At 68.9% G+C, this 56,097-nt stretch carries 54 protein-coding genes and 6 pseudogenes (1 of these 60 only partly in view); 34 read left to right on the top strand and 26 right to left on the bottom strand.

Features of this window, described 5'->3' with window-relative positions:
- A protein-coding gene (locus tag ACWGJ5_RS39150) for an oleate hydratase (RefSeq protein ID WP_453314387.1) crosses the window boundary here: on the top strand, positions 1 to 146 show its 3' end. The gene continues 1,444 nt to the left of window position 1, outside the view; 146 of the gene's 1,590 nt are visible here — the last part of the coding sequence; its start codon lies beyond the left edge, outside the window; it ends in the stop codon at positions 144 to 146.
- A 271-nt stretch (positions 147 to 417) separates the two neighbouring features.
- A complete protein-coding gene (locus tag ACWGJ5_RS39145; protein WP_453314386.1) occupies positions 418 to 1,623 on the top strand; it encodes a globin domain-containing protein in 1,206 nt (401 codons plus the stop codon).
- 143 nt (positions 1,624 to 1,766) lie between these two features.
- Here ACWGJ5_RS39145 and ACWGJ5_RS39140 read toward each other — a convergent pair whose 3' ends face one another.
- A complete protein-coding gene (locus ACWGJ5_RS39140) occupies positions 1,767 to 2,099 on the bottom strand; it encodes a cupin domain-containing protein (protein ID WP_453314385.1) in 333 nt (110 codons plus the stop codon).
- A gap of 336 nt (positions 2,100 to 2,435) precedes the next feature.
- Between ACWGJ5_RS39140 and ACWGJ5_RS39135 the strand changes: the two genes are divergently transcribed.
- Together ACWGJ5_RS39135 and ACWGJ5_RS39130 are read left to right on the top strand one after the other, a co-directional pair.
- Complete coding sequence (locus tag ACWGJ5_RS39135) at positions 2,436 to 2,729, top strand: GAF domain-containing protein (protein WP_453314384.1); 294 nt, start codon at positions 2,436 to 2,438, stop codon at positions 2,727 to 2,729.
- 16 nt (positions 2,730 to 2,745) lie between these two features.
- Positions 2,746 to 3,321 carry a hypothetical protein gene (locus tag ACWGJ5_RS39130; protein ID WP_453314383.1) on the top strand — a complete coding sequence of 192 codons (576 nt, stop codon included), beginning with the start codon at positions 2,746 to 2,748 and terminating at the stop codon, positions 3,319 to 3,321.
- A 106-nt stretch (positions 3,322 to 3,427) separates the two neighbouring features.
- On the opposite strand, the gene ACWGJ5_RS39125 is transcribed toward ACWGJ5_RS39130, so the two are convergent.
- The 5 genes from ACWGJ5_RS39125 to ACWGJ5_RS39105 are packed head-to-tail and all read right to left on the bottom strand — an operon-like array spanning position 3,428 to position 10,790.
- Complete coding sequence (locus tag ACWGJ5_RS39125) at positions 3,428 to 3,985, bottom strand: vitamin K epoxide reductase family protein (protein WP_453314382.1); 558 nt, start codon at positions 3,983 to 3,985, stop codon at positions 3,428 to 3,430.
- Between the two features lie 44 nt (positions 3,986 to 4,029).
- Positions 4,030 to 4,779 carry a respiratory nitrate reductase subunit gamma gene (gene narI, locus ACWGJ5_RS39120; protein WP_453314381.1) on the bottom strand — a complete coding sequence of 250 codons (750 nt, stop codon included), beginning with the start codon at positions 4,777 to 4,779 and terminating at the stop codon, positions 4,030 to 4,032.
- Positions 4,776 to 5,555, bottom strand: a complete 780-nt coding sequence (gene narJ / locus ACWGJ5_RS39115) for a nitrate reductase molybdenum cofactor assembly chaperone (RefSeq protein WP_453314380.1) — start codon at positions 5,553 to 5,555, stop codon at positions 4,776 to 4,778. The genes narI and narJ overlap by 4 nt, the downstream gene beginning before the upstream one ends.
- Positions 5,552 to 7,087 (bottom strand): nitrate reductase subunit beta, encoded by a 1,536-nt coding sequence (gene narH, locus ACWGJ5_RS39110; RefSeq protein WP_453314379.1) that lies wholly within the window; start codon positions 7,085 to 7,087, stop codon positions 5,552 to 5,554. Before narH ends, narJ begins: the two co-directional genes overlap by 4 nt.
- Before the next feature lies 1 nt (position 7,088).
- Positions 7,089 to 10,790, bottom strand: coding sequence for a nitrate reductase subunit alpha (locus tag ACWGJ5_RS39105; RefSeq protein ID WP_453314378.1), 3,702 nt, complete (start codon positions 10,788 to 10,790; stop codon positions 7,089 to 7,091).
- Positions 10,791 to 11,878: 1,088 nt separating this feature from the next.
- On the opposite strand from ACWGJ5_RS39105, the gene ACWGJ5_RS39100 reads away from it, so the two are divergent.
- The 4 genes from ACWGJ5_RS39100 to ACWGJ5_RS39085 all read left to right on the top strand — a co-directional run bounded on the left by ACWGJ5_RS39100 (position 11,879) and on the right by ACWGJ5_RS39085 (position 15,000).
- Positions 11,879 to 12,742: a DUF2249 domain-containing protein gene (locus tag ACWGJ5_RS39100; RefSeq protein WP_453314377.1), complete on the top strand. Its 864-nt coding sequence runs from the start codon at positions 11,879 to 11,881 to the stop codon at positions 12,740 to 12,742.
- 257 nt (positions 12,743 to 12,999) lie between these two features.
- Positions 13,000 to 13,407: a hypothetical protein gene (locus ACWGJ5_RS39095; RefSeq protein WP_453314376.1), complete on the top strand. Its 408-nt coding sequence runs from the start codon at positions 13,000 to 13,002 to the stop codon at positions 13,405 to 13,407.
- Complete coding sequence (locus ACWGJ5_RS39090) at positions 13,408 to 13,854, top strand: hypothetical protein (RefSeq protein ID WP_453314375.1); 447 nt, start codon at positions 13,408 to 13,410, stop codon at positions 13,852 to 13,854.
- 135 nt (positions 13,855 to 13,989) lie between these two features.
- The gene (locus tag ACWGJ5_RS39085) at positions 13,990 to 15,000 is read left to right on the top strand and encodes an Acg family FMN-binding oxidoreductase (protein ID WP_453314374.1); all 1,011 of its coding nucleotides are present in this window, start codon (positions 13,990 to 13,992) and stop codon (positions 14,998 to 15,000) included.
- Between the two features lie 105 nt (positions 15,001 to 15,105).
- Here ACWGJ5_RS39085 and ACWGJ5_RS39080 read toward each other — a convergent pair whose 3' ends face one another.
- On the bottom strand, positions 15,106 to 15,528 hold the full coding sequence (locus ACWGJ5_RS39080; RefSeq protein ID WP_453314373.1) for a pyridoxamine 5'-phosphate oxidase family protein: 423 nt from the start codon (positions 15,526 to 15,528) through the stop codon (positions 15,106 to 15,108).
- Between the two features lie 298 nt (positions 15,529 to 15,826).
- Between ACWGJ5_RS39080 and ACWGJ5_RS39075 the strand changes: the two genes are divergently transcribed.
- The 4 genes from ACWGJ5_RS39075 (at position 15,827) to ACWGJ5_RS39060 (ending at position 18,544) form a co-directional block, all read left to right on the top strand.
- Positions 15,827 to 17,074, top strand: a complete 1,248-nt coding sequence (locus tag ACWGJ5_RS39075; protein ID WP_453314372.1) for an MFS transporter — start codon at positions 15,827 to 15,829, stop codon at positions 17,072 to 17,074.
- 19 nt (positions 17,075 to 17,093) lie between these two features.
- Positions 17,094 to 17,567 carry a hemerythrin domain-containing protein gene (locus ACWGJ5_RS39070; protein ID WP_453314371.1) on the top strand — a complete coding sequence of 158 codons (474 nt, stop codon included), beginning with the start codon at positions 17,094 to 17,096 and terminating at the stop codon, positions 17,565 to 17,567.
- Between the two features lie 408 nt (positions 17,568 to 17,975).
- Positions 17,976 to 18,128 carry a FeoA family protein gene (locus ACWGJ5_RS39065; RefSeq protein WP_453314412.1) on the top strand — a complete coding sequence of 51 codons (153 nt, stop codon included), beginning with the start codon at positions 17,976 to 17,978 and terminating at the stop codon, positions 18,126 to 18,128.
- A gap of 47 nt (positions 18,129 to 18,175) precedes the next feature.
- A complete protein-coding gene (locus ACWGJ5_RS39060) occupies positions 18,176 to 18,544 on the top strand; it encodes a FeoB small GTPase domain-containing protein (RefSeq protein ID WP_453314370.1) in 369 nt (122 codons plus the stop codon).
- On the opposite strand, the gene ACWGJ5_RS39055 is transcribed toward ACWGJ5_RS39060, so the two are convergent.
- Positions 18,521 to 20,512 (bottom strand): tetratricopeptide repeat protein, encoded by a 1,992-nt coding sequence (locus ACWGJ5_RS39055; RefSeq protein ID WP_453314369.1) that lies wholly within the window; start codon positions 20,510 to 20,512, stop codon positions 18,521 to 18,523. The two genes, ACWGJ5_RS39060 and ACWGJ5_RS39055, sit on opposite strands and share 24 nt — an antisense overlap.
- 197 nt (positions 20,513 to 20,709) lie before the next feature.
- The gene (locus ACWGJ5_RS39050; protein ID WP_453314368.1) at positions 20,710 to 21,186 is read right to left on the bottom strand and encodes a hypothetical protein; all 477 of its coding nucleotides are present in this window, start codon (positions 21,184 to 21,186) and stop codon (positions 20,710 to 20,712) included.
- 206 nt (positions 21,187 to 21,392) lie between these two features.
- Between ACWGJ5_RS39050 and ACWGJ5_RS39045 the strand changes: the two genes are divergently transcribed.
- The 3 genes from ACWGJ5_RS39045 to ACWGJ5_RS39035 all read left to right on the top strand — a co-directional run bounded on the left by ACWGJ5_RS39045 (position 21,393) and on the right by ACWGJ5_RS39035 (position 23,197).
- Positions 21,393 to 21,995 carry a transposase gene (locus ACWGJ5_RS39045; RefSeq protein ID WP_453314367.1) on the top strand — a complete coding sequence of 201 codons (603 nt, stop codon included), beginning with the start codon at positions 21,393 to 21,395 and terminating at the stop codon, positions 21,993 to 21,995.
- A gap of 137 nt (positions 21,996 to 22,132) precedes the next feature.
- Positions 22,133 to 22,624 (top strand): hypothetical protein, encoded by a 492-nt coding sequence (locus ACWGJ5_RS39040; protein ID WP_453314366.1) that lies wholly within the window; start codon positions 22,133 to 22,135, stop codon positions 22,622 to 22,624.
- A 9-nt stretch (positions 22,625 to 22,633) separates the two neighbouring features.
- A complete protein-coding gene (locus ACWGJ5_RS39035; protein WP_453314365.1) occupies positions 22,634 to 23,197 on the top strand; it encodes a transposase in 564 nt (187 codons plus the stop codon).
- 139 nt (positions 23,198 to 23,336) lie between these two features.
- On the opposite strand, the gene ACWGJ5_RS39030 is transcribed toward ACWGJ5_RS39035, so the two are convergent.
- From ACWGJ5_RS39030 to ACWGJ5_RS39020, 3 genes and pseudogenes are all read right to left on the bottom strand, one after another.
- A complete protein-coding gene (locus ACWGJ5_RS39030) occupies positions 23,337 to 23,939 on the bottom strand; it encodes a hypothetical protein (protein WP_453314364.1) in 603 nt (200 codons plus the stop codon).
- A gap of 321 nt (positions 23,940 to 24,260) precedes the next feature.
- Positions 24,261 to 24,389, bottom strand: coding sequence for a hypothetical protein (locus ACWGJ5_RS39025; protein ID WP_453314363.1), 129 nt, complete (start codon positions 24,387 to 24,389; stop codon positions 24,261 to 24,263).
- A gap of 166 nt (positions 24,390 to 24,555) precedes the next feature.
- Positions 24,556 to 24,651, bottom strand: a pseudogene (locus ACWGJ5_RS39020).
- A 432-nt stretch (positions 24,652 to 25,083) separates the two neighbouring features.
- Between ACWGJ5_RS39020 and ACWGJ5_RS39015 the strand changes: the two are divergent.
- Positions 25,084 to 27,678 (top strand): helix-turn-helix domain-containing protein, encoded by a 2,595-nt coding sequence (locus tag ACWGJ5_RS39015; RefSeq protein ID WP_453314362.1) that lies wholly within the window; start codon positions 25,084 to 25,086, stop codon positions 27,676 to 27,678.
- Entirely contained in the window at positions 27,675 to 28,190 is a 516-nt protein-coding gene (locus ACWGJ5_RS39010) for a hypothetical protein (protein WP_453314361.1), read from the top strand. The genes ACWGJ5_RS39015 and ACWGJ5_RS39010 overlap by 4 nt, the downstream gene beginning before the upstream one ends.
- 29 nt (positions 28,191 to 28,219) lie before the next feature.
- On the opposite strand, the pseudogene ACWGJ5_RS39005 reads toward ACWGJ5_RS39010, so the two are convergent.
- Positions 28,220 to 28,354 (bottom strand): annotated as a pseudogene (locus ACWGJ5_RS39005) (ADP-ribosylglycohydrolase family protein); the annotation flags it as partial.
- A gap of 296 nt (positions 28,355 to 28,650) precedes the next feature.
- Here ACWGJ5_RS39005 and ACWGJ5_RS39000 point away from each other — a divergent pair.
- From ACWGJ5_RS39000 to ACWGJ5_RS38990, 3 genes and pseudogenes are all read left to right on the top strand, one after another.
- Positions 28,651 to 28,836, top strand: coding sequence for a DDE-type integrase/transposase/recombinase (locus ACWGJ5_RS39000; RefSeq protein WP_453314411.1), 186 nt, complete (start codon positions 28,651 to 28,653; stop codon positions 28,834 to 28,836).
- Between the two features lie 9 nt (positions 28,837 to 28,845).
- Positions 28,846 to 28,998, top strand: a pseudogene (locus ACWGJ5_RS38995) (integrase core domain-containing protein); the annotation flags it as partial.
- A gap of 234 nt (positions 28,999 to 29,232) precedes the next feature.
- Complete coding sequence (locus ACWGJ5_RS38990; protein ID WP_453314410.1) at positions 29,233 to 29,892, top strand: MSMEG_1061 family FMN-dependent PPOX-type flavoprotein; 660 nt, start codon at positions 29,233 to 29,235, stop codon at positions 29,890 to 29,892.
- 269 nt (positions 29,893 to 30,161) lie between these two features.
- Here the strand turns inward: ACWGJ5_RS38990 and ACWGJ5_RS38985 are convergent, their stop codons facing one another.
- Both ACWGJ5_RS38985 and ACWGJ5_RS38980 read right to left on the bottom strand, forming a co-directional pair.
- Positions 30,162 to 30,650 (bottom strand): hypothetical protein, encoded by a 489-nt coding sequence (locus tag ACWGJ5_RS38985; RefSeq protein WP_453314360.1) that lies wholly within the window; start codon positions 30,648 to 30,650, stop codon positions 30,162 to 30,164.
- Between the two features lies 1 nt (position 30,651).
- Complete coding sequence (locus ACWGJ5_RS38980; protein WP_453314359.1) at positions 30,652 to 30,969, bottom strand: CHAT domain-containing protein; 318 nt, start codon at positions 30,967 to 30,969, stop codon at positions 30,652 to 30,654.
- A gap of 77 nt (positions 30,970 to 31,046) precedes the next feature.
- On the opposite strand from ACWGJ5_RS38980, the gene ACWGJ5_RS38975 reads away from it, so the two are divergent.
- From ACWGJ5_RS38975 to ACWGJ5_RS38955, 5 genes and pseudogenes are all read left to right on the top strand, one after another.
- The gene (locus tag ACWGJ5_RS38975) at positions 31,047 to 31,271 is read left to right on the top strand and encodes a hypothetical protein (RefSeq protein ID WP_453314409.1); all 225 of its coding nucleotides are present in this window, start codon (positions 31,047 to 31,049) and stop codon (positions 31,269 to 31,271) included.
- 470 nt (positions 31,272 to 31,741) lie between these two features.
- Positions 31,742 to 32,115, top strand: a pseudogene (locus ACWGJ5_RS38970) (ATP-binding protein); the annotation flags it as partial.
- 462 nt (positions 32,116 to 32,577) lie between these two features.
- A complete protein-coding gene (locus ACWGJ5_RS38965) occupies positions 32,578 to 33,144 on the top strand; it encodes a GNAT family N-acetyltransferase (RefSeq protein WP_453314408.1) in 567 nt (188 codons plus the stop codon).
- Between the two features lie 484 nt (positions 33,145 to 33,628).
- Positions 33,629 to 36,469 (top strand): annotated as a pseudogene (locus tag ACWGJ5_RS38960) (Tn3 family transposase).
- A gap of 313 nt (positions 36,470 to 36,782) precedes the next feature.
- Positions 36,783 to 37,094, top strand: a complete 312-nt coding sequence (locus ACWGJ5_RS38955) for an EthD family reductase (protein WP_453314358.1) — start codon at positions 36,783 to 36,785, stop codon at positions 37,092 to 37,094.
- Between the two features lie 170 nt (positions 37,095 to 37,264).
- On the opposite strand, the gene ACWGJ5_RS38950 is transcribed toward ACWGJ5_RS38955, so the two are convergent.
- On the bottom strand, positions 37,265 to 37,522 hold the full coding sequence (locus ACWGJ5_RS38950; protein ID WP_453314414.1) for a hypothetical protein: 258 nt from the start codon (positions 37,520 to 37,522) through the stop codon (positions 37,265 to 37,267).
- On the opposite strand from ACWGJ5_RS38950, the gene ACWGJ5_RS38945 reads away from it, so the two are divergent.
- Together ACWGJ5_RS38945 and ACWGJ5_RS38940 are read left to right on the top strand one after the other, a co-directional pair.
- Positions 37,410 to 37,877, top strand: a complete 468-nt coding sequence (locus ACWGJ5_RS38945) for an FAD-dependent oxidoreductase (protein WP_453314407.1) — start codon at positions 37,410 to 37,412, stop codon at positions 37,875 to 37,877. The genes ACWGJ5_RS38950 and ACWGJ5_RS38945 overlap by 113 nt on opposite strands.
- A gap of 4 nt (positions 37,878 to 37,881) precedes the next feature.
- Positions 37,882 to 38,334, top strand: a pseudogene (locus ACWGJ5_RS38940) (pyridine nucleotide-disulfide oxidoreductase); the annotation flags it as partial.
- A gap of 335 nt (positions 38,335 to 38,669) precedes the next feature.
- Here ACWGJ5_RS38940 and ACWGJ5_RS38935 read toward each other — a convergent pair.
- Complete coding sequence (locus ACWGJ5_RS38935) at positions 38,670 to 39,584, bottom strand: NADP-dependent oxidoreductase (RefSeq protein WP_453314357.1); 915 nt, start codon at positions 39,582 to 39,584, stop codon at positions 38,670 to 38,672.
- A gap of 290 nt (positions 39,585 to 39,874) precedes the next feature.
- Between ACWGJ5_RS38935 and ACWGJ5_RS38930 the strand changes: the two genes are divergently transcribed.
- Positions 39,875 to 40,075: a hypothetical protein gene (locus ACWGJ5_RS38930; RefSeq protein WP_453314356.1), complete on the top strand. Its 201-nt coding sequence runs from the start codon at positions 39,875 to 39,877 to the stop codon at positions 40,073 to 40,075.
- Between the two features lie 110 nt (positions 40,076 to 40,185).
- Here ACWGJ5_RS38930 and ACWGJ5_RS38925 read toward each other — a convergent pair whose 3' ends face one another.
- From ACWGJ5_RS38925 to ACWGJ5_RS38915, 3 genes are all read right to left on the bottom strand, one after another.
- A complete protein-coding gene (locus ACWGJ5_RS38925) occupies positions 40,186 to 40,833 on the bottom strand; it encodes a nitroreductase family protein (RefSeq protein WP_453314355.1) in 648 nt (215 codons plus the stop codon).
- 60 nt (positions 40,834 to 40,893) lie between these two features.
- A complete protein-coding gene (locus tag ACWGJ5_RS38920; RefSeq protein WP_453314354.1) occupies positions 40,894 to 41,718 on the bottom strand; it encodes an isocitrate lyase/PEP mutase family protein in 825 nt (274 codons plus the stop codon).
- A gap of 537 nt (positions 41,719 to 42,255) precedes the next feature.
- Positions 42,256 to 42,810 carry a carboxymuconolactone decarboxylase family protein gene (locus ACWGJ5_RS38915; RefSeq protein ID WP_453314353.1) on the bottom strand — a complete coding sequence of 185 codons (555 nt, stop codon included), beginning with the start codon at positions 42,808 to 42,810 and terminating at the stop codon, positions 42,256 to 42,258.
- Positions 42,811 to 43,383: 573 nt separating this feature from the next.
- Between ACWGJ5_RS38915 and ACWGJ5_RS38910 the strand changes: the two genes are divergently transcribed.
- A complete protein-coding gene (locus ACWGJ5_RS38910) occupies positions 43,384 to 43,908 on the top strand; it encodes a RidA family protein (RefSeq protein ID WP_453314352.1) in 525 nt (174 codons plus the stop codon).
- Positions 43,878 to 44,165 (top strand): hypothetical protein, encoded by a 288-nt coding sequence (locus ACWGJ5_RS38905; RefSeq protein WP_453314351.1) that lies wholly within the window; start codon positions 43,878 to 43,880, stop codon positions 44,163 to 44,165. Before ACWGJ5_RS38910 ends, ACWGJ5_RS38905 begins: the two co-directional genes overlap by 31 nt.
- A gap of 685 nt (positions 44,166 to 44,850) precedes the next feature.
- Here the strand turns inward: ACWGJ5_RS38905 and ACWGJ5_RS38900 are convergent.
- From ACWGJ5_RS38900 to ACWGJ5_RS38875, 6 genes are all read right to left on the bottom strand, one after another.
- A complete protein-coding gene (locus ACWGJ5_RS38900) occupies positions 44,851 to 45,507 on the bottom strand; it encodes a TetR/AcrR family transcriptional regulator (RefSeq protein ID WP_453314350.1) in 657 nt (218 codons plus the stop codon).
- Between the two features lie 477 nt (positions 45,508 to 45,984).
- A complete protein-coding gene (locus tag ACWGJ5_RS38895; RefSeq protein ID WP_453314349.1) occupies positions 45,985 to 47,949 on the bottom strand; it encodes a SpoIIE family protein phosphatase in 1,965 nt (654 codons plus the stop codon).
- A gap of 348 nt (positions 47,950 to 48,297) precedes the next feature.
- Positions 48,298 to 49,215: an NADP-dependent oxidoreductase gene (locus tag ACWGJ5_RS38890; RefSeq protein ID WP_453314348.1), complete on the bottom strand. Its 918-nt coding sequence runs from the start codon at positions 49,213 to 49,215 to the stop codon at positions 48,298 to 48,300.
- 417 nt (positions 49,216 to 49,632) lie between these two features.
- Entirely contained in the window at positions 49,633 to 50,559 is a 927-nt protein-coding gene (locus ACWGJ5_RS38885; protein ID WP_453314347.1) for an NADP-dependent oxidoreductase, read from the bottom strand.
- A gap of 528 nt (positions 50,560 to 51,087) precedes the next feature.
- Positions 51,088 to 53,595 (bottom strand): SpoIIE family protein phosphatase, encoded by a 2,508-nt coding sequence (locus tag ACWGJ5_RS38880; RefSeq protein WP_453314346.1) that lies wholly within the window; start codon positions 53,593 to 53,595, stop codon positions 51,088 to 51,090.
- A gap of 161 nt (positions 53,596 to 53,756) precedes the next feature.
- Entirely contained in the window at positions 53,757 to 53,894 is a 138-nt protein-coding gene (locus ACWGJ5_RS38875) for a hypothetical protein (protein WP_453314345.1), read from the bottom strand.
- 455 nt (positions 53,895 to 54,349) lie between these two features.
- On the opposite strand from ACWGJ5_RS38875, the gene ACWGJ5_RS38870 reads away from it, so the two are divergent.
- The 4 genes from ACWGJ5_RS38870 to ACWGJ5_RS38855 all read left to right on the top strand — a co-directional run bounded on the left by ACWGJ5_RS38870 (position 54,350) and on the right by ACWGJ5_RS38855 (position 55,886).
- Complete coding sequence (locus tag ACWGJ5_RS38870; RefSeq protein ID WP_453314344.1) at positions 54,350 to 54,733, top strand: MmcQ/YjbR family DNA-binding protein; 384 nt, start codon at positions 54,350 to 54,352, stop codon at positions 54,731 to 54,733.
- 8 nt (positions 54,734 to 54,741) lie between these two features.
- Positions 54,742 to 55,008: an MmcQ/YjbR family DNA-binding protein gene (locus ACWGJ5_RS38865; protein ID WP_453314343.1), complete on the top strand. Its 267-nt coding sequence runs from the start codon at positions 54,742 to 54,744 to the stop codon at positions 55,006 to 55,008.
- Positions 55,009 to 55,509: 501 nt separating this feature from the next.
- A complete protein-coding gene (locus ACWGJ5_RS38860; protein WP_453314342.1) occupies positions 55,510 to 55,704 on the top strand; it encodes a hypothetical protein in 195 nt (64 codons plus the stop codon).
- Positions 55,692 to 55,886, top strand: coding sequence for a hypothetical protein (locus tag ACWGJ5_RS38855; RefSeq protein ID WP_453314341.1), 195 nt, complete (start codon positions 55,692 to 55,694; stop codon positions 55,884 to 55,886). The genes ACWGJ5_RS38860 and ACWGJ5_RS38855 overlap by 13 nt, the downstream gene beginning before the upstream one ends.
- Positions 55,887 to 56,097 lie beyond the last annotated feature (211 nt).

Here is a 56,097-nt window from a genome sequence, read left to right as displayed (position 1 = left end):
TCTTCACCGTCGAGTACTCCGTCCGCGGCGCCATGCACGCCGTCCACGGGCTCCTTGGCCTCGACGACCACGAGATTCCGGGTATCCACCACGCCCTTGCCGACCCGAGGACCGCCTTCGGCGTACTCAAGGCCGCACTGGCCTGAGCTGCACCGTTATCAGTTGATTTGCTCCCTCTCGTCACTGGTGAGTCGCTCCGAAAGCCCGGACAGCCTGGCGCGCGGGCAGGCCGCCTGGAGACAGTGACGGGCCCCACATCGGAACCGGCCCGAGAGACCCTGCCGTCAGGGAAGTTCGGCCCTGTTCCAGATCACGGCGCTACCGGCACGATCGATGTGCCGGTTCGGATCCGCTGGGCGGACACCGGCTCGACGGTGAGCGCCGTCCCCCTATATGCCCGCATCACAGAGGAGAGTCATGCTTTCGCCCGAGTCGGCCGCTGTCGTACGCGCCACCCTGCCCGCCGTCGGCGGCGCCCTGGACGACATCACGGCGCGCTTCTACGGCACCATGTTCGCCGAGCAACCCGAACTGCTGGACGGCCTGTTCAACCGCGGCAACCAGGCCAGCGGCGAGCAGCGCCGGGCTCTCGCCGGATCCATCGCGGCCTTCGCCCAGGCCCTGCTGGCGAACCCCGACGCCCGCCCGGACGCGCTCCTCGCCCGGATCGCGCACAAGCACGCTGCGCTGGGCGTCACGGAGGACCAGTACACGATCGTCCACAAGTACCTGTTCCGGGCCATCGGCGACGTACTGGGTGAGGCCGTCACCCCGGAGGTGGCCGGCGCCTGGGACGAGGTGTACTGGCTGATGGCCGGCGCCCTCATAGCCCAGGAGGCGCGCCTCTACCAGGAAGCCGAGGTCGATCCGCGCAACCCGTGGCGGCAGTGGACCGTGGTCGAGCGGCGCGAGGAGACCCCGGACGTCGCGTCCTTCCTGCTGCGCCCGGCCGACGACGGCCCCCTGCCCCAGGCGCGTGCCGGCCAGTACGTCAGCGTCCGCGTGCTCATGCCCGACGGCATCCACCAGACCCGCCAGTACAGCCTCTCCAACGCGCCCGGAGACCGGCTGCGGCGCATCACCGTCAAGCGGGTGGCGAGCGTCGCCGACGCCCCCGAGGGCGAGGTCTCCAACCAACTGCACCGCACCGCACACGTGGGCGACGAGCTCACCCTGTCGGCTCCGTTCGGGGACGTGGTCCTCGACGACGCCGACACCCCGCTCGTGCTGGTCTCCGCCGGCATCGGCTGCACCCCGATGGCCGGCATGCTCGAACACCTCGCAGCCACCAGCTCGGCCCGGACGGTGTGGGTCCTGCACGCCGACCGCACCCCGGCCGACCACGCCCTGCGGGCGGAAACCCGACGACTGGTGGAGCAACTGCCCAACGCGAGGGCCGATTTCTGGTACGAAGAGGACGCCGCCGAGGAACCCGGCTCTCGCACGGGCCTGATGGACCTCGACGGGCTGGACCTCCCCACCGACGCCGACGTGTACCTGTGCGGCTCGCTTCCCTTCATGCGCGCCGTCCGCACCCAGCTCCTCCAGGCCGGCATCCCCGCCCGCAGCATCCGCTACGAGGTCTTCGGCCCCGACCTGTGGCTGGCCCACGCCGAAGGCTGAATACCCGCGTCATACCCCCGTCCGCGTGAGCGGAAGCCAGTGTCCGGCGCGGCTGGGGCAGAACAAGGGCAGCCCGACGGCGGGCGTTCGCCATCGTCCCGCCGGTCGGGCCGGACAGGGAAAGCAGCGAGTCATGGGGCGGATCAGCGGGTCTTGGCGACCGTCAGCAGCACGGCGGTGTCTTCCAGGGCCTGCAGGCTGTGGCGGGCGGGCGGCACGACGAGCAGGTCCCCGGCCATGCCCTCCCACACCTCGTCGCCGCTGTGCAGCCGTACTCGGCCGCGCAGGACGAGCACCGTGGCCTCGCCGGGATTCTCGTGTTCTGACAGGTCGGTTCCGGTGCGCAGCGCGATGAGAGTCTGGCGCAGGACGTGTTCGTGGCCGCCGTAGACGGTCTCGGCGCTGCGGCCGGTGGACGATGTGGCGGCCCGTTCCAGGTGTTCGCGGACGCGGGCGTCGAGGGAGAACTTCTGCATGGGGTGGTGTGCCCTTTCTGCGTCCGGAGCCAGTGGCGATGCGTCGGCGTCGGCTGCCCAGCAGCGGTACGACACGGCCGCATGCCACAGGTACCACAGTGGATCCTCCTCGGCGCCGCCCGGCGTGTCGTGGGGACCTGCTCCCGGCCGGGTGAGCGCGTGGGGTGGCAGGGCAGGGCAGGGCAGGGCGAGGCGACGTCGCCGTCGGACGGCGCACCCGCACCGTGTTGCCCCGCATCGTGGAAGCGGCTGCCGACCTCGTCGGCGCGCGGTACGGAGCACCGGGCGTGTTCGGGGAGGACGGTGCCTTCACCGACCCGATGACCGTGGGCATCGATGCCCCGCACGTGTGTGCCGCGATGGACCTGCCGGCAGGGGCATGGCGTGCTGCAGACGTTGGTGGCCGACCGGCGGGCCGTTGGGGGTCGCGGATGTGGTCGCACACCCTCGTTCGGCCGGCTTTCCCCCGGGCGCCCGGTCATGCGTGCCCTGCTGGGCGTTCCGCTGATGGTGCGCGGGACTGTATACGGCGACCTTTACCTCGCCGACAAGACCGACGGCACGCCCTTCGACGACGACCAGAATCTGCCGACCGCGTTGGCCAGTGCCGCGAGTATCAGCATCGAGTGAGCGGGCGAGCGCCCACGTGGACGGCGTCGTGCGGGTCGGCGGTGATCTGTTCGGCGAGGGCTGGGTCGATGCGGTCGGGCAGCAGGCACATCTCATGGATGGCATAGCGGCCGGAGGAGTCGGCAAGCAGGCCGCGTGCTTCCCGGAGATGCGCCGCTTGGCGGGTTCGGGCTGCATGCTCAACCCGGCCTCCCCGTACACGACGGTGGCGCTGCCGTCCGGCAGGCCGGTGTCCGCGGCGTCCGCCCGCACCGCGGGGATCTCCGTCGGCCCGGGCGCGGTGCGGGTGCTCAGCCGGGCCACCGCGGCGGGAGCGCGGTCGACGGCGGTGCAGGCGGCCGGGGTGGGCGCGAGCGTCAGCGGGGCGGTGGACCCCGGGCCGGCGGCCGGCTCCACCACGCGGTCATCGGGGCCGACGGCCAAGGCATCGAGCATCCAGCGGGTCAGCTCCAGGCCGCCGGGGCGCAGGACGCGCTTGCCCAGGCGGGCCAGGAGCCAGTGGCCGGGAACGCGGGAGGCTTCCAGGCCGGTACCCGGGGGCAATGCGTTCCTGGGGGAGTGGCTGGTCATGGTCTGTCGTCACCATGGGTGATGCCTCGCTCCCTAGCTACCCTTTCAGGGCTACTTAGGGAACCTGACTTCGACCTTTCGGGTGTGGATGGGCCGAACGTCCCGACGCGCGGGGCCTGGCGGTCCGGTCACAGCAAGCTGCTCCAGTACGGCCAGAACCGGGTCAGGGCGAGCACGGCGATCACGCCGTACCAGGCGGCCAGCAGCATCCAGTGCGTCTCCAGCACCAGAGCGAGAAGGCTTCGGCCGGCTGCCGGCACGGGGATGACGCCGTACCGGAGGTTTCGCAGCGTGACGTACCAGAACAGGGCGATGGTGACCGTCCAGACCACGGCGCAGTAGGGGCAGAGCCGGCCCAGGCCGAAGAGGGACTGGTGGATCAGCCAGTGCACGAACACCACGCCGGCCAGCGCCCCGGCGTTCAGCGTGAGCCACAGCGCCCGGTGCAGGCGTGCCCCGGTGAGCACGGCCAGGCCGAGGACGGTGACCGCGGCGAAGGCGCCGAGACCGAGCAGCATGTTGGGGAAGCCGAAGACGCTGCCTTCAGGGCTGGACATGACGCTGCCGCAGCTGACGATCGGACTGATGTTGCACGGCGGCTCGTAGGCCGGGTTCTTCAGCAGCCGCCAGTCGTCCACGGTGAGTTGGAAGGAGGCGAGCCAGCCGACGGTTCCGGTCAGCGTCATGAGCCAACCGAGGCGTCGACTCGGCTTCCCCGGGCCAGGCGGTCTCATGCGACGCGGCGGGTTCGCGGATCCGGCACCGGGCTACTGCGCACCGTTGGTGCCGGGGTGGCCGCGCGTCGCCGGTACACCAGGTAGGGACGCCCGAGGTAGCCGATCGGGGCACTCCACACGTGGACGAGGCGGGTGAACGGCCAGGCGGCGAACAGCAGACAGGCGCTCAGGGCGTGCAGCTGGAACAGCAGTGGGGCGCCGGCGATCGCCTCGGGGTGCGGGTGGAGGGCGAAGATGCCGCGGAACCATGCCGAGACGGTGGATCGGTAGTCGTAGCCGCCCCCGAAGACGTTGTGCACGGCGGTGGCGCCGAAGCCCAGCAGGACCGTGAGGGACAGGAGCGGGAAGAGCACCTTGTCGCTGCGGTCGGTGGTGAGGCGGATCCGGCGGGCGAGCAGGCGGCGGGCGCACAGCATGCCCAGGCCGGTGACCATGGCCACGCCCGCGACCGAGCCGAGTGCGACGGCCGTCGTGTGGTAGACGTGCTCGCTGATCCCGGCCGCCTCGGTCCAGGACGCGGGGACGGCGAGGCCGACCACGTGCCCGGCGATCACCGCGAAGGCGCCGAGATGGAACAGAGGGCTGCCCCACCGGAGCCAGCGGTGTTCGAGGAGCTGGGTGGTGCGGGAGGTCCAGCCGAACTGGTCCTGGCGGTAGCGCCAGACGTGTCCGACGGCGAACACGGCCAGGCAGATGTAGGGGAAGGCGACCCACAGCAGGAGGCCGGTTCCTGAAGCATTCATCGAGGACCATCCGGAGACGAGGTGAACAGCGGCACGAGGGTGGGCGGGGCCTGGTCGGGCGGGACGAAGGTGCCGGGCGGGGCGAACAAGCCACCCGCGTATGGGTCCATGCCGACGTCCTCGTTCGGTGGTCCCTCGGTGGCCAGTTCTGCCACCGCCTTCAGGTCTGCTTCGGTGGCGGGAGGCATCAGGGTGAGCAGCGCGGCCGGCAGATGTCGGTAGGGCGAGTCCGCGTCGGTCAGCGCCCGGTGGATCAGCTCCAGGCCGCGCCGGTGCTGGCGCAGCGGTGCCTCGCCCGATCCGGGCCCCGACAGGGCGGCGAACTCCAGCACCACCGGCAGGTGGTCGGGCAGTTCGCCGCCGCCGATCTCCCAGCCGGCCGCGCGGTACCGTTGTGCCAGGGTGAGCAGGGCCATGCCCCGGCGGCGGGTGTCGCCGTGCAGGTAGTAGGTGAGGTAGAGGCTGCTCTTGCGGCGCAGGTCGAACATCTCGACGTAGTGCCGCTCGAGCGCCTCCGGCTCCTGCCCGCCGAACCATTCGGCGAAGGCGGCCAGTTCGGTGGCGGCCGGTGACGGGGACAGCGCCTGGACGGCGGCGAGCACGATGGGCCGCGCAGCGGCCAGCTCGGCGTCCGGGTACTGCAGCAGCAGCGACAGCAGCCGCAGGACCAGCGCCCGGTCCCTGACCTGGTCCGGCGTGAGCCGGGCCGGGCGGCGCACGGCGGCCCGCAGCCGGGTGCGCACGATGGCGGGCACGGTGGTGGGGAGCGGGCTCACGGGCGTCCTCCTGCGGGGGCTTCGGGGGTGCGGCGGCGCAGGGTGGGGATGCCGAGCATGACCTTGCGTTCGCTCGGCTCGGCCGAGGTCTCCACCGGGCAGCGGTTCTCCATGGCGGTCAGCGCGGCGGCGTCCTCCTTGTGGGCCGCCGGCACGACGTAGCGGTCCTTGTACTTGGCCACCGCCAGCAGCCGGTGCAGGTCCTCCGCTTCCCGGCCGGTCAGTCCGACGGCCTTGATCGCGGCCTCGTCGCCCGCCTCGCCCAGCGTCTTCTCGCGCATGTACGAGCGCAGCGCGGTCAGCTTCATCAGCACTCCGGCGACCACGCCCGTGTCCCCGGCGGTGAACAGCTCCGCCAGGTACTCCAGCGGGATGCGCAGCCGGGTGACGGCGGCGAACACATGGTCCGGGTCGTCCTGGTCGCCGCCCGCCGCGCTCACCGCGTCCAGGACGGGGGAGAGCGGGGGCACGTACCAGACCATGGGCAGCGTGCGGTATTCCGGGTGCAGCGGGAGGGCCACCTTGTACGTCGACACCAGCGCGTACACCGGGGAGCGGCGGGCGGCGTTCAGCCAGTCCTCGGGGATGCCGGCCCCGCGGGCTGCTGCGATCACCTCGGGGTCGTGCGGGTCGAGGAAGACGTTGCGCTGGGCGTCCAGCAGGTCGTACTCGTTCGGGGTCGCCGCGGCTTCGCCCACCTTGTCGGCGTCGTAGAGCAGCAGCCCGAGGTAGCGCAGCCGGCCGACGCAGGTCTCGGAGCACACCGTGGGCTGTCCCGCCTCGATGCGTGGGAAGCAGAAGGTGCACTTCTCGGCCTTGCCGGTGGCGTGGTTGACGTACACCTTCTTGTACGGGCAGGCCGTGACGCACATGCGCCAGCCGCGGCAGCGGTTCTGGTCGACCAGGACAATGCCGTCCTCGACCCGCTTGTACATCGCCCCGGAGGGGCAGGCGGAGACGCAGGCGGGGTTGAGGCAGTGTTCGCACAGGCGAGGCAGGTGGAACAGGAAGGTCTGCTCGAACTCGAACTTGACCTTCTCGGCCCACTCACCGTGCAGGTTCGGGTCGCCGCCGGCGTGCTCGGGGGCGCCGCCGAGGCCGTCCTCCCAGTTGGCGCCCCAGGTGATGGAGGTCGGCTTGCCGGTGAGGACGGACCGGGGGCGGGCGACGGGGATGTCCTTCTGTGCGGGCGCGCCGACGAGGTTGTCGTAGTCGTAGGTGACCGGCTCGTAGTAGTCCTCGATGGCCGGCAGGTCCGGGTTGGAGAAGATCGAGAGCAGTCGCTTGACGCGGCTGCCCGAGCGCAGGACCAGCCGGCCCCGCTTGTCGAGCATCCAGCCGCCCTTCCACTGCTCCTGGTCCTCGTAACGGCGTGGGTAGCCGACGCCCGGCTTGGTCTCGACGTTGTTGAACCAGGCGTACTCCACGCCGGTCCGGTTGGTCCAGGTCTGCTTGCAGGTGACCGAGCAGGTGTGGCAGCCGATGCACTTGTCGAGGTTCATGACCATCGCCATTTGGGCCATGACGCGCATGTCAGTACTCCACTTCCTGGCTGCGGCGGCGGATGACGGTGACCTCGTCGCGCTGGTTGCCGGTCGGGCCGTAGTAGTTGAAGGCGTAGGTGAACTGGGCGTAACCGCCCGCGAGATGGGTGGGCTTGAGCAGCAGGCGGGTGAGCGAGTTGTGGATGCCGCCGCGCTTGCCGCTGACCTCGGTCTTCGGGACGTTCACGTTGCGGTCCTGGGCGTGGTACATGTACACGGTGCCCTCGGGCATGCGGTGGGTGACCACGGCACGGGCGGCCACGACGCCGTTGCGGTTGTACGCCTCGATCCACTCGTTGTCCCTCACGCCGATCTTCTCCGCGTCGGCGGTGGACATCCAGATCGTCGGTCCGCCGCGGGACAGGTCGAGCATGTACTTGTTGTCCTGGTAGTTCGAGTGGATGGACCACTTCGAGTGCGGGGTCAGATAGCGGACCGTGACCTCCGCCCGGTCCTTGTCGTGCAGGTGTTCGTCGCCGTAGTGCCGGATCGCGTTCAACGGCGGCCGGTAGACGGGAAGTTGTTCACCGAGTTCGGCCATCCAGTCGTGCTGCACGAAGAAGTGCTGGCGGCCGGTGAGGGTGTGCCACGGCTTCTTGTGCTCGACGTTGATCACGAAGGGGGAGTAGCGGCGGCCGCCGGTCTCCGAGCCCGACCACTCGTACGACGTCATCACCGCGCGCGGCTGGGTACGGGTATCGGCGAACGTGATCCGCTCGGCCTCGCGCTCCGCGGCCAGCTCCACCAGGCCCTTGCTGCCCGTCTGCCGCTCCAACTCCCGGAACCCCTCCGTCGCCAGGCGCCCATTGGTGGTGCCGGACAGCGCCAGGATCGCCTCGCACATGTCGGTGGCGGTGGCCAGTGACGGGCGCCCCGCTCCGACGCCGTCGCGCACGGTGCCACAGCGGTGACGCAGCTCGTCGACCTCCCGGTCCGGGTGCACCGTGACACCCTTGGTGGTGGTGCCCAGGGTGTCGAGGAGCGGGCCGACGGCGCGGATCTTCTGCGCCACGGCCGCGTAGTCCCGCTCGACAACGACCAGCTTCGGCATGGTCCGGCCCGGGATGGGCTCGCACTCGCCCATCTTCCAGTCCCGGACGATCCCGCCCGGCTGGGCGAGTTCTTCCGGGGTGTCGTGCGCCAAGGGCACTGGCAGGACATCGGTGCGGGTGCCGAGGTGCTCGGCGGCCAGTTCGCTGAACCTGTCGGCGATGGTGAGGAAGGTGTCGTAGTCGGTGCGGGCCTGCCAGGGCGGGGCGATCGCCGGGGTGAAGGCGTGTACGAAGGGGTGCATGTCCGTGCTGGACAGGTCGTCCTTCTCGTACCAGGTCGCGGCCGGCAGGACCACGTCCGACAGCAGACCGGTGGAGGTCATCCGGAAATCCATGGTGACCAGCAGGTCGAGCTTGCCCTCGGGGGCCTCCTCGTGCCACACCACCTCCTCGGGCCGCTGCCCGGCCGGGGTCTCGGCGCTGCGGACGGCCGCGTCCGTGCCCAGTAGATGGCGCAGGAAGTACTCGTTGCCCTTGCCGGAGGAACCGAACAGGTTCGCCCGCCACACGGTCAGCACCCGCGGGAAGTTGGCCGGGTCGTCCGGGTCCTCAGCGGCGAACCGCAACCGGCCCGACTTCAGTTCGTCCACGATGTGCTCCGCGACACCCCGACCCTTGGCCGTGGCCTCGTCGCACAGGTCCAGCGGGTTGCGGTTGAAACCGGGGTGGCCCGGGGTCCAGCCCAGCCGTACGGCCTGGGCGAGGCAGTCCGCGAATGCCTTGCCCTTGAAGCGGCCCGCGCCGAGCGGCGAGGCCAGCTCCTCGGGCCCGAAGGCCTCGTAGCGCCACTGGTCGGTGTTCAGGTACCAGTAGGAGGTGCCGGCCATGTGCCGGGTGGGGCGCTGCCAGTCGAAGGCGAAGGCCAGGTGCTGGAAGCCGGTCAGTGGGCGGACCTTCTCCTGGCCGACGTAGTGCGCCCAGCCGCCGCCGTTCACGCCCTGGCAGCCGGTCATCGTGGTCAGCGCCAGGAACGCCCGGTAGATGGTGTCGGAGTGGAACCAGTGGTTGGTGCCCGCGCCCATCGCGATCATCGAGCGGCCGTTCGTGCGCTCGGCGTTGCGGGCGAACTCCCGGGCGATCCGGGCCGCCTGCGCGGCCGGCACGGAGGTGATGGTCTCCTGCCAGGCCGGGGTGTACGGCTCGGACGCGTCGTCGTACGCCAGCGGCCAGATCCCCGGCAGGCCGGGCCGGGCCACCCCGTACTGGGCGAGCATCAGGTCGAAGACGGTGGTGACGAGCCGACCGCCGATACGGCGCACGGGCACCCCGCGCACCATCACCGAGCCACCCTCGGTGGCGCCCTCGTCGAACCGAGGGAGAGCTACCCGCACTCGGTCCTCGGCTGACTCCAGCAGGCTCAACTCGGGCTCGACGTCGCCGAGTTCGAGGTTCCAGCGGCCCTGCTCGGCCTGCGCCCAGCGGAAGCCGAGGGAGCCGTTCGGGACGACCGGCTCACCGGTGGCCCGGTCCAGCAGCACCGTCTTGAACTCCGCGTTCTCCTCGTCCGCACGGCCGAGGTCGGCGGCGGTCAGGAACCCGTCAGAGGCGAGCCCATGGGCGCCCTCCCGCAGCGCGACCAGGAACGGGGCGTCGGTGAACTTCCGCAGATAGTCCTGGAAGTACGGCACCTCGCGGTCGACGAGGAACTCGCGCAGGATCACATGGCCCATGGCCATCGCCAGCGCCCCGTCCGTCCCGGGGTGCGGGGCGAGCCACTCGTCGGCGTGCTTGACGTTGTCCGCATAGTCGGGACTGACCGCGACGACCTTCGTGCCGTTGTAGCGGGTCTCGGTCAGGAAGTGTGCGTCCGGGGTACGGGTGACCGGGATGTTGGAGCCCCACATGACCAGATAGCCCGCGTTCCACCAGTCGGCCGCCTCCGGGACGTCCGTCTGGTCGCCGAAGACCTGCGGTGAGGCCACCGGCAGGTCGGCGTACCAGTCGTAGAACGACAGGAGCGTCCCGCCGATCAGGGACATGAACCTCGAGCCGGCCGCGAACGACGCCATCGACATCGCCGGGATCGGCGAGAAGCCCGCCACCCTGTCCGGGCCGCAGCTCTTGATGGTGTGCACATGGGCGGCGGCCACCAGCTCGCTCACCTCGTCCCAGTCGGCGCGTACCAGCCCGCCCTTGCCGCGAGCCTTCTTGTAGGCGCGGGCCTTGGCCGGGTCGCCCGTGATCTCCGCCCAGGCCGCCACAGGGTCGCCGAGCCGGCGCCGGGCCTCACGCCACAGCTTCAGCAGCGCGCCCCGCACATACGGGTAACGGACCCGGCTGGGCGAGTACGTGTACCAGGAGAACGACGCACCGCGCGGGCACCCCCGCGGCTCGTACTCGGGGCAGTCCGCGCCGATCGAGGGATAGTCCGTGGCCTGGTGCTCCCAGGTGATGATGCCGTCCTTGACGTACACCATCCACGAACACGACCCGGTGCAGTTGACCCCGTGCGTGGAGCGCACCACCTTGTCGTGCGCCCAGCGGTCCCGGTAGAAGCCCTCCCACTTCGGGTCGCCCTCACCGAAGACGGCGCGTCCGTCGGCCGAGACCTCCCGGCGGGTGAGCAGCCTGCGGGCCGCCAGCGGCCAGCCGGCGTCTGCGCGCCGCTGCGACGGGCGCGCGATCTTGTCGTTCTCCATGGTCACGAACGCTAGGCCGTGGACCTGCTCCAGGCCTGGGGCCGAACGGCCCTGTCCGGGAGACCTTCCGGCCCGGTCTCACCTGCGGCATTGGGACTCACGTCCCAACCGGAAAGCACCCGGGCCCGGAACGTCGGGCAGGCGGTCCGCGATGGGCTGGGGGATCACGAGAACAGATCAGTGCTCAGATACGGCTCGCGGGTATCGGGCAGAACGACGACGATCAGCCCACCGTAGTGCTGCGGGTCCTGGGCGACGGCGGCGGCAGCGTTGGGGGGCTCCGCTTGACCGGGTCAGGGCTGCTCGGCAGTTCGTGTCGTAGACGGAGGTGTCGAGGACGTCAGGGACGAACCCGGCATCGAGTGGTTGCCAAAGGTGTCCGGGCGGGCCGGTCGGCAGCGTTGAGCGTATCGGTCCAGTGCGGCAGACCGCAGCGACGCTGCTGCGGATCTCATGGTGATGGTGGCAGCGGGGATCATTCGCGCTGCGTCTCCCGGCGCGGCCGTGGCCTTATAAGGGGGGATGACGCCAGACGACCTGATCAGCCTGCGTGACATCGCGGCGGCGCGCACCGGTCCGAGGGCCGCGGAGATTGCCGGGCGTGGACGTCCCAGGCGTCCGGGCGGGGGCCGTACCCCATGAGGCCGGACGCTAGACGGGTGTGAGCGGAGGACACATGGGCCGAAGTTCCCTTCCGCGGGTGACCGTTCGTCCCTGTTCGGAGCTGTGATCAGAGGCCACCGGGCGGTGCCCCAGGACCGTTCGGCCCAGGCGTCGTCCGCCGTGGCACGAGGATGCTGGCCTGTGACCGGCCGGGAGTGGCCACGGGCCGTCGGGTCCGGCTGTCCGGCCACGTCTTCTCGTGTCCGCAGGCCGTGACAGACGCGGCGCACTTCCGGTCCGGTCACCGTCCGGCCTTCTGCCTCTGCCAGGGCCACGGCCGGACGGAGGTCCGCCACGTCCCCCTGTCGGCGTCCGTCGTTGTGCCTGCCCGCCGGGTGCGCCGGTCACATCGGGGGCGTGGCGGACGAGCCTCCCTACCCGATACCGGCCGGCTGGTCCGGCTGTGAACCGCTGGAGCCACCTACATGAGCGCTCTCACCCTGGCGTCGGCCCCCGAGGACGCCGAGGCTCTCGAAGCCGCAGAGGGGCATCATGCCTGCCTCGCGGGGCAGTTGGCAGCACGCGTGTCGATGCTGCTCACCGCTGCGGACTGCGATCCCAGTGCGGCGGAGAAGATCCGCACCGGTCTCGTTGCCTTCTGCGACCGCGAGATCCTGCCGCATGCTGCCGCCGAGGAATCCGCGCTCTACCCCGCCGCACGCGGCCTTCCCGACAGCCGTCTGCTCATCGAGAGCCTGATCGCGGAACACAGCTGCCTGATCGCGCTGGTCGACGCCTTGCGTACCGCGCCCACCCCGACCGGTGCCGCGGCAGACGCCCGCGCCCTTCAGGTGCTCTTCGAAGAACACGTGGCCAAGGAGAACGGCCTCGTGCTGCCGTTGCTCGCCGTGGCCCCCGGCGTCCGTTTGTCCGCCCTGCTCGCGGATATGCACGACCGGCTTTCGCGGAGCACACCGACCAGCGGCACTTCCGGATCTCGCACACCTGGGGCAATAGGGAATATATCGGGTGAAAGGCTGGAAGAGGGTGACGGCTGTGGCGGACTGTGCGGCTGCGGCTGCGGCTGCGGCTGCGGCTGCGGCTGCGGCGGTGCGGAGGAGGAGGCTGCGCCCGAACTCGACGTGCGCTCCGTCCCTCAAGCCCTGCGCCATGCCACGGTCTTCGGCGCACTCGACGCAGTCCCGGCGGGCGGCGCCGTGATCCTCGTCGCGCCGCACGACCCGCTGCCGCTGCTCGCGCAGATCGAGCAGCGCAGCCGCGGTGTCTTCGCGGTGGAGTACCTGCAGCGCGGGCCCGAAGCCTGGCGGCTGCGCCTCAGCCATTGCTGACACGGTGCAGCAAGGCTGCCCGCGCACTCCGCGCACACCGAGGCACCCGGCGACTTCCAAGGTCGCCGTATCCACCACAACTCGCCGTATCCACCGCGAGGAAAACCAGGAAGACACGTCATGGATAGTGCGCACTGCTGGACTGGCCCGCTGGTAGGGACAGTTGGGGCAGCCCTGATGGCCGCAGGACCTGTCAGGTTTCTGCGCGGCCGCAAGGGCCGGAAGGAGATCCGTACCGAACTAGCCGCGCAGAGCACGTGGGCGAGACACTGCGTGGTTCGCTGCTGTCCGCCTACCAGGCGTGGCACCTCACCACGCTGGTCATGGGCCACGCCTGGGTGTTCAACGGCGTCGCCGCCCGGTACGCCAAGGCGCCGCTGACGGTGAAGGCCGGTGAACGGGCTCGCTTCTGGGCGGTGGCCGCCGCGCCGAGCGATGGCATCTCCTTCCACATCGTGGGCACGGTCTTCGACACCGTGTACAAGGAGGGCGCCTACCTCCTCAAGCCCGGTGAGCCGGGCGGTTCGCAGGCGCTGGACCTGGCCGCTGCCCAAGGCGGCTTCGTCGCGACCACGTTCCCGGCGGCCGGCCACAACTCCTTCGTCGACCACGACATGCGCCACGCCGAGGCCGGCGCCATGGGCATGGTGGAGGTGAGCAAATAAGTGGGCACCGTCGGTCTGTGGTCTCTCGTGCGGTTCGTGCACGTGACCGGTGCGGCCCTCTGGGTCGGCGGACAACTGGCCCTGACCCTGGTGGTACTGCCACTCGCCCGGCGGATGCTGCCCGAGGAGGCCAGGGACCGCTTCACAGCGCAGGCGGGCCGCCGGTTCGGATTGCTCACCGGAACGGGCTTCCTGCCCCTGCAACTGGGCACCGGCTGGGCCATGGCCTGGCACAAGGGCGTCACCTGGGCCTCACTCGCCGAACCGGGCTACGGCCGCACCCTGGCGGCCAAACTCGGCCTGTTCGTCCTGGTGATGCTCGCCGCGGGCGGACACGGCATCGCGCACGCCAAGGGCCGCCCCGATCTGGCCCGGACTTTGGCCGTCGTCTCCCTGGTCGGCTCGCTGGGCGTCGTCCTGCTCGCCACCGCCCTGCCCGCGACATGACCGGCGACCACTCCCTCGGCAGCGAACCAGCCGATGTCCCGGGCGCTGCACGCCTCGGTGCGCGCGTGCACACGCGGTCACGACACCGGGGTGCCTGCTGATGGGCACTTGGCGTCGGACAAGAAAGGAAGCACCGTGCGTATCCCCGATCTGGACGCGACCACCCTGGAAGCGCTGCTCGCCGCGGCCGTGGCGGCTCCGTCCATCCACAACACCCAGCCCTGGCGCTTCCGAGTGAACCCGTACGACCAGGCACTGGAGGTTCGTGCGGTGCCGGAGCGGTCGCTGCCGCTGGCCGACCCGGACGGCCGCGCACGGCATCTGTCCGTCGGGGCAGCTGTGTTCAACCTCCGAGTCACCGCCCTACACCTGGGCTGGCGCCCTGACGTGCTGCTCCTCGCCGACCCGGGCAACCCCGATCTCCTTGCCACCATCCGGCTCACCGGTCCGGCCGGTCCGCACGACCCGTTCCGACGGGAGACGGAGCTGTACGACGCCATCGCGCGGCGGCACACCAGCCGCATGCCGTTCACCGGCCGACCGGTACCGGATCCGGTCATCGCCGAGATGTCCACGGCTGCACATATCGAGGGCGGGCGACTGCATCTGCCTACCATCGCAGGGACCCGGCGGCTGCTGCGCCTGACCGCCGTAGCCGAAGCCCGTAACCACGCGAGCCCGGCGCGCACCGCCGAATCCCGGGCATGGATCACGGCCCCGGGGTCGGACAGGCCGTACGGCATCCCGGTCACGGCCCTCGGCCCGCCGGACGCGGCGGGGCGGATGCCGATGAGGGACTTCACCGGCCCCCTGCCCGCGCTGCACCTGCCGGCCCTCCGCTTCGAACGCCACACCCAGGTGGCCCTGTTGTGGACCTCCCGCGACCGGCCGCAGGATTGGCTGCGCGCGGGTCAGGCCCTGCAGCACGTGCTGTTGACGGCAACGGTGCACGGGGTGCGTACCTCGCTCCTGCACCAGGCGATGGAATGGCCGGACCTGCGGGCGGCCATCGGCCTCCCGCACCGGCGGTGCCACCCCCAGCTGCTGATCCGCTTCGGTTACGGCCCGGACGGCGCTCGCACACCGCGCGCCAGGAGACAGGCGCCGGCAGGGGCCGAGGACGGGCAGACAGGGCACGTCCCGTGACGTGCACAAGGACGGCGCACCGATCCGCCGCGATCGGTGCAGTCTGCGTTCCTGGCTCCGACGAGCCTGGCTGCATCGGAGCAGCCCCTTCCCTGCAAGGCGTGATCAGCCCGCGTCACGCGCGCCGGTGATTTCGCGGCCGGTGACCATCTCGGACTCGATGCGTACGAAGACCCCCTCGCCCGTGACCTCCCAGGAGCTCGGGCCGGTCCGCGACAGCCGCTCCTGTTCGGCGGGGTCGGTGACCACGGTCGCCCGGCCGGTGACGACCACGCTCCACCCGGAGCGGGTGGCGGCGTCGAAATCGTCGGCCTCGAACGCCACCACGACCCCGTCGATGGCGCGGACGAGGTCCGAGTTCGCCGAAGCACGCAGGAGGACGCAGGAGTCCGTGTCCAGGGAGAAGTTGACCGGGAGTACCGCGGGCAGCACCTGGCGGGTGTACACGACACGACCGACCGGCTCCCTCGCCAACAGGCGCAGGCACTCCTGCCGATCGAGCACGCGAAAGCCGTCGTTGTGGAACATCGGTCCATGGTGCCTCCCGCTACCGGGGCGCTGTCAGGGCCGGTCGGCGCTTGCGCGTTCGTCCGTTGTTTCTGCCACGGACTGCGGGAAGCCTCTTGCAAGAGCTCGTGAGCCGGCCGGACGGGAAACCGGGGACCGCCGGGCCGGGCGATGAGGCCGGATGGCCCACCGACTGGGGGAATGCGCCTGCGGATAGTGGCGTCAGGTCACTCGCCCGCACCGCGCGGACGGACGGCCCGCGGCCCCGGCTCCATCCCCGGGGCCGCACCACTGCGAACACACGAAGGGACGGGCGGCGATGCTCCAGCCGTCGAGGAAGCAGAACGAGGCACGGGGTACGGTCGCGTCCGTATCCGGCCGGGCGTGGCTGATGCTGGCACTGGCCACGGTCGGGTTCGCCGTCAACTTCTGGGCCTGGGCGCTGCTCAGCCCGCTCGGCCCCCGCTTCAAGGACAGCCTGGGGCTGTCGTCGTTCCAGCAGTCGTTGCTGGTGGCGGTGCCGGTCGTGGTCGGCTCACTGGGGCGGATCCCGGTGGGCGCACTGACCGACCGGTTCGGCGGACGGGTGATGTTCCCGCTCGTGTCGGCGGCCACCATCGTGCCGGTGCTCTACCTCGGTCTGGCCGGACACTCCTCGCTCGCCGCGCTGCTGGTGGGGGGGTTCTTCCTCGGCGTCGGCGGTACCGCGTTCGCCGTCGGCGTGCCCTTCGTCAGCGCCTGGTTCCCACCCGAGCGGCGTGGTCTGGCCATCGGCATCTTCGGGGCCGGCATGGGCGGCACCGCGATCAGTGCCCTGACAACGGTCAAGCTGGTCAAGGCGCAAGGCATGGCCGACCCCTTCCTGATCACGGCGGCCGTTCTCGCCCTCTACGCGGTCGTGGCCGCCCTGGTACTGCGCGACGCACCAGGCCGTACGGTGCCCACGGAACCGCTGGCCCGCCGCTTGGCCGCCACCCTCAAGCTCGGCATCACCTGGCAGGCGTCCGCCCTGTACGCGGTCACCTTCGGCGGCTACGTCGCCTTCTCCGTCTACCTGCCCACCTACCTGAAGACCGGCTACGGCCTGAGCCAGGCGGACGCTGCGAACCGCATGGCCGGCTTCGTGCTGCTGGCAGTGGTGATGCGCCCGGTGGGCGGCTGGCTGTCGGACCGCATCGGCCCGGTGCGGGTGCTGGCCGGTGTTTTGGCCGTGGTGTTCGCCGGAGCCGTCGTCCAGTCGTTCACGCCGGATCTGGCCCCCATGGGCACGATCGCGCTCCTGGCGATGGCCGCCGCGCTCGGCGCGGGCAGCGGCGCTGTGTTCGCCCTGGTCGCTCTGCTGGCCCCGGCGAACAAGGTCGGCTCGGTCACCGGTGTCGTCGGCGCTGCGGGCGGACTGGGAGGCTTCGTCCCGCCGTTGGTGATGGGCTCGCTGTACGGCGCCTACGGCTCGTACGCGATCGGTCTGGCCCTGCTCGCGGTAGTGGCGGCCGCAGCCCTGGCCTTCACTGGCACGGGCGTGCGCCATGCGCTCACCCGCTGCGTCCCTGCCGCTCACGTCCACTGATCGGGACAGGACCGCAACGATGTGTGAGTACTGCGGCTGCCAGGCTGTGGAATCCATCGGCCGGCTGACCAAGGAGCACGAGACGGTCGTGAACCTCATCAGCCGCATCCATGACGCCCACCGCAACGGTGAGGTCACGCGCATGGCCGAGCTGGCCCGGGAGATCGCCGCTGTGCTCGGCCCGCACACCGAGGTCGAGGAACACGGCCTGTTCCCGGCCGTGGCCGCCGACTTCCCCGACAAGATCGCCGCCCTGGAGGCCGAACACCGCCACATCGAGGCCGTGCTGGCCGAGGCGGACGGACCCTTCCTGACCGACCCCACCTGGCCGGAACGCCTGGTCGAGACCCTCCATCTGCTGCGCGATCACATCCTCAAGGAACAGGACGGCGTCTTCCCCGCAGACCTGGCCATGCTGGACACCGAACAGTGGGAGGCCGTCGAGGCGGTACGCGCCCGGCTCGGCACCCGCATACCGCAGTCGTCCACCTGACCTCCCCTTCTCGTCCCACCCGTCCGCCCGGGGCAACTCTGCCGTCGGGCGGACTGCTTGTCCGGTCGGCGGCAGTCGGCCACCGGCAACTTCCCTCGTGGTCCGCGCCTCCTTCACCGGTGGCGGGCCTGCCTCTGCATGACACCACGAGCTCCCCCGCGACTCCGAACGAACGGGTGGGACCGAACGGCCCACCCGTTGCGGGTCCGAAGGCCCTCCAATGACTGGTCGTCCGGCATGGCTCATGGTGTCGTGGGTGCGCGGCGGCGGGTGGCGTCGGACCGGGCGGGTGGACGGTCGGCGGCACAGCAGGAAGATCGTCCACGTCCCTTGACCGAGCTGGAGCCCGCCGCTCGGGCTGTAGTGGCCGGTGTCGCTGATGACGGAGGGCCGGATGCTGCCCGCTGACTGCGTGGTCTCTGGTTCACGCCCGGGACGGTCGTCGACGTGGTGCGCCGGGCGCCGCTGCACGACCCCGTCATGTACCGGGTCAAGGACTACGAAGTGCGCATGTGGCGAGAACAGGGGGCGGGTATCCAGATCGTCGAGGCCGGCCGGTGAGCGCGGGCCGCCATGACAGCGGAGGAGCGCGTACGACGGCGACTGAGATGGCGCGTATCGCCCTGGTGGGCAGCCCCAACTCGGGCAAGAGCAGCGTCTTCAACGGGCTGACCGGTTTCAACGCCAAGACCGGGAACCGCGACGACGGAGTGGAGGGTTCTGAAGTGCGAGCCGGCGGTGGAAGTACGAGCGGGTCTATAGACCGCCGCGGGGATCATCGACGACGTCATCGTGGTGGAAATCGGCGAAGGTACCGACGGATGGGAGTTCCCCGGCGCCTCGTACTCAGTCGAATTCAGGTGACACCGCTGCGCAGTTTCGTCTGCTACCGCAAGGCGTGCCAGCATGAGCTGCGTTCACGGACAGCCTCGCGAGACAGCCGAATCCAAGTGTCAGTCGCCTTCAACGCGCCGTAGCCAGAAGACGAGGTTGTTGCGGGTATTCAGGGTGTCGGGGTGGTCGGGGCCCAGGACCCGAAGCTGGTCCCGGAGCAGTTCGGCGTAGGCGGTGGCGGCGCCGACCGGGTCGCCGGCCCGCCCTTGCCATCCTGCGATGTTGCTGCGGGTGTCCAAAGTGTCGGGGTGGTCGGGGCCCAGAACCCGCAGGGAGTCCTGAAGCAGGTGATCATAGGCGGTGGCGACGCCAGCTGGATCCCCGGCCTCACTCCGCCAGAAGGCGAGGTTGTTGCGGGTGTTCAGGGTGTTGGGGTGGTCGGGGCCCAGGACGCGAAGCTGGTCTTGGAGCAGTTCGGCGTAGGCGGTGGCGGCGCCCGCCGGGTCCCCGGCTTGCCCCCGCCATCCTGCGATGTTGTTGCGGGTGGTCAGGGTGTTGGGGTGGTCGGGGCCGAGGACGCGCAGGCGGTCCTGGAGTAGCACAACGAGCGCCGCGGCGGCGCCGGCCGGGTCTCCGGCCTCAGCCCGCCAGAAGGCGAGGTTGTTGCGGGTGTTCAGGGTGCTGGGGTGGTCGGGGCCCAGGACGCGCAGGCGGTCCTGGAGTAGCACAACGAGCGCCGCGGCGGCGCCGGCCGGGTCCCCGGCCTCGCCCCGCCAGTCCGCAAGGTTGCTCCGGGTGGCCAGAGTGTCAGGGTGGTCCGCGCCGCGGTGTTCTCGCACGTGGGCGTGCAGCCGAGTGAAGTAATCGCAGGCGGCGGTCACCTGTCCGGAGTCTCCGAGACTGTTGCCCGCGCGGAACAGTACGGCGTGGGTGTCGGGCTGGAGGAGGCCGTCATGCGTCGTGGAGAAGAGCGCGGTGGTGTTGGCGCGCAGTGCCGCCGCCAGTGCCGTATCGCGTTCCGGGTCGGGCCAAGAGGTCAGGAGCGCGTCGGCGACAGAACGCGCACGATGCTCCCTTTCGGCTGGTGTGAGGGTGTCACGGACAGCACGTTGGATGAGTTGGTGGACCCGCACCTCCTGATGAGCAGCGTCGGAACTGAGCTCGATCAGGCTCAGTCTCCGCAGTGCGGAAAGGGCCAGGTTCACTTCCTCCGGGGTGACGTCGGATCCGGCGGCCTGAGTCAGATGGGCGAGGACGGGTGGGCTGGCCAGGACTGTCTTGGGGATGCCGCCGGCGTTGAGGAGGGCGGCGAGTTGGAGAAGGGGGCGGGCCAGGCCGGGTGGGCGAAGGGTGTCGGCGCGGTCGATGGACAGGCTCCAGGCGGCGGCGACGGTGTGATGCTGGTCGTCGGGCAGGGCGTCGGGGGCAGCGTCGGCGAGGGTGCGGGTGCGGTCGGCGAGCAGGTCCAGGTAGGCGGAGCAGCCGAGACCAGTGTCGATCAGATAGGCGGCGGCCTGGGAGAGCGCGAGGGGCAGGTGGCCGAGCTCGTCGGCGAGGGCGGCAAGCTGTTGCTCGGGTTCGGCGAGGCCGTGGGCGGCCAGGGCGCGGGTGAGGTAGGCCAGGGCTTGGTCGGGGGTGAACAGACCTACTGTGATCAGCCGCCGGCCGTCGCCGGTCAAGGCGGCGTCCTTGCGGCGGGTGGTGGCCAAGGTGAACCCGCTGAGGCTGGCCGGCGGCCACAGCCCCGTCATGTCGACGGGGTCGGTGACGTCGTCCAACACCACCAGCCACCGGCACCGCTGCTCGTCCGGCTTCGGTTCCAGCCAGGCCAAGAACTCCCGCGCGGCGCCCTCGGCATCGTTTGCATCGGCGGCCAGGAGTGTGGCGGCGGCCTGGGCATAGCCGGCGACAACCGAGCTGCGGGAACTGGCGGTGACCCACACCAGCACGTCCAGGTCGCCTTTGCTCCAGGCGGAACGGGCGTGGGCGGCCGCGAGTTGGGTCTTGCCGACTCCGCCCATCCCCGCCAGTACCCCACCCGCCGGGGCAGGCTGGGCGGATTCCACGACGACGGTCCCGCCACCGGCTAGGAGCCCGGCCAGCTGCGTCATCTCCGCCCGGTCCTGGAACCACTGCGCGCGTGGCGGAATCACCCCGACCTGATGCGGCCAAGACGCCCTCACCCGTGCGGCAGCGTAGAAGCGGACCTCATCGGCGTGACCGAAAGCCATACTGCCGCGGTCGGCGAAGATGACCTCAGCCGCGGACGAAGGTGCTGGCGTATGGAGGGAGGGGGCGCCGGTCCCGCTCAGTGGTGCCGCAGGCCCGGCTGCTGAGGGTCCGGCGGCGTCCCGATAGACACGTCGCCCATGGTCCAAGCCGCGGCCGAACCACGGTGGGCACGGATGGAGACGTTACCGCCGACCGCGCTCGCCCCGTCCCCAGTGGCGATGACCGCGCTGCCCTGCTGTGTCAGTTCTTCCAGCTGGTCGACAGCGGCTTGCAAGGCCTGGGCGAAGTCGGGGTCGTCATCGGTGGCGTCTTCGAGTGCGAGCTTGACGCGCTGACGTGCCTGCTCCGAAGGCTCCTGCCCGGACTGGGCCTCCAGGGACATCCGTTCCAGCGCAGGATTGCCGCCGAGCTTGCTCGCGACCACCTCGTGCAGGCGGTCCATACCGGCATCAAGCGCCTGGTCGACCTCCTGGTCCACCCGGCCAGCCACCCGGTGACCCTTACGCACCGCCCACGCAGCCAAGTACCCGACCACCAGCTCGATCCCCGTCACAAGCCCCCCTCCACCCGTACTGGTCCTGCGTCAGACCGTACCGCCAGTCACCACGTGTCAGGAGGGGTATGCCGAGGATGGGGTCGGCCCAAAGCGACCGAGATTCGTACCAGCTGTCGGCGATGTCCATCCAGCGGCTGGCGGTTCGCAGCGCGGGTCCGGCAGGTTGGCCGATCAGCCCTCCAGAGCGGTGAGCGTCCCTTGCCGTGGGGAAGCGGACCGGCCCCTCGGCCGGAGCACCGCCGGCCCGTTGCCTCATCCGCACCAAACACCTCCAGGCGCTCGCCAAGGAGCTGGCCGTTCGGGACGGAACCGTAGCCCGCCTGGCCCGCTGCCTGCTGGAGCAGTGCTGTCGGCTCACCGCCCAGATCTGCTCCTTCGAAGCGGAGATCAGCGACCTGGTCACCGAGGCCGCACCCAGTCTGCCGGCCATCCCCGGCTGCGGCATTCTCAATGCGGCGAAGATCCTCGCAGAGACGGCCGACATCCGCCGGTTCCGGTCCAAGAGCGCCTACGCCCGCCACAACGGCACCGCACCGCTCCCCGCATGGTCGGGTAGCCGCACACGCCATCGACTCTGCCGGACCGGCAATCGCCAACTCAACGCCGCCCTGCACCGGATCACCGTCACGCAGGCGCACTATCACCCAGACGCCCGCACCTACCTGCAGCGCCGACGAGAGGCCGGGAACACCGACACCGAAGCCGTACGCGCCCTCCGGTGCCGACTGTGGGACGTGGTCTACCGAGCACTGCTCCGCGACGCCCAGACCGGCACCGAGCAAGCAGACCTCACGCAGGCAGCCTGATTGACGTAGGAGCCATTCGATGCCCCGACGACGGCTCGCGTTCTGCTGCTCGTTGAAGTCCGCCAGAGCGGGCCGGGCTCAACGCGGCGCCGATATGGGAGTGCGAAGAGGCTCCCGAGAGTGCCACAGTCACTGTCGTGACCTTGATGGACGTGCTTGTCGACTTCGCCCGCACCGGCCGGATCGGACCGCTTCGCTGCGGGATGCCCTTGGCCGAGGCCGAAGATCTTCTCGGCCCGGGGCGTCCGCACCCGGCCATCCTCATGAAGGGACCCGACATTGACGGCTACCCCTACTCCTGGGACGGACTGAGGCTGGTTGTCACCCAGCGGCGGGTCAGCGGCCTCTGGATCGATCTCTGGCCCGGCTCGACCACGAAGCTCCCACCTCTCGTCCTGCCCGAGTCCGAGACCTACGAGGCCACGATTCTGCGCGAAGAACTCATCACAGCTCTCGACATCGCAGGCTGCCTGCATGAGGTCAACAGCGGCCTCACCTTCGGTCAGCAGTCGAGCATCCTCACCCAGCCCGCCCACGTCTGCGCGGTCTTCAGCCTCCCGGGCCGGGACAACCACGTCCCACACCGCGACCGGCACTACCTGGATGTCATGCACAAGCACACGGCTTGACATCGTTGATTGCACAGAACGCCCTGGCCGACGGTGTACTGGTACTTCACGTGGTTGCACGACAACGGGCTCCTCGAGCGTGTCCGTGACGCGCTGCGGGTAAAGGTCCGTCATGCTGACGGCCGTGCCCCCGAGCCGTCCGCCGGCCTGGTCGACTCGCAGGCGGTGCGCGCTGCGGACACCGCCCCGAAGTCCACGAGCGGCTTCGACGCGGGCAAGAAGATCAAGGATCGCAAGCGGTTCATCGTCACCGACACTCTCGGCCTCCTTCTGACCGCGCACGTGCTGGCAGCAAGAGTCCAGGATCGCGACGGCGCCAGGCGCTCCCTGCTGTGCACCCGGCTGGACCACCCGAGTGTGACCAGGATCTGGGCCGACCAGGGCTTCGCGGGCAGGCTCGTTGGGTGGTCCGCGGCTGTCTTGCACCGAGCCTCGGACATCGTCCGCAAGGACCCCGGACAGCGCGCCTTCAAGGTCCAGCCCAAGCGCTGGGCGGTAGAGCGTACGTTCGCGTGGATCACCGTGCGCCGTCGTCTGGTCTGCGACTACGAACGCAATCCGGCACACTCCTAAAGCATGATCCGCTGGCCATGACCGACGTGATACTCCGCCGACTCACCCGAGGCCGATCCGCCGTCCGCCAAGGCCCCCGACCACTACGGAAAATCATCCCGTAGATCCCTCTGGGACACGCTGTGAGGTGGAGAGCCGGTCAGGGCGTCGGGGGCGGCTGCCTGTCGGCCAGGCGCTGCATCCGGCGTCGCAACACCCGTACGGGCCGCGCCCATAGGACAACGGCTTCGCCCGGCGGCGCGGCCAAGGCGGGACCGCGCAGGGGATCGCCGGCATACCAGACCGGCCCCCGCTGCGGGCCCAGCACGCTCCAGTTCCAGCGCCAGGCGACCACCGACATCACCCGCCCGCCTTCCCGTGCGGGCAGGAGAGCCGGCTGACCGACCCCCAGCGGCAGTACCTGATACGTACCGTCCCACACACGCCAGGGATACCGAGCCGCCAGGCGACGCATGCGCGGGACGTTGCCCAGGCCCGCCAGCCCGCCGCTAGCCGCAACCAAGCCCAGACCGACGGGTGCGATCAGCACGTCGTGGACCAGAGCCGACTGTGCCGCTCGTCCGGAAAAAGCCAGGGCCAGCACACCTGCCACCACAGTCCCGAGCCCCGCGAGAGCCATTCCCGCGGACCGGACCGCGTAGCGACGCAATGCCCTGCGCGTCGCGGGCAGCGACAGCGCCACGCCGGGCGGCAGCTCCCACTCTGTCTGGTCCGCCCCACCTGACTGGCCCGCGCCGTCCATGCGCACAGTGTCCCGTCGGCGACGGTCCGCTGACCAGATGCGCGCCGTCGCCGCCTTAACCGGAGGCGCTCGGACGCAGGCAGACGCGACCGGGCGCTGATCGCGGTATCGGCTGCCTCGAACCGGTCCGAGGTCGACCAGGTGGCGCGTTGCGGTGATCACCTGGCTGGCCACGGGCGGGTCATTCTTCGCGCAGCTGAGCCCCCAGCGAGCCGGTGGTCAGTCTGGGCGGGCGCCTGGGCCTGTCAGGCAGCGCGGTGACCAGTTGCTGTCGGCGAGCGCGGATTCAGCCGGGCGGTTTCCGGCCTGGTGGACCGCGGATCAGCGCAAGGCCTTCGGCAACGACCTGAAAGACCCACAGCTGCTCATGGCGTCGGAGTCGGCGAACTCCTCGACGTCCGACAGCGGTCCGGCCGACTGGAAGCCCACGAACCACGGCTTCTGGTGCACGTATTCCAAGTATTACACGCACATCAAAGTCGATCTGAAAGCTGACCACCACCGACAAGGAGCAGGCAGCGCTGTCCTCGATGCTCGGCATCTGCACGAACTGACCGCCTGCGACATCAGCCCGCACTCACCGGGCAGTTCGTCGGTGAGCGCGGGCTGTGTGGGGCGGAGAGGGCAGGATTCGAACCTGCGTGGACCCCGTGGGGGTCCGACCTTGAGGCGTGCTCGCTGGTCCCCGATCAACCACTCCGGGCACCTCTCCTTGTTCTCGGTCCCGGTGGCGTCCTGAACCGTTCACGTGAAAGAGAGTGACACGGCTCCCTGACAGGGGACTGATGTGTCGCTGATCTGTGCCCGACGGTTACGACGATCTGATCAGGCCGTCCGGACAGCCGCACCGGTCATGGAGAACGCAGCATCCCCCTGCCGCCTCGCGCAACTTGCGGCGTGATCAGCCGTCAGGGCCCTGGCAGGGAACAAGAGACTGTCAGCACGCGCTCGAAGTCCGAAGCGCGGGCCGGGAGACGAGATGCTCAAGCCCTTCCAGATCACGGCCATCGTGGTACCGCCGAAGCCTCAGCAGAAGCACGGTGTTTTCCGTGTGTAACGCTCTACTGGCCGGTAGGGCTGGAGAGTTGACGTGTAGCCGGCACCTGTGAAATGACGATGTCCCCCGAGGGGAAGGATCATCACCGTGGCCAGTGAGTTCAGTGCGGTGCTGAGGCGGTTGCGCGCCCGGGCGGGGATGACCCAGGAGGAGCTGGCGGAGCGTTCCGGGCTGAGCGTGCGCACCATCCACGGCTTGGAGACCGGCCTGCGCTTCAATCCGCGTCTGGCCACGGTTCAGGCGCTGGCCGAGGCGCTGGCGCTACAGCCCGAGGAACGCGAGACGCTGCTCAGTGCCGCCGCCGACGAGGATCTGACCGTCGACCTGCGGGACGACTCCACCGCGGAGAGCGACGACCTGTCGGACGCGGCCCGGCACCTCGCGAGGGCGGTGGCCGCCCGCTGGCGGCACGAGGACGCACGGCGACACATCCAGGATCCGTTCCCGATGCCGGTCCGCTGGCGGACAGCCCCCGATGAGCTGAGCGACCACTGGTCCGCCATCCGCCGACTCGGCGCGAACGCCACGGCCACCCCCCTTGACCTGTCCGGCCGACTGGTCGACATCGTCGAGACCTACCGACGTGTTCCATCGAGGAGGATGGTGATCCTGGGCAGGCCCGGCTCGGGGAAGACGACCCTGGCCCTGCGCTTCGTCCTCGAACACCTGGCAGCACTCGAACCCACGGAACCCGTTCCGGTCATCTTCAGCATCGGCGCCTGGGACCCCACGACCCACACCCTGCACCACTGGCTGACCGACCAGCTGATACGCGATTATCCCGCTCTGGCCTCCCGAAGTTCCGGTGCAGTGAGCGTGGCCTCCGCGCTGGTCGAGTCCGGCTGCATACTCCCGGTGCTGGAAGGCTTCGACGAGATGGCCGACGGCCTGCACGGCCCCGCGCTGAAAACCCTCAACGCCACCACGCTCCCCCTGGTGCTCACCAGCCGCCCCGCCGAATACGCCGCCGCAGTCGCCGAGGCCGACGTACTTGCCGCCGCCGCCGTGATCGAACTCACCGACCTCACCCTCGACGACGTGGCCGCCTACCTGACCTGGAGCAGCCCCAGGACCAGCAGGGCGAACCCCGCCGAGACGGCCTGGACCGTCGTACTGACGGCACTGCACGAACAACCCTCGTCCCCGCTCGCCACCGTCCTGACGACCCCACTGATGGTCTCGCTCGCCCGCACCATCTACAGCGACACCCCCGGCCACGATCCAGCCACGCTCCTCGACACCGAGCGCTTCGGCAGCCCGGAGGCGCTGGAAGACCACTTTCTGGACGGTTTCATCGACGCCGCCTACCACAGTCGGCCCGTGCAGGACCGGAGTGGCCGGCCCCGCCGCGGCTTCGCCCCGGAGCGCGCCCGGCACTGGCTCGGCCACCTCGCCCGTCACCTCGAGCAGCGCGAAACCCCCGACCTGGCCTGGTGGCACCTGGGCACCACCCTGAGTCGTCTCTCCCGCCTGTGTGTGATCGGGCTCCTGACCGCCCTGGTCGTCGGGGTGACCACTGGGCTCGGGACTGTGTTCATGGACTTGATCGCGACATCGCACGGGTTCGGGTACGTCCTTGAGCGCGGGCTCGTGGCCGGACTCCTCAGCGGGTGCGTGGCCGGGCTCGGATCCGGGATCCTGTACGGGACGATCGGTGCTCGGAGAGTGGCGGTACCCACACGCCTACGTGCCCGGATCCGCGGAGGCCCAAGAAGGGCACGCCTGAGGTTCCTTCCCAGGTTCACGCTCGGACTCGTCCTCGGGCTCCTGGCAGCTCTGGTGCCGGTGCTCCTGGACTGGTTCGCGCCCGCGGGACTCGGACTCGACGACTGGCTCGGCAACGCGCTCGTGTTCACGTCGGAAGCCGCGCTCGGGACCGGGCTGTTGTCCGGGCTCACGGCCTTGCTGGAGGCCCCGATCGACATCCGGTCCGCCGCCGGTCCGGCCGACCTGCTGAGGACGAACCGTCGGTATGTCCTCATACCCCTGCTCGCCTGGGGACCGGTGTTCGGGGTTGTGGCCGGTTTCGTCGACCTGTTCACGACGGGATCCGGGGCCGGCCTCACGGCCGGGCTCCAGATGGCCTTCGGGCTCGCACTCGGGTACTGGTTCAGCTCGACGGCCTGGGGACAGTGGGTCGCCTTGGCGCGCGTCTGGTTGCCGCTCACCGGGCGACTGCCCTGGGCACTGATCGCGTTTCTCGACGACGCTCGCTGCCGAGGCGTCCTGCGCCAGGCCGGTGCCGTGTACCAGTTCCGTCACGCCCGGCTCCAGGACAGCCTGAGCCGGACCTTCGTCCGGGATCCGGTGTCGCGGCACGTGCGGGAAAACCTCCCCCCAGCTGATGACGCCCTGGCGGGCTCGTCCCCCGGATCGGCCCTGCCGGAGGACGAGGAAGCCCGTGGTGCGCCGTCGACCGAAGATCTACTGGCCTCTCACGCCGCCCTTGTGGCCAGGATCCTCGACGACGCGTCGCATGAGCTGGAAGGGGCCGAACCGAGTACGTCCGGTCAGGCTCACGTGCTGGACCCGGACGAGGCACGGCGCCTCGCCAGAGAGGCCCGGGAAGTCGTCAACAACGACCTCGTTGCACTGTTCCTGGAACTCGGGCTGCCTCCGGAAGCGGCCGGCAGCGATGACTACGAACCCATCAACAGCGGCGGCGGAGGGACCCGGGCGTGACCATGGACGATGCGGGATCCCTCCCCGCCCCGCAGCCCCAGCAGCCTGAGTCGCTCCAAGACGACAGCCTGGCGGCCGAGGCACATCGGCTTGTCGCACAGTGGTTCGACGCACCCCCGGAAGTACTCCGGTCGGCCCTTGCGACCATCAAGGCCGAGCGGGCTCTGAGATCGCGGGAGAACGTGCTCCGGCTTGAGCTGAATCACGAGTTGGAGAAGGAGCGCATCCAAGCCGCCGCGCAGACTGAGCGGCTGCGCCACCGTCGGCATGTGGTGAACGTGAGCGTCGGCGCCGTCATCTCCATCACTCTTCTGGGCGGGGGCATCACGGTCGTCGACTCGGCTCCCTGGTTGTCCGTCATCCTGTGCGGCCCGAGTCTGCTCGCGCTCGCGAAGGTCTTCGTCCTGCACCGGAGCGACCCCGACGACATGAAGCTTCTGTCCCGCGCCTCGAACAACGCGACGAATGCCGCCTCCCAGCCCCCGCCACCGCAGCTGCCTCCCGCACCCTGACCAACCGGTGAGAAGAGTGGGACGACACCTCAGGCGCGCGGGTAGCGGGCCAGCCACCCGGGGAAGCTACGGCCGGCTCGTGCGGGTCCCTGGGGCATCTCCATGACGAAGCCGTCGGCGAGTTCGAGGATCGTGGGCCGGCCCTCCAGTTCGGCCAGCCAGGCGGCTCGCTGGTAGTGACCCACAGGGTGTGGTGCAGCACGACCGAGGCGAGTTCCGCGCCGCCGGCCGGGAGGGACGGCGGAGCGTAGAACCTCCACAGCGGCTTGCCGTCATTGCCGAAGGTGCGCAGGACTGGCATGTAGGTGAGCGGCTCGATGAAGAATGCCTCCGCCTTGTCGTCCTGGGCGAGGACCGGCGTGGGCGGCGGTCGGGTCGCACATCGTCAGTCTCCTGGTCCACCGGCCGCTGATCGTGCGACAGATGTGCCACCCACTCGCGCCGGGTCGTCGGCTGGTCCATCGACTCCACCCAGACCTCCGCCCTCGTCACCAACGCCCTGAACATGGCGATCAGCAACCGCCGACCGGCAGCTGGGACCGTGATCCACTTGGACCACGGTGTCCAGTTCACGTCCTGGGCATTCACCGAACGCGCCCGAGCCTCCGGCCTGGTCCCCTCTATGGGCACGATCGGGGACTGCTAGGACAACGCCGTGATCGAATCATTCTGGGGCCGGATGCAGACCGAGCTGCTCAACCGTCCTAGACGGCGCACCCGGCTGCAACTGGCCAACGCGATCTTCGAATACCTCGAAATCTTCCACAACAGGCAACGCCGACACTCCGCCCTCGGCATGCTCACACCCATCGAGTTCGAACTGAGGACAACCCCCTCAATCGCCTGGATTTCAGCAACTCGACTCCACACAAGCCGGGACACATCACATCTTCACGGCCTTCGTGCTGGACGTGTGCGTTCCTTGGTCGGAGTACGTGTTCAGACGAAGGCCGCTTTGGCGTATGGCGGTTACCGAACCGAGTGGTCAAGTTCGAGGCACCATTCGACGTCGGCCGTTAAAGATCAAGCTAGGGTCGGAGGCATGACGACATCCCTTGGCAGCAGTGCATTCGACTCGCTCCGCCTCGATGCCGTGCGCGACCAGGAGGCGTTGCGCCGGGCCTACGAACTCCCCGGCGACGCGGCCGTGCGCAAGCAGATGACCGAACTCACCGAGCAGACCCAGCGGTTGATCGGCTGCTCATCGCTGGTCCTGGTCGCCAGCGCGGACGCCGAGGGCAACTGTGACGTTTCCCCGCGCGGCGGTCCCGCCGGGTTCGTTGCCGTCCTGGACGCACGGACGGTGGCGATACCGGACGCGACCGGCAACAAGCGTCTGGACACTCTGCAGAACGTCGTCGCCACCGGACGGGCCGGGCTGCTGTTCGTCATACCGGGGCGCACCACGACACTCAGGGTGAACGGCCGGGCCTGCGTCTCCACACGCCCGGAGCTGCTGTCGCAGCTGACCGCCGTGGGCAAGCCGCCGGCCAGTGCGCTGGTGCTGGGGATCGAGGAGGTCTACCCGCACTGCCCCAAGGCCCTCCTGCGCAGCGCGGCCTGGAAGCCGGAGCAGTGGCTGTCGGCGGACGCCCAGCCGACCTCGGCCGAGGTGACGCTGGCCCAGCTGCGCATGCCGGAGCTGACGATCGCGGACATCGAGCAGGCGGAGGCGGACTCGCTGAAGTACCGGTACGAGTAACGGGCCGTCCTGCGATTGCTGGACCAGCCCACCGAACTCCCAGGCCAGCCGGCCCCAAGATCAATCGCGGGGCAGCCCGTCAGGAACTACCCCGGCGGGCGCGGCAGCCGCAAGCCCTCCGGTCTCCTTGGCGCGCCTGCGGTGACATTCGTGACGGGCGCCGGCTTGACTCGAGCCCACGACCCGGCCGAACCGGCCAAGATCGACACGACCGTCTCGGCTGAGGCGCCTACGTCCGCCCCTCGCCGCGATGGGGGACCTGCTCTTACTCAAGAACGCGTGTTCAGGAACTGTGTGATGAGGCTGAGGACACGCTCCAAGCCCCTTGTGCCTCGGACGTCGAGGTTGATGTCCAGGTCCGTGGAGTCCTTTTTCGTGGTGCGCCTGAAGGTGAACTTGGGTCGGATGATCGCCGCCGAGGTGGCGATCGCGAGGACGGTTATCGCTGTGTCGGGGTCGATCGGGAGGGTCTTCGAGGACGTAGCCCTGGCGACGGCCTCCTCGATCACCGACTGGGTCTCGGGGACGGCTTCGGCCAGCCCGGCGATGAGGGCGCGGACGTCGGGAGAGCCGGGAGGGCTGTCGGCACCGGCCGTCAGCTCGCTGAGGTAGGCGCGGTCGGCTCTGATCTGAGCGTCGATCTCGTCCGGTGTGACGGCGGGGACCTCGCTGTCGTCGAAGTGGCTGAACAGTTGCTGTAGGACTTGCGCCAGTTGGGCTTCGCTGAGAGTGGCGAGGGTGGTCTCCAGGGCTGTCAAGTCAGACTCCCGTCAGTTTGAAGGCGGCCCAGTGGTAGGGATGCCGCCAGGCGCTCGTTCCTTCGGTTGCCCGGTACATGTCGCGTTGTGCCTGGGTGAAGGCTTGCGCTTTGGACAAGCCGCCGCGCAGAAGATAGGAGTCGTAGAACCGTGTGATCAGTTCTGTCGAGGAGTGCGGATCCACGTCCCACATCGGGGCCAGGACGCTGTCGGCTCCGGCGAGTAGCGCGGCCCGGGCCGGTCCCCACTGGTCGTCGCTGGCCGACAGCACGACTCGTCCCAGGGAGCAAGCCTGGAAGGTGACATGGCCGGCTGCCATTCCGCCGCTCAGAAGGTCGCGGCCGGACAGGCGCCCGTCGTCTATCGCAGTTCGAGCCGGTCTTGGAAGCAATCCGAGTGCACCGGCCCGGACGCGGACGGCCCCGCAAACGGCCGGACCGGGTGCGGGCCGACAAGGCGTACGACTCCCGCCGCAACCGATCCTACCTGCGTAGACGCGGGATCAAGGCAACCATCCCGGTACCCGCAGACCGCGTCCGTAACCGACAGAAGCGCGGGTCCCCGCGGCGGGCGTCCAGCGAAGTTCGACCAGGACGACTACAAGCAGCGGCACGCGGTTGAGTGCGGGATCAATCGCCTCAAGCGTCACCGGGCCGTGGCCACCAGGCACGACAAGCTCGGCGTTCGCTACGAAGCGACCGTGCTGATCGCAGCTCTCAATGAGTGGCTGTGACCTGCACTTTCACATGGAAGTCCTAGGGCTACCTGCCTCTTAGGGTAGAGAGTCGGTGTTTCTCACTGTTGGATATGGGCGTGCCGAAGAGCAATGACTACGCGAGAACCAGTGCCCGACTGACTGTCTGGGGCTGCCTTGCCGGGCTGGCCGTGGTCCTGGCCATTCCGATGTACATACTGGTGAGCTTCCTCCTATTCGGGATGCCAACCCCCTAGAGCTGTCGGTTGTCCAGCGGCACACCCCTCTCGTCGTACAGGTGGCGGATGGAGTGGCCCGTCAACAGCCGCCGTCTCAATGAGTAGCTGCGACCTGCACTTTCGCGACAGGCCCTGTGCGCCGAGGCCGCCATGCAGTCCGGGTCCGCTGCGTGCCGGCCACCAAGCTCGTCAACGAACTGGTCGAGGCCGCCGACGAGAAGCAGCTGTCGAAGGCGATCGCCCGCTACGGCCGCGTCGACCTGCTCTGCATCGACGAACTCGGCTACATGCGACTCGACCGGCGCGGCGCTGAGCTCTGTTCCAGGTGCTGACCGAGCGGGAGGAAAAGAACAGCGTCGCGATCGCCTCCAAAGAGTCCTTCCGCGGCGGGAGGAAGACATTCGCCGACCCCCGGCTCTCCGCGGCGATCGTCGACCGCCTCACCTTCAACGGTGCGATCATCCAGACCGGCACCGAGTCCTACCGGCTCGCACACACCAAGGCACAAGCCCAGCAAGCCGCGGCCGGCTGACCCGGTCGGCCCATCGCACCGACCCGTCCGGGAGGGAAACCCCTGGACTGGCTCAGTCTCCACAGCTCCAACTGGCTGCGCTCGGCGGTTGGTTGCAGGACGAGCATCCTGGCCGCCCCGCGGCTGGTGGTGGTCGTACCGCGGCGCACTGCAAAGCGGGTGCTGCAGGACAACTACTACCTCACGGCCAAGGCCGCGAGGTCGCTGAGCTTCCTTGCCGGATGCATCCTGGACTGGTCCGCAAGCGTCCGGATCGTGCCAGGCGGGGACGGAACTGAAGCTCGCATCGTGCACGATGCGGAGGCCTGGTGGCTCGCCGTCACCGTGGACCAGGCCTCGGGCGCCGCCCTGGTGAGCGGACACGTTGTTCTGCCAGCCCGCCGAGAAAACCCGTTGCGAGTGACCCGCAACGAAAGTTTGATTGATCGGCCACCGATCAGGGGAGGGAAGGTGAGGACGTCGCTGCCCACCCGCTCGTTGCACACCGCTCGCCTTCGACTGCGTGCCTTCGAAGACGCGGATGCGGACGACCTATTCGCACTGCACAGCAGCGCCTACGTGTTGCGCTACTGGGACGCGCCACCGTGGAGCGAACGAGTACGCGCCGAGAAGTTCATCACGGTTTGCCGGCAGATGGCACAGGAGGGCACCGGGGCGCGGCTGGCCGTAGATCGTGTCTCCGACGGGGCGTTCATCGGCTGGTGCAGCGTGAACAGGTGGAATCCGGACTACCGCAGCGCGTCGCTTGGCTACTGCTTCGACGATGCAGTGTGGGGCCACGGCTACGCGACCGAGGCCGCGCGCGCTCTGCTGCGGTGGGCATTCGACACGCTGGACCTAAATCGCGTCCAAGCTGAGACCGATACGCGCAACGTGGCTTCTGCCCGCGTGTTGGAGAAGCTCGGCTTCGTGCGTGAAGGGACGTTGCGGGAAGACTGCGTCGTCAACGGTGAGGTCTCTGACTCGTGGGTCTACGGGCTGATCAGGCGGGATTGGCAGCCGCCGTCCGAGCCGGTTCCCGCCCACTGAGTTCCGTTGCTCGGCACCCGGTATCGGCTAACCCCAGGCAATTGATCACTGCGCCTCATTCACACACGACGGCGAATCGGATAAATGGTTACGTACCGCCTTCTGGGGCGTGCTCGCCGGTCCCCGATCAACCACTCCGGACACCTCTCCTTTTCCCGGCCCTCGGTGGCGTCCCTGGGCTGTTCACGTGAATGAGGATGGCAGGAGCGGCCTGATGTGTCCCTGACCGGCTTCGCTTGGCGCCGTCCCGAACGTGGCCATGGTCATGGCCAACAGCCCGGCCCTGGTCAAGGAGGCTCGCCCTGTCCGGCGCGCTGAGCGGGGGCGCGATCCCGGCCCCGGTCCGGCAACGGCCTCGGGGAACATCGGTACAGCGGTTGGCGCTGAGATTGATCATGGTCGGCTAGCACGCTGGTCGGGGGGCTCCGCTGGGGTTCGCGGAAAGATCGCCGGGAGGGTTCCCGGGCTGGCTACGGTCTGCCTCGTGCCGGTGGAGTTTCTGACTGATGAGCAGGCCGAGGCGTACGGGAAGTTCGCCGGGGAACCGACCCGCCCCGAGCTGGAGCGGTTCTTCTTCCTGGACGACGTCGACCGCGACGGACGCACGCCGAGGGGCCGGTGGCGCTGTTCAACCAGGCGGTGGGCTGGCTGCGCCGTCACCGGGTGCTGCTGCCCGGGGTGTCGGTGCTGGCCCGGCAGGTGTCGGAGGCGCGGAAGGTCGCGGAGAAGCGGCTGCACGCCACGGTCGCGGGGGCCGCGCGGCGGGCGGACCTGGCCCTGCCCGGTGACCTGGTGGCGACGCTGAAGACGCCGAAGGGCTCGCGGTTCTCGGAGCTGGAGCGGCTGAGCCGGCCGCCGACGCGGACGACGGGCACCGCGTTCGCCCGCGCGCTGGAGCGGGTGGACGAGATCGGTGCGTTCCAGCTCGGTCGGCTGAAGCTGTCGCAGATTCCGCCGAACCGGATGGCGGCGCTGGCGCGGTACGCGCTGGGGTCGAAGGCGCCGCTGCTGGAGCGGGCGGCGGAGCCCAAGCGCACGGCGATGCTCACCGCGGTGATGCGACACCTGGAGGCGAAGGCGATTGACGAGGCCCTGGACCTGTTCCAGCCCTCATGGCCACCCGGCTGCTGGGCACGGCGAAGCGGAAGACGGAGAAGGAGCGGCTGTCCACGCTGCCGCAGCTGGAGAAGGCGTCGCGCACGCTCGCGCGGGCGGCGAAGGTGCTGTTCCAGGAGCTGGAGCTGATCGAGGAGCACGGCACGGACCTGGACGTGTCCGCGCTGTGGGCAGCGGTAGAGGAAGTCGTCCCGCGGGCCGCCGTGCTGACGGCGGCCGCCACGGTGGTCTCGCTGGTGCCCGAGGACGAGGACTCGGCGGAGATCGCCCTGCGGGCCACGCTGGCCACCCGGTACGCCACGGTTCGCCCGTTCCTTGGGCTGCTGGGCGAGTCGAAGGCGCTGGACGCGGCGAGCGCCGTCAAACGGGTCCTGGCCGGGGTCCGCGGCCTGCCGGCGCTGGCGCGGCGGAAGGTGGGCGTCAAGCCGCTACTGCCGCGCGAGGTGGACGACAAGCTCGTGCCGCCGGCGTGGCGTAAGGCGGTGTACGCCAACCCGGATCTGCCGCAGGGTGCTGTGGACCGGGACGCGTACGTGGTGTGCGTGCTGGAGCAGCTGCACCGGGCCCTGAACAGCCGCGACGTGTTCGCCTCGCCCTCGCACTGCTGGTCCAACCCGCGCGCCCGTCTGCTGGACGGGCCCGACTGGGACGCGGTCGAGGAGGACGTGCTGGCCGGGCTGAGCCTGGACATGCCTGTCGAGGAGCACTTGGCGGAGCTGGTGCGAGGCCTGGACGCCGGATGGAAGCAGCTCGCCGAGCGCCTGGAAGAGGCGGGGCCGGCGGCGAAGGTCTCCATCGAGGTGCAGGACGACGGGCGGGTGAAGCCGAACGTGGACAAGCTCGGCGCGCTCGGCGAACCGAAGTCCCTGACCTGGCTGCGGGGGCGGGTCGAGAAGATGCTTCCGAAGATCGACCTGCCGGACCTGCTGTTCGAGGTGAACGCCTGGACCGGCTTCCTCGACGCCTTCGTGCACCTCGGGGACCGCACGACCCGGATGAAGGACCTGTCCACCTCGGTGGTCGCGCTGCTGGTGTCGGAGGCGTGCAACATCGGCTTGTCCCCGGTGGTGAACCCCGGCTACGAGGCCCTGACCCGGGCCCGGCTCGTGCACGTCGACCACTACTACCTGCGCGCCGACACGATCGTCGCGGCGAACGCGCGGCTTATCGCCGCCCAGGCCGAGGTGCCCATCGTGCAGTTCTGGGGCGAGTGCCTACTCGCCTCGGTGGACGGGCTGCGGTTCGTCGTCCCCGTCCGCACGGTCAGTGCGGCGCCGTCGCCGAAGCACTTCGGGTTCAAGCGGGGCATCACCTGGCTCAACGCCGTCAACGACCAGGTCGCGGGCATCGGGCAGATGGTCGTCCCCGGCCCCCCGCGCGACTCCCTGCACATCCTTGACGCGCTGCTGAACCTGGACGGCGGGGTGAAGCCGGAGATGGTGGCGACCGACAACGCCTCGTACTCCGACATGGTGTTCGGCCTGTTCAAGATCCTCGGCTACAACTTCAGCCCGGGGTTCCGCAACCTAGATGACCAGCGGTTTTGGCGGGCCACGATGCCCGGCGTCGAGACGGGCACGTACGGTGCGGTGGAGGACCTGGCCCGCAACCGCGTGAACCTGAACAAGGTGATCACGCATTGGCCGGACATGCTGAAGGTCGCCGGCTCCCTGGTCACCAACCAGGTCCGCGCCTACGACCTGCTGCGCATGTTCGGACGCGAGGGGCGCCCGACTCCGCTGGGTGCGGCGTTCGCGGAGTACGGGCGTATCGCCAAGACCGAGCACATGCTGCGCGTGGTCGACCCGGCCGACGACACCTACCGCCGGCAGATGAACCGGCAGCTCACCGTGCAGGAATCCCGCCACAAGCTGGCCCGGGACGTGTGCCACGGCAAGCGCGGCACCATCCACCAGGCGTACCGCGACGGCATGGAGGACCAGCTCGGCTCGGCGCGATCGGCCTGGTCCTCAACGCCATTGTGCTCTGGACGACGCGCTACGTCGACGCCGCTGTCGCCCAACTCCAAGCCGAGGGTCACGAGATCCGGGAGGAGGACGTCGCCCGGCTCTCCCCGCTCAAGCACCGCAACCTGAACCTGCTCGGCCGCTACAGCTTCACCGCCTCCACCCCGGCCGCCGGTGCCCTGCGCCCGCTGCGCGACCCGGACGCGCCCGAGCTGGACGAGGACGACGACGGCTGCGACTGAGCCGACTCTTCACCAGGGCGCCGGGTCAACGCCGGTGTGGAGCCGGGTTGTAGGTTGATCACTTGCGTCGCTTCCGTGTTTGGGCTGCTCGATGGCGGTGCGAAAAAAGATTTCGAAGAAAGTTGTCGTCGGATGTCGACGACCCGTTTTCCCGCTCCGACTGAGGGGTGACAGCGCGCCGACGGGGCGCGCAGGAGCGAGGGGACACCCGAGATGAAGTACGTCGCGATGATCTACGGCAACCAGGCCAATTGCACTCGTGGCCTTGGGATCTGCAGGTGTTATGATCTCTCGCCACTGGACGGAGGTTGTCATGCACAAGCTCGTGGTTCTGTATCCGAAGCCTGCCGATCCCGATCATTTCCGCGACTACTACGTGACCAACCACCTTCCACTGGTCACGCGCCTGCCCGGCCTGCTCGCCTGGCGCTACAGCTTCGACGTGGCGGCGACGCAGGGGCAGACGCCGTACTTCGCGGTCTTCGAAGCCGAGTTCGCTGACGCCGGGGCTATGACCGCTGCCCGGGCGTCGCCGCAAGGCCAACAGGTGGCCGCCGATGTCGCCAACTACGCCACCGGCGGCGCGGTCGTCATCCACTATCCGGTACACGACGAAACCGGCTGACTTCACGCGACCGGATGCAAGCCGCCCTTCACATCGGGTACCACGCCATCGCCAGCCCGCCCACGCACGCACGCACGAGGAACCGTCGAGGGGGTCGCGCCGGACGGCCGGACACGACGAAACCCCCGGTGCCAACGAGGGCGCCGGGGGTTTCGTGTGTGGTGCGGGGGTCAACGGCCGGTCATGCGTGCCCGGCGGGCGGCCAGCTTGTCGCGGCGCTTGACGGCGGCGGCGTAACCCTTGCGGTCAGCCGCGCGCCACATCCAGACCACGATCGGGACGGTGAGCAGCGTCCAGCCGGTCATGACGGCCAGCATCACGGCAGCGACGCGCCAGCCGCGCGCTTGCTTGAACGCCTCGGCTATCAGAGCCTGCTCGTCCCCTGTGGACAGTGGCGCTTCCGTGCGCGCGGCCCGGTTCAAGTCCATCGGTGCCGACCTCTTCCGTGGTCACGGCCTTCTCGACGGGCCCCGACGCGTCAGCGTCACCCGGGACGACGGTGCCCGCCAGACCCTTACGGCCCGGCATGCAGTGGCCATCGCGACCGGCAGCCTGCCGAATCTGCCCGACATCCCGGGCATCGAGAAGGGCCGGCCCTGGACGAACCGGCACGGCACCGACTCCAGCACCGTGCCCGCCCGGCTCGCCATCATCGGTGGCGGCGGAGCCGGCATCGAGATGGCCACTCTCTGGCAGGGCCTCGGGTCCCAGGTCGCCCTGCTGGCCCGCCGCCGTCTGATCCCCCGTATGGAATCCTTCGCGACCTGGTGGCGCAGGGGTTGAGAGAGGCGGGCGTGGATGCGCCCGCGCCGCCGGCCGCCCGCTGGACGACGAACCCTGGGGCGACCACGCCACCACCGCCGACCAGCACGCCGTAGCCCAGGTCTTCTTCACCGACCCCGAGGCGGCAGCGGTGGGCCTGAGCGCCGAACAGGCGGAGCGCGCCGGATACCGCATCAAGACCGTCGACCTCGACTTCAACGCCGCCCAGGGCGCCAACCTCTACGCCGACGGCTACCAGGGCCACGCCCGGCTGGTCGTCGACCTCGACCGGGAAGTCCTCCTCGGAGTGACCTTCGTCGGCCCCGGCGTCAGCGAGCTGCTGCACTCGGCCACCATGGCGGTCGCCGGCTAGATCCCACTCAAACGGCTCAGGCACGCGGTCGCCCCCTTCCCCACCGCCAGCGAGATCTGGCTCTTCCTCCTCGCCGCTTACCAGCGCGATAAGGAGACGCCGTAGACCATGGCCACCTGGCACCCTCGCCTCCCCAATCGGGGGCCCTCATCGCGGCCGCATGCACGGCACTGATCCCACCCGGCGACCCGACCTGACGAAAGGACCAGTAATGAAAGCAGCGGAGTCTCCGCGCTCGGGCGACGGAGGCCAACCTCCTCTTTGACCTCGTCGTTACGACGCCACCATGCCCGACCGGATACGTCCCACGCCCAATTGGCTTGGCAACCCGCTCCACCGGCTGCGGCCTGGTGAACCTTCCTGCCTCAGCCCGACGACTTCTCGATCGCGCCTGGCGGGCACCGTGGCCCAGCATCGGGATCGGGCGATGCCCGGTCGGGTCATGCTCGGGTGAGCACGATCTTCTTACCGCCGGCCCGTCCGGTAACCACCCGGGCGAACGCAGCCGGTCCCTCGCTCAGCGGCAGGGGTTCCGGTGCGAGTTTCAAGGTTCCCGCGGCGGCCTGCTCCGCCAGCTGGACAAGCTGCGTGGCGTTGGGCTCGACGTAGAGGTCCCAACTCGTGATGCCTCGTTCCTCCGGAGGCGCGTCCGAGGTCAGGGAGCACAGTCGGCCGTTGTCCCGCACCAAAGGCAGGGCGGTGTCCGCCGTGCTGGTGGCGATGATGAGGGCGGCGTCGAACCCGCCGCGTACCTCGGCCGACCAGTTCGGGTTGTGGTAGTCGACGACCTCCATCGCTCCCAGACCGAGCAGGCGCTCTGCGGCGGCAGCAGACGCGGTCGCGGTCACCTCGATGCCCTTGGCCGCGGCGAGCTGGATGGCCAGGGCTCCGGTGGCCCCGCCTCCGTTGGTGATCAGGAGCCGCTGTCCTCGGCTGAGGTCCAGCTTCTCCAGGGCCTGCAACGCGGTGAGCCCGTTGACCGGCAGTGCCGCCGCGTGCACGGCGTCCAGCCCGGGTGGGCAGGCTGCCGCGTGATCCGCGTTGATCAGAACACGTTCGGCCCAGAAGCCGCTTCCCCCGGGCAGCGGGGCCTCGTGTGCGAGCACCCGGTCACCTACGGCGAACCCGGTGACACCCGCGCCGACGGCCAGCACCTTGCCCGCGCCCTCCACTCCCAGCGCCGCCGGGGGGCGCAGCCCCACGTCCCAGCCGGCGCCGTTCAGCAGTTGGTCCCACGGGCCGACCCCGGCCGCCTCAACCGTCACCAGGATCTGACCGGGCCCGGGAGATGACGGTTCGGGCAACTCCAGCAGGGCGACTTCCTTCTCGGCCCCGGAGACTCCGCACGCCTTCACAGCAGATCTTTGTCCTCTCACTCAGTCCGGCCGACCAGGAGGTACGGGCCGGAAACCCAAAGCCGGCAGCGGCGTCGACCTGGACGCTCCGCACGCCTTCACAGTAGATCTTTGTCCTCTCACTCAGTGCGACCGACCGGTTCCAATCCCCAGGGGCTCGGACAGCAGCGTTGCCGCCGACGGCAGGTCGCCATCAGCCCGCGCCTCCTTCGCTCTCGCCACCACCTGCTTGGACCTGTTCAGGTCAAGGGAGTGCCACGGAGGCCGCGGCGCTCGACGCGCGGTACGCCGTGGACGTCGAGGCGCTGCGAGGTGCTGCCCGCCCCGCCTACCACCAGCAGTTCCTCGCCAAGCCGTTCGACGACGCCACGGTGCAGGTCGGGAACCCGGTGCCGGGCGAGTGGGAGGTTCGCCGACGCCGTTGGGGCATCCGGGCCACCAACGATTGGGGCGCCGGCCGGCAACCCGCGACCGACATCGCGCGGGCGTGATGACCGGCGGCCCCTGCCGCCGGTCAGGTTGCCCGGGGTGGGCCGACATCGAGGACCGGTGTCCGCGGCCTGCGGACTTCGGTCACAGGCGTTCCCGGTGCCGGGGATGTTTAGACGAACGTGAACAGCCGGTCGGCTTCGAAGCGCGAAATCGGGCTGTTGTACACCTTCGCGGGGTCGGGGTAGCCGAGGGTCAACAGCACCGTCGTGGTGTGTCCGGTTTCGCGGATCTTGAATGCCTTGTCGACACTGGTCGGGTCGAATCCCTCGAGCGGCGTCGCTTCGACGCCGAGCTCAGCAGCCGCCATCATGGTCATGCCCAGCACCATGTAGGTCTGCTTTTCCATCCAGTGGTTCAGGTCCTTGTAGCCGTAGGTGCGCAGGTTGAGGAAGTCGCGGGTCATCGACTGCCACAGCGCGTTCTTCGCCGGATCGGGGAACCGGCCGTCAGCGCTCTCCTTGTTGAATACGTCTTCGAGGTGGCTTTCGGGTACATCTGCCCGGGTGGTCAGGATGATGGTGTGCGACGCGTTCAGGATCTTCTCGCTGTTGTCTTGGAATCGTTCGCCCAGGTTGTCCGTGAGCTGCCTTTTGCCTTCGGTCGTCCCGAGTACGTAGAAGTGGTTGGGCTGGATGTTCACCGATGTCGGCGCGGAGCGCAGGAACCTCAACAGCTGCTGAAGGGTTTCTTCCGGGATGGTCCTACTGGGGTCGAAGGCCCTGGTGAGGTGCTTGTCCATGAGCTTGTCGAGATCCATTTCAATCTGCCTTCTTCTTGCAATCACTAGGTGAAGAGTCAGTGATTCGTGGTGTTTGGGTTAGTTCTTGCCGTGGGCAAGCAGTTCGTTGACGCGCGCGAAGCTCATACCTGTCGTCGCCGAGGCGAGGTCGCCCGCGAGGAGCGCCTTCGCGGCCTGTTCGAGCGCCCCCATCGCGTTGGTGTAGAGCAACGGACCCAAGCTGATGCGCTTGACCCCGGCCTGCTGTAGTTCAGCGACGGTCAGCACCTTGTCCGACGGAGACACCAGGACGTTGACCGGTGTCGGGGCGACCGCGGTGACGATCGCGACAAGTGCGTCGAGGTCGGGTGGGAACGGCGCGTAGACCACATCCGCGCCGACCTCGGCGAAGGCCGTCAGACGCCGAATGGTGTCGTCAAGATCGGGCCGTCCCTGGATGAAGTTGTCGGTGCGGCCGGTAACGACGATGCGCCCCTTGGAAGCGTCGACGGCGCTGCGTACGCGATTGACTGCTTCGTCGAAGTCGCGGATCGGTTGATCGGGATTGCCCGAGGTGTCCTCCACCCCGATACCGGCCAGGCCAGACTCCACGGCCCCCTCAACGGTCGCGGCGACGTCTTCAGGCGTGTCGCCATAACCGTCCTCGAAGTCTCCGTTGACGGGCAGCCCGGTGAGGCGGCCGAGCAGCCGCGCATGCTCAAGGTGCTCTTCGCGGGTGACTTCATGACGCCCGTCGAGGCGGCCGAGCGTGGCGGCGATCGCCGCAGACGAGGTCGCGATCGCCTCGAAGCCGGCATCGGCCAGCATCAGCGCCGAGAGGCCGTCCCATGCGTTCGGCATGACGAGGCCACCGTCGCGGGTGTGCAGCGCCATGAATTTCTCATAGAGTTCGGAGCCCGGCATGTCGAGCCTTTCCTGAATGATCGTTGAGTCAGTGAGGGGTTTGCCGACTGGGTGCTTGGGCCGCGTCGAGGGTTCCGGCGATCAACCGGTGGGTGGGGTGTTGTTGGCGGCGGCGTGGAGCTTCTTAAAGCCGACCCGGCCCCAACAGACGAGACGACGCGCGATGAGTCCGTCGACGATGTTCGTGGACTCGACGAGGCGGTTCTGTTCGCCCTTCGGTGTCTGGCGCGGGTACGCCCAGGTCAACTGATGCCCGTCGGTGAGGTTGGTCCCGGTACGCCACCCAGTTCTCGAAGACCCCTGCGCGGCGACGCGTGGCGGAGAAGGCACGGATCGGCTCGCGGCCCCGGACCACGGCAGAGCCCCTGTCTCCCGACGAAAGCACGGCGCTGGGTGTTTCGATGACGCCGTCTGCCGCGTAGAGGTTGGCGATCTTGTCCGCGTCCTGGGCCAGCACGACTTCGTGCCGGGCGCGGAACACATGCTCGATCGCGCTCCCGCGCGCCGCGTCGGGCGCCGTCGGCTCCGGGTGCGGGCTCACTGGGCCACGGTCGTATCGACCGAGCCGACGGCGGGGATGTCGAGGTCGGTCTGGTTGACGTTGTTGATGAAGTTGGTGAGCAGGAATTGCACTGCCACCGCGACGATCGCCAGGATCTGCGGGTCGGTGTAGCCGGCGCCTCGCACACCCGCGAGCTCGGCGTCGCTGACCTGCCCGCGGCTGTCGACCACCTGTTGCGCGAAGCGAGCGGCCGCGGCGCGTTTGGGATCGACCGAGCTTCCGACGCGGCCGAGCTCGATGTCGTCGCCTGACATGCCGCCGAATTCGGTCGCGACGTAAGTGTGGATCGCCAGGCAGTAACTGCAGCCGTTGGCTTGCGACACGGCCAGCGCGATGCTGTGCCGGGTCTTCGCATCCAGAACCCGGCTCAAGCTGCCTTGCAGAGTCGTGACGACCTCGAGAACGGTCGGGTTCGACGCGATGGTGTTGAACATGTTCGGGACGAAGCCGAGCTGCGCACCAACGTTGTCGAGTATCCGCTGCGCGCCGGCAGGCACATCCTCTAGGGGGGAAACGTTCAGTCGTGACACGGCGAATCGACCTCTGGTCGGGGTGTGAGTAGTTGTCGAGCCCAACTCGGGCTCGTAGCGCTTCAGAGCTCCGCCGCAGGCCTTACCTGCGCCGGCCGCAACCTGGCCGGTGGCGTCGGTTGCGCCGGGCGCCTGGTGAGACCTGCATTGCGCGGGGTGACTCCGTCGGCGCCGAGTTCTGGATCTCATCGCCACTGGGACACCTACAAGAAGGACTATACAGTCCAGAAACTTCTATGCAACCTCCCCCTTGCGCGAGGCAACCCCTCCCTCGCACGGGCCGAGTCGGCCGCGCTGTATGCAAGCGGGTCAATGTCGCGTCGGATCGATAAACATGCAGTTCAGGACTATGTCGAGGCTGTGTCGTGAGCCATTCCGCCGGTCGGGACGAGCGGGTTTGAGACGCCTTGAGGCGGGCCGGCTCGGGCGTGATCGATTGATGGTGAATGGACGTTTCAGTCCACTCCTAGGCGAACGTGAGATCGCTCGGATCTGCCTGCGCCTCCATCTCGCGTCCATCTACGAGAGGGTCTTCGCCGATATGGCGCCGCAACGAAGTTCATCGATGCCAAGGTGTCGCGCCACATCGGCATCTACTCCGATGCGGTCGCGATCCCGGCCGGCTCCACGCAGGTCGTCCTGTCCGGCACCCCAGGGGTGCGGCCGGACGGAACCCGGCCGGAACATTTCGCGGAGCAGGCCGGGCAAGCCTCGGACAACGTGTGCGAGGCGCTGTGGTGCGCGGGCGCCGAACTGAGCGACATCGTTCAGGTTGGGTCCTGGCTCACAGACCGCGACGGCATCGACGTCTACGTGAAAGTTCGCAAGGACCCTGGAGATCGAGGTCACCGCGGTTGTGACGCATTCCGCGGCCAAGCGGCGCGAGTGAGTAACATGCCCGAGGGAGTCACCGTGCCCGGAGCCAGCGGTACGCGCCGCACACCACGCTGCCTGGAGACCCGTTCGCGGACCGTTGATTCGGCAGCCAAGCTGTTCTATGTCAAGGGTGTCAACACCACCACCCTCGATGACGTCCGGCTGGCCAGCAGCACCAGTAAGTCCCAGTTGTGCACCACTTCGAGGGCAAACTCGCGCTGATCCACGCCGTGATCGACGTGCAGTCGAAGTTCGTCCTCGCCCACGAGGAACAGCGGCTGCGCGGCGTGAAGACCCTCACCGGTCTGCGGCGCCGGCGTGCCGCCCTGGTGCAGGCCAACTCACTGCAGGACGGCTCGTACGGGTGCGCACTGGGCGCGATGTCGATTGAGCTGTCCGACAGCGATGAGCAGTCCCTCCAAGCGTTCAACGCATCATTCGGTGCCTGGCGGAACATCGAATCCTTCGCTCGCAGCTGAGCCCGCGTTCGCAGCTCCACGAGTGCGTTCGTTTCACGGCACACTTCTCACCGGACTCCCGCATGCGTGGTGCCTACCGAGTTGGGGAGCCTTGTGACGCTTGCTGCTTGGCCGTCGTCAAGGGACCGCCTTTCCCAAACGTACCGCAGATCGGCTCAATTTTCCGGACTAAATGGTCTCCTCATTTGTTTGGCCGGTCAGGCCCATTGGCACCTCGCGCTACACGGCTGCCATGGCGCTGCGCTGGTGTGCCAGGACGGCGGCGTCCTGGCCCGCGGTCGAGCAACTCTTCATGGCTCGGTGGGCAGGCCAGCACATCGTCAAGGTCCTCGTGGGTGGCGGTGTGTGCGCACGCAGCCGCGACTGGTGGCGGTTGGCGAACCACTGGGTGACGTTCGGTGTGGAGGAAGGCATGCAGCGGCGAGCGGGCGCCCTGTCCGCGTCCCGTCCGGCCGGAGGGCTCGACGGAAAGCGACCTGCCCTTTACACGGGGGGGCCGCCGCTTTTCGTCGGCGGCTGGGGCCGCATGCGGGCAGTGGGGCGTGCGGACGAACACGTCCTCCCGCCCTCATGCCCCCGGTCGCCTGCCGGGAAGACGGTGAAGTCCAGCCGGTAGGGAGACCGCGACGCAACCGCCTGTAGCGCCGCAACGGGACTTCTCGGCGCCGCCTCGTCCCGGACGGTTTTAGCGCCCTGTCGGATTGCCGTCCTCGGCGGGCACGGCATAGGCCTTGATGTGGCCGATCGCCATGTCGAGGGCGATCCTCATGGGTTTGACGTCCCGGGCCGTCTGGGCAAGGAGGTAGCCGCCTTGAAGGGCGGCCATGAGGCCGGTGGCGAGCTCTCCGGCGTCGGTGTCGGCGCGGAGGACTCCCGAGTCCTTCATCCGCACGAGCCCGGCCTCGAGCAGCCCTTCCCAAGTGTCGAAGTACTGGGCGATCGCCTTGCGCGCCTCTTCGTCCTGATCGGCCAACTCGCTTGCAAGGGAGCCGAGCGGGCAACCGTACGCTCCGTTTCGGAGCGCGTTGTGTTCGATCACCGCGTCCCGCCAGCGCTCCAGCCTGCGGAGGGAGTTGAGCCGCCGCAGTAGCTGGTGCTGGCGTTCGAGCAGTTCCACAGCCTGCAACGCGACAACGTCCCGCACCAACGCATCCTTGTCGGGGTAGTGGCGGTAGAGCTGGGATTTGCTCGTTCCGCTGGCCGCCCTGACATCGTCGAGGGTCGTGGGACTCACGCCCTTGACGTACATCATGTCGGCGGCGGCCCTCAAGATGCGCTCTTGAGTCGCCCGCCCGCGCTCAGTCAACCGGGAGCCGTTTTTGTCGCTACTCTGTTCCGCCACATTGACCAGATTACGGTGCGGATTCAGAGTGGACCTCAAGGTTCTTTTCTGTCCCTGCCTTCGGCTCTCGGCCCATCCGATTTGGAGCCGTCGCCCCGGGCCTCGCCGTCCCGACGAGCCCACGACCGGAGAGCTGGAACCCGGCGCCCACTCGACGCGGCGGCCGAGCCGCGACCATGCCGGCCCCCCGACCGAGCAACCGAAACGGCCCGCTGGATGAACCGACGGACCACCACGTACCCCGGTGAACAAGGGGAAGCCACGGGAATCCCGCACGACATCGCCGGTCAGCGGCTCTGCAGGTCAGGCGCCATCCACGTACGCGATCTTCCAAACTGGCGCTCTGGGTGACTGGGGCCGGAGGGCACTTTCCGCGGCAGGCTTGGTCGAGTCATCGAGAACACGCCGCTCGGCGCATGAGCGAGAGGGGGTCTTGCAGTGGGTCCGTACAGAGGGTGTGTGAGGACGCGGGCGCCGTCATGTGCGTCGGATGATCAGCACGGCCACGTCATCGAGGTGGTCTACCGCGACCGTGGCGTCGAGGAGGCGGTCGGCGGTCTCCTCGGCGTTCAGCCCGTCGTGGACGGCTTGGGCGGCCAGCGTTCCGGCTCGCTCCAGTCCGGCGTCCAGTGTCAGGGCCGGTCCTTCGACCACGCCGTCGGTGACCATGACCAGCGCGGCGTCCTTGTCCAGTGTGAAGGTTTCTTCTGGGTAGTCTGCGTCGGGCAGGACTCCCAGCACCGGGCCGCCCGGCAGCTCACGGATGCTGTGGCTGCCGTCGTCGCGTGCGTACAACAACGGCACATGGCCGGCGCTGGCACCGGTGACCCGTCCGTCGCCTGGGTCGATATGCAGCATGGTGCAGCTGGCGAATCGTGCTGCGTCCATCGTGACGAGGAGCTCGTTGGTGCGCGTCAGCACGGTTGCGGGATCCGGTTCGTGGGCGGCGATCGCGCGCATGGCGGCGCGCACCTGTCCCATGGCTGCGGCGGCGTCCACGTCGTGCCCTTGGGCGTCGCCGATCTCCACGGCGATGGCACCGTCGGGCATGAAGAAGGCGTCGTACCAGTCTCCGCCGATATCGAGCCCGTCCCGGCTTGGTCGGTAGCGGGCGGCGACCTCAAGGCCCGGGAGGTGCTCGGGCAGCGTGGGGAGCATGGTCTGCTGGAGCGCCGTGGCCAGCTCGACTCGTGCCTCTTGCAACCTGACGCGTTTCAGCGCCTGGCCTGCGAGGTCGGCAAGAGTACCCATGAGGGCCCGTTCATCCGGGGAGGAGTGGTGTTCGCTGTCGTAGGTCACCAACCAGGCCCCGAGCGGCTGATCGCCGCCCGGGCTGAGGGAGGTGATCGAGATGGCGTAGCCGGAGTCGAGCTGGTCGAAGTACGGCACCATGGCCCCGTGCGGCCAGCGGCGGATGTAGTCCTCCTGGTTGGGAATGAACTGCGGCTCGCCAGTGCGGATCACATAGGGCAGCGCGCTGGGAGCGTCCAGCGGCAGGCCGTGCAGGGCGGCCACCGGTATCGGGATCCCGGCATCGGAGGAAACGCGCAGGCGGCCTTTCCTGATGAACGCCAGCGCGGCGCCGGTACCACCGAAGGTCGCGGCGAGCCGGGTCAGGACGACCTGCTGTATTTCTTGCTCCGTGACTGCGGTCATCACGGCGGAGGAGAAGGCCGCGATCTCGTCGGCGCGCTGACGCTCAGTACTCAGCGCGACCAACGCTCTGCGTCGGCGCGCTGCACCCTTGGTGTCGTCGCGGATCACTCCGAAGATCCGCTCAGGGCCGCCAGACCCCAGAATGATCCGACGGGCCTGGCAGACCAGAGGGTGGCAGCCATCGCGCTCGGTGAGGAACCGCAACCTGATCCAGGGGGACCGGGCAGCCGTCGAAGTCACGAGCCGCCGCAGAGCCCCGCGGTCATCGGGGTGGACTCGCCGAACCACCTCGGACAACGACACGGACGCCTCCGGGAACAGCACCGCCAAGGCGGGTGCGCCACCCAGCCACTCCAGCTCGCGCTCCTGGGGTGAATACATGCACAGACCGAGGTTGGCGGCCTTGGCCGCCAGTTGGAACGGGATCAACAGGCCGCCCCGGTCGTTTCCCGCGTCCAAGGAGTGCACCTGCACCAGAGGCTCACCACCTACGGGATCGTTCACTGGTCGCGCCTCGACAAGGCAGACGACAGGTGCTGCACCTGTCCCAGGGAACTCCAGCACGCGCATCGCAACCGTCTTCGTCGTGGCGGCGTGGGCCACGAGACTCCCGACTGCAGTCAGCTGGCTTGCGGGCAACAGATCACCGAAGCCACGGCCCACGCACTGTTCCACTGACCTGCCCAGTGTCCTGGCCATCGCCGCATTGAGGCTGCGGATGGCTCCGTCCAGGGTCAAAAGAGCCGACGGTGTAGCCATCTGAAAAAGTTCGTCCGAGGCGTCCATTCGCCGCTCACTACCCATCGTCGAGCGATATGACCTCGTCGTCCTTCAACAACAGTATCTGCCGCAGAGCAGGTCGCGCCCACCAGCAGCGGCATGCGACAGGACGCACAGCGCGACACCAGCCGACAGCGGGCTACCTGTGGGGAGATTGCCGCTGTGGCGGAACATTCCGTGCGCTGCAGTGGTGGAGGGATACGATCATCAACCTCGACGCGCTCCAGACCGGTACCTCAACCGGCTCGCCCGGACAGCGCGGGCTGCAATCTCGGCAACGGCCAGGTCCATAGGACGCTGCCGGCCGATCTGGACACCGTCGGCCGACGGCGTGCATCGATGGCCGTGTGTCGCTCACGGACGAACACTGATGATCGTCTTCCCGGTGATCCGCTCGGTCGGATTGAAGGCCGCAACGGCGTCATCGAGGGGCGAGACGTTGCCGATGTTCGTCCGCAGCCGTCCGTCCCGCACCCGCCGGACGATCTCACCCAGTTGGACACGATCGGGCACGACAACGAAATCGATCGCCAGGCCGTCCGCGGGCTGAGCTTCGGGTGGCCCGGCGATGGATACCAACGTTCCTCCGGCATGGATCACGCCTGCGGACCGCCTCCCGATGTCTCCGCCGATGACATCGAACACCAGATTGACTCTGCCGACGTCTTCCAGGGCGTCGTTCTCGAGGTCGACGAACTCTCTCGCACCGAAGCCAAGCGCCGTCTGCCGATCGGCGGTACGTCCGGTGCCGATGACGTAGGCGCCGGCCTCTCGTGCGAGCTGCGTCACCATCGACCCGACTGCACCGGCCGCGCCGTGCACGAGGACGCTCTGCCCCGCCTGAAGGCGGCCGTGCTCGAACAGTCCCTGCCACGCGGTCAGGCCCGGCATCGGCAGACTCGCGCCCACCGTGAAGTCGACGTCGGCCGGCATCGGCGCGAGGTTACGCGCCTCGATCGCCACATACTCCGCCAGGGTGCCGCCCCGATGCCCGTCCGCGAGGCCGAACACCCGCTGGCCCACCGACAACCCCGTCGTGCCGTAGCCGAGAGCGGTGACCACTCCGGCCAGCTCTTGCCCGGGAATCGACGGCGTCCGGTCGCGGCCGAAACGATCGGTCCAGGTCGAGGGCCACGTCAGCTCGCCCGGAGTGAATCCCGACGCATGAACCTGAACGACGACATCGTTCAGCGCTGCCTGCGGCTCGGGCCGCTCCACCAGCGTCATCCCGGCCGTTCCCGCGGCCTGATCCGTCACCACAATCGCCTTCATCCGGCGCCTTTCTGCGTCCAGTCCACGCTTGTACGGCTTTCTCGGTTCGACAGTAATAGCGGCGCCAGACCTCGGCTTCTCACCACGCTGATCGATAGGGGTGGGGCGCGAGGGCGTCGAGGAATAAGCGCAACAGCGAAATTTCGGTATGACGGAGCGAAGGATCGACGCTCATCAGACAGGTGCAGAGGCAGTCCGGTAGACCTTCTCGCTCAAGGCGCGGACCTGGTTCGCCCGTACCCCGTTCGGCAACGGGACCTGCCGGGCTTCCTCACTCGGTGGACCCGGCCGTCACCGCGCGACCGCCAGGAGTCGGGGCTCGGACCTGGTCCCCTCTGTCGGACAAGGAGTGCGCCGGGGTGCTGTCGGAACCGCTGAACATCTTCCTGGTGATCACGCAGTTGCGACACTCTGTGATCACTGGGGATCATCGGCGACCCGGATGATCGTCCTGCCGGTGACGCGCCGATCAGGGGCGAAGGCGGCCGCCGCCCCGGTCAGCGGGCGGACCGCACCGACCCGCACATCGAGCCGTCCGTCCCGGACTCGCTGCACCAGGTCCACGAGCCGCGCGCGGTCGGGTTCCACGACGAAGAACAGGGCCCGCCCGTCCTTGGGCCGCACGGTGGGCGGCCGGGCGATCGTGACGAGCGTGCCGCCGGCGCGTACGAGCGCGGCCGAGCTGTCGAGGATGTCACCGCCGATCACGTCGAACACCACGTCGACCTCGCCGGCGTCCTCCAGCCGGCCGGCCCCGAGATCCAGGAACACATGGGTGCCCAGAGCGAGGACGGTGTCCCGGTCGGCGGACCGGCCGGTGCCGATCACGCGGGCTCCCGCCTCCAGCGCGAACTGCACCGCGATCGAACCGACGCCACCCGCGGCACCGTGGATCAGGACGGTCTGGCCGGTCATGATCCGCGCGTGGTCGAACAGGCCCTGCCAGGCGGTCAGTCCGGAGATCGGCAGCGCGGCCGCCACAGTGTGGTCGACATCCGCGGGCAGCGGGGCGAGGTTACGGGCCTCCACGGCGACGTACTCGGCCAGCGAGCCGTTGCGGGCCCAGTCGGTCGGTCCGAAGACCCGCTGGCCGACAGTGAGGCCGGTGGTTCCGTATCCGAGCTCCGCCACGACACCCGAGACCTCGTGCCCAGGCACGCTCGGCGTGCGGTCCCTGCCGGCGCGATCGGACCACGTGCCGGGCCAATCGAGCTCTCCACGGGTGAATCCCGCGGCATGCACCCGCACGATGACGTCGTTCTCGGCGGCATGGGGATACGGCAGGTCGGTCAGCGTCAGCCCGCTGACGCCGGCGTTGCGGTCTGAGGCGGTGATGGCTTGCATGACTGTTCCTCTGTCTGGCTTTCCGAAGAGTGCATCTATCAATCACGTCAGTGGATCTCTACCGTCGTGTCGTTGCCTCTCGCAGGTACTCCGACGTGCGACGGCCGCCCCCACCGGGCCGGTACGGCCCGGCATGGCCGGTGAGTCCGTCGGCACGTGACCGACCGGCATGGGTGAGGGCAATCAGTGACAGAACCCCGATCTTGGGCCGTGATCTTAGAGGCTCGCGCCAAAGTGGCTGGCTGAAGTCCAAGCCGGGGACGTTGGGCCGCTGGGTGTGGTGTCAAGCGGTTCGGCGAGGTCGGGGAAGGCGAACGGGGCCGGCGAGAACCTCCGATGTGGTCGTTGGAGTTTGGTGACGGGGCGGGAAGGCCGGATGGGACTTTTCACCCCGGCACCGGGCTGCCGCTGGCGTGGCGTGGGAGCTTACGTCCGCTCTCCAGCTACATGAATGGTGCGTACGAGTCGTCGGTCTTCTCGGGGCACAGGCACGGCCTCCAAGCGATTGAGTCGGGCGGGTAAGTGGTTTCACGCGCCGGCTGGCAGTTGTTGATCAGCCCAGATGAGTTTGCCGTCCGGGATGCGGCGGGTTCCCCATCGGCGGGACAGTTGAGTGACGAGGAAGAGGCCGCGGCCGTGTTCGTCGGTGGTGCGGGGGTGTCGCACAAGCGGGTGGCTGTGACTGGCGTCAGAGACTTCGCAGGTCAGCATCTCGTGCCGGATGAGGCGTAGGCCGATCGTGCGGTTGCAGTCGCTGGTGCAGTCGCTGTTGCAGGCGCCGTTGCCGTGGATGATGGCGTTGGCGAACAGTTCGCTGACGATCAGCTCTGTGGACTCGGCCAGGTGTTCCAGTCCCCACTGGGTCAGCTGCCGGGCAGCGAGAGTTCGGGCACGGCTGACGACAGCGGGGTCGCTGGGGAACTGCCAAGAGGCAACCTGGTCTGCGCTCAGCGAGCGGGTCCGTGCGAGGAGCAGAGTGACATCGTCGCTCGGCGGCTTGGCCCGCAATGTGTCCACCGCGGAAGAGCACAGACCATCCAGTGTGAGGTCGGGCCGTGCGAGGGCCGCGCGCAAACGGTTCATGCCGGCGCTGATGTCCTGGCCGCGGGCTTCGATCAGACCGTCTGTGTAGAGGGCGAGCACGCTTCCTTCGGCAAGTTCCAAAGTTACGGACTCGAAGGGGACCAGTCCGAGGCCGAGCGGTGCTCCGGTGGGCAGGTCGGGGAAGCTGACGTGACCGTGCGGGTCGATGATCGCGGGCGGGGGGTGGCCGGCCCGTGCCATGGTGCAGGTGCGGGTGACCGGGTCGTAGACCGCGTACAGGCACGTGGCGGCCATCGTGGTGGTGCCCGGGTGCCGGGGGTCGGCTTCCGCCTCGGTGAGGCGGATGACCTGCTCGTCGAGGCGGGACAGTACTTCCTCGGGAGACATGTCCATGTCGGCGAGGGTGCGCATGGCGGTGCGGAGTTGGCCCATCGTCGCCGCCGCGTTGATGCCGTGTCCCACCACGTCCCCGACGACGAGGGCGACGCGGGCGCCGGAGAGGGGGATCACGTCGAACCAGTCACCCCCGATGCCGTGGTGGCTGTCGGCCGGCAGGTACCGCCAGGCCACATCAGCGGCGGAGCCGCCTGTGACGCGGTGGGGGAGCAGCAGCCGCTGCAGGGCGAGAGCCGCGGAGCGTTCGCGCACGTATTGACGGGCGTTGTCCAGGGCCAGCGCTGCCCAGCTGACGAGTTCCTCGGCCAGGAGCAGGTCGTCCTCCTCGAACGGCCTGCGGTCCTTCGTCCGCACGAAGACCGCCACGCCCAGCACTGCGCCCCGGGCGTGGATCGGGACGACCATCAACGAGTGCATGGCGTGCTCGCGGAGCTTCTCCGCCCGCGCCGCGTCGTGGTGGTCCAGCCATGTGCCCGGGGATGCGTCCAGTATGGGCTCGAAGTGGGATTTCCCGGAGCGAAGGACACCGGTGAAGGGCGAAGTGGGCGGGATGAAGACCGGCTCTCCGCGAGCGAACAGGGACTCCGGCGTTCCCGGGTGGATCGAGGCCAGGCCCGCACGGCGGAAGACGGGGATGTATCCGCCCTGGGGGCCGAGATGGGCCAAGGGCTCCTCTCCGAGTGGGACGGACTCCGCCAGGTCGACGGTGGCGTAGTCCGCGAGGAACGGCACGGCGAGGTCGGCCAGTTCCTGTCCGGTCTGCATGACGTCCAAAGTGGTGCCGATGCGCCTGCTGGCCTCGCCGAGGATTGCCAGACGCTCTCGCGCGCGTCGGCTGTCGGTGACGTCCATGCTCACGACGCACACGCCCAGCGCGCGACCCTGCGCGTCGTCGAGGCGGAAGAAGGACGCTGTCAATATGCGGTTGCTTCGCGCATTCGCCGGCAGGAAGGCCTGGTAGTCCACGTTGATCGCCGGGTCGCCGCTCTCCAGCACCTGGTGCATCACTGCCTCCAGCGTTTCGGCCTCCGTCCCGGGCGCCGCCTCCGTCAGCCTGCGGCCCAGCCGCTTGGGGAGAGGGATGCCGTCCTTGGACCCCTGGGTGTCGTTCACCCGGATGCAGCGCAGGTGCGTGTCCCGTATGACGACACCGATCGGCAGGCGGCTCGGCAGCGGCAGCGTAGCGAGGAGCGGCTCCGCCACTGTGGCCTCGGCCGGCCACGCGGGAAGCAAGGCCTTGTCGGTCGCACAGACCACCCAACGCTCCAGGCCGTCCTGCCCGGACAGCGATGACACGCGCAGATGCACGTCGATGATGCGGCCGTCGCGGTGGCGCACCTGCGCGAGGTCGGACCAGCGGCCCCGGAGGGTGCTCTCTTGTGCGGCTTGTGAAGCCTTTGCTCGGTCGTCAGCGGCCACCAACAGGACACCGGCGGACCGCCCCACCACCTCCACGGCCGAATAGCCCACGAGCCGCTGAGCGGCCTGCGACCATCCGACCACCGTCCCCTGCGCGTCGAGGAGAGCTATCGCTGGGCAGACTGTCTCGATGGCCGTCTGAGCCTCGAAGACTGCTGTCTCTGCGGAACTGCCCATTGCTCTTCCCTTCTGTGTCCCCCGGCGATGCGGTCCCCCAACTGCTCGGCTGTCTGGTGGATGGACAGGTCCAGGGCAGGAGTGATCGAGCTACCAGGCACGGCAGGCCACAGCCCAATCACACTTCCCCCGACGGTGGCTGCGGCCGTGGTCTCGGCTCGTCAGACCTGCTCCGGCGCGACCCCTGTCGGGGCCGGGTGCGGCCACTGGAAGGCCTCCGGGGCTGGCTTCGCCCAGTCCAGACGGGGCGTGTACTCGGGAAGGCGCTGCGGGCTTCCGCGTGCTTCGTTCGTGCTCATGCCTGCAACGCTACGTACCCAGTGGCACCGCCGTATGGTCCATTTCTATGATCGATTCCCAGACCAATTCTGCGGACAAAGCAGGATCGCGATCTACGGAGCTGGGACACTGACCCAATCCCGAGCGTGGCGCCCCGCGCATGCGACTGGCGCTCCGGCTTCGCGGTGCAACCGGTCTGACAGGCGGCGCAAGGGGCCCGCCTGGCCGTTCGACGCGAAGTGGCCCGGTCTCTTGCTCAGAAAATGGTCCACACGTGTGGGCGGACGCGCGCATACGCTCCGGTCATGACCAGCGCGGATTTGGCCGCCTGCGTGACTGTCTCTGTACCCGCGTCGGCTTCCGTCACTGTTGCCGGCGTGCGGGCGCCGCCGTTCGTGGCGGCCGTGCGGGAGACGCCACCTTGGGCCTTGGCCGGGCGGTCAGGGCACTCGGATCGATAGAGGAGTTGATCACCTTGGACGGACAGGAGCTGCGGAAGATCGCGGGCGACTGCACTGTGGAACTGCCCGACGCCGACCTGGAGCATCGTTTCGGCCCCGACTGGGAGGTCTACAAGGTGCGCGGCAAGGTCTTCATGCTCATGACCGACATGCCGGGGCGCCCCGTCGTGATCCTGAAGGCTGATCCGGACGACGCCGCAGCCCTGCGTGAGCAGTACGCAGACATTACCCCCGGCTATCACATGAACAAGAGGCACTGGATCACGGTGGAAGGCGGGGGCACCATCGACGAGAAGCTGGTGAAGGAGCTCGTGATCGACTCCTACCGTCTCGTGGTCGGCGGGCTTCCCAAGTCCGAGCAGCCCGTGGATCCGCGCACCTACGGCCGCAGCGCCTGAGCTTCGTCATGCCCATCAGCGGCGAGATGCTCCAGGACAGAGCGCGCGACACAACACTGGCGCTGTCCGGGGTCAGCCACGGGCGCCCGTTCACCGAGCAGCTGAACGTCTACAAGGTGGCGGGCAAGGTCTTCCTGATCGTCACGGACGACCCGGACGAACGCATCGTCACCCTCAAGGCAGGACCGGAGTACGGGCGGCTGCTGCAACACGAACACCCATCGATCACCCGGGCCTACCAACCCAACTTTGTTACTGAGCACTTGGCGGAGTAGCCACCCCGGGGTGGAGCGCCCTGGTCGCCACGCTTCCCGATAGGCCGATCACCCTCGCCATCGACGGACCTGCCGCCCTGGATTGATCTGCGGTCGGCCGTCAAGTTGCTGAACTCGGCGTTGGAGGCGCGCGGGCTCGCCGCCTCGTCAACCGATCTCCGGGCCCACCTCGCCCCCTGGCCGCGGATCCTCGAACGCACAGGGTCCACCGAGCTCGCCGGCGACCCGGACTTCGACCGGCTCGGCGAAGGCACTCTTGCCGACCTCGTAACTGCTGGATCGAGTGCCAGGACCTCGCTGCACCCGCGGGGCTGTCCGGACCAGTGCTTCGCCGGACCCTGCGGAACCTGGCGGCCCGGCCGTTCCGTACCAGGTCCACCTTCAACACCGTGTCCTGGGGCGGCCGCTGGACCCAGCAGAAGCTCTGTCTCAACCAGGACGCTGCGAATACCGCGCTCGGCTACGAGCTTGTCCATACACTGCCACCCTCGTCCGGACTACATGCGCGAGGTCTTCGGCTGGCCGTACACCCAGCACGAGACCTACTACGTGATGGCCGGCGGCGAGGAGAACAAGGTCTATCTCGGGCTGCGCGGTGATGCAGACCTCGAGGCCTTTCGTCGCGTTGCCCACGAGCACCATCACGAGACGCCCTTCGAGATCGAATCCTGTACGACGAGCCCGTGGTGCTGCTGAACACGGCGGGCTTTCACGACGGGCTGATACTCCAGCTCCGGCGAATGGACGAGCAGGGGTTCCTGCCGGTGCCCCTTGGAGAGCTGGTCTTCGTCGCCGACACGGCCGCCAGGGCACTCGCCCACCTGGAGAAGTACGTTGGAACGGATGGCGAGATCGTGACAGCACGGCTTCCCGTCTGAGAGATCGCGCCGACTCCGGCACGGGCGGCCTGGCACTTGAGACCGACAGCCCCAGCGCCTCGAATCTCGGCAGGGACGCTCCCGAACCGGACAGAGGCGCGTCCGCTCCGCCCTCGGAACCCCTGCTAGGGCAGCACCCTGCACAGTGCGTCCAGTGCGCCTGCCCACGCGCTGTCCGAGGGCGCCGCGTAGTTGACGACCAGGGCGTCCC

Source organism: Streptomyces sp. NPDC054783 (assembly GCF_053611725.1).
Note: the sequence above shows the minus strand (reverse complement) of the source record. Positions and strands in the feature narration are given on the sequence as shown.

Coding starts and splice junctions, on each gene's coding strand:
- ACWGJ5_RS39145 (WP_453314386.1), top strand. CDS start 418: ATGCTTTCGCCCGAGTCGGCCGCTGTCGTACGCGCCACCCTGCCCGCC.
- narH (WP_453314379.1), bottom strand. CDS start 7,087: ATGCGCGTCATGGCCCAAATGGCGATGGTCATGAACCTCGACAAGTGC.
- ACWGJ5_RS38895 (WP_453314349.1), bottom strand. CDS start 47,949: ATGGACGCCTCGGACGAACTTTTTCAGATGGCTACACCGTCGGCTCTT.
- ACWGJ5_RS38925 (WP_453314355.1), bottom strand. CDS start 40,833: ATGGATCTCGACAAGCTCATGGACAAGCACCTCACCAGGGCCTTCGAC.
- narI (WP_453314381.1), bottom strand. CDS start 4,779: ATGAATGCTTCAGGAACCGGCCTCCTGCTGTGGGTCGCCTTCCCCTAC.
- ACWGJ5_RS38955 (WP_453314358.1), top strand. CDS start 36,783: ATGCACAAGCTCGTGGTTCTGTATCCGAAGCCTGCCGATCCCGATCAT.
- ACWGJ5_RS39135 (WP_453314384.1), top strand. CDS start 2,436: ATGCCCCGCACGTGTGTGCCGCGATGGACCTGCCGGCAGGGGCATGGC.
- ACWGJ5_RS39070 (WP_453314371.1), top strand. CDS start 17,094: ATGTGTGAGTACTGCGGCTGCCAGGCTGTGGAATCCATCGGCCGGCTG.
- ACWGJ5_RS39100 (WP_453314377.1), top strand. CDS start 11,879: ATGAGCGCTCTCACCCTGGCGTCGGCCCCCGAGGACGCCGAGGCTCTC.
- ACWGJ5_RS39060 (WP_453314370.1), top strand. CDS start 18,176: ATGGCGCGTATCGCCCTGGTGGGCAGCCCCAACTCGGGCAAGAGCAGC.
- ACWGJ5_RS38980 (WP_453314359.1), bottom strand. CDS start 30,969: ATGGCAGCCGGCCATGTCACCTTCCAGGCTTGCTCCCTGGGACGAGTC.
- ACWGJ5_RS39140 (WP_453314385.1), bottom strand. CDS start 2,099: ATGCAGAAGTTCTCCCTCGACGCCCGCGTCCGCGAACACCTGGAACGG.
- ACWGJ5_RS39075 (WP_453314372.1), top strand. CDS start 15,827: ATGCTCCAGCCGTCGAGGAAGCAGAACGAGGCACGGGGTACGGTCGCG.
- ACWGJ5_RS38950 (WP_453314414.1), bottom strand. CDS start 37,522: ATGGACTTGAACCGGGCCGCGCGCACGGAAGCGCCACTGTCCACAGGG.
- ACWGJ5_RS38875 (WP_453314345.1), bottom strand. CDS start 53,894: ATGAGCACGAACGAAGCACGCGGAAGCCCGCAGCGCCTTCCCGAGTAC.
- ACWGJ5_RS39030 (WP_453314364.1), bottom strand. CDS start 23,939: ATGGACGGCGCGGGCCAGTCAGGTGGGGCGGACCAGACAGAGTGGGAG.
- ACWGJ5_RS39125 (WP_453314382.1), bottom strand. CDS start 3,985: ATGACGCTGACCGGAACCGTCGGCTGGCTCGCCTCCTTCCAACTCACC.
- ACWGJ5_RS38860 (WP_453314342.1), top strand. CDS start 55,510: ATGCGCGAGGTCTTCGGCTGGCCGTACACCCAGCACGAGACCTACTAC.
- ACWGJ5_RS38880 (WP_453314346.1), bottom strand. CDS start 53,595: ATGGGCAGTTCCGCAGAGACAGCAGTCTTCGAGGCTCAGACGGCCATC.
- ACWGJ5_RS39105 (WP_453314378.1), bottom strand. CDS start 10,790: ATGGAGAACGACAAGATCGCGCGCCCGTCGCAGCGGCGCGCAGACGCC.
- ACWGJ5_RS38885 (WP_453314347.1), bottom strand. CDS start 50,559: ATGCAAGCCATCACCGCCTCAGACCGCAACGCCGGCGTCAGCGGGCTG.
- ACWGJ5_RS39055 (WP_453314369.1), bottom strand. CDS start 20,512: ATGACGCAGCTGGCCGGGCTCCTAGCCGGTGGCGGGACCGTCGTCGTG.
- ACWGJ5_RS38990 (WP_453314410.1), top strand. CDS start 29,233: ATGACGACATCCCTTGGCAGCAGTGCATTCGACTCGCTCCGCCTCGAT.
- ACWGJ5_RS39080 (WP_453314373.1), bottom strand. CDS start 15,528: ATGTTCCACAACGACGGCTTTCGCGTGCTCGATCGGCAGGAGTGCCTG.
- ACWGJ5_RS38890 (WP_453314348.1), bottom strand. CDS start 49,215: ATGAAGGCGATTGTGGTGACGGATCAGGCCGCGGGAACGGCCGGGATG.
- ACWGJ5_RS38865 (WP_453314343.1), top strand. CDS start 54,742: ATGCCCATCAGCGGCGAGATGCTCCAGGACAGAGCGCGCGACACAACA.
- ACWGJ5_RS38920 (WP_453314354.1), bottom strand. CDS start 41,718: ATGCCGGGCTCCGAACTCTATGAGAAATTCATGGCGCTGCACACCCGC.